73 protein-coding genes and 3 pseudogenes (1 of these 76 running past the window's edge) are annotated in these 52,637 nt (G+C 52.5%); 16 read left to right on the plus strand and 60 right to left on the minus strand.

The annotated features are described in order from the left end of the window. Window positions 1-175: 175 nt before the first annotated feature. Entirely contained in the window at window positions 176-730 is a 555-nt protein-coding gene (locus tag AAH446_RS11015) for a gamma carbonic anhydrase family protein (RefSeq protein WP_342906767.1), read from the plus strand. Here the strand turns inward: AAH446_RS11015 and AAH446_RS11020 are convergent. Genes AAH446_RS11020 through dprA form a run of 6 tightly spaced genes read right to left on the minus strand, consistent with a single transcriptional unit; the run spans window position 706 to window position 4,497 of the window. Continuing rightward, window positions 706-957 carry a DUF1488 family protein gene (locus tag AAH446_RS11020; protein ID WP_342906768.1) on the minus strand — a complete coding sequence of 84 codons (252 nt, stop codon included), beginning with the start codon at window positions 955-957 and terminating at the stop codon, window positions 706-708. The genes AAH446_RS11015 and AAH446_RS11020 overlap by 25 nt on opposite strands. Further along, a complete protein-coding gene (gene aroE, locus AAH446_RS11025; protein ID WP_342906769.1) occupies window positions 954-1,772 on the minus strand; it encodes a shikimate dehydrogenase in 819 nt (272 codons plus the stop codon). Before aroE ends, AAH446_RS11020 begins: the two co-directional genes overlap by 4 nt. A gap of 10 nt (window positions 1,773-1,782) precedes the next feature. Further along, entirely contained in the window at window positions 1,783-2,355 is a 573-nt protein-coding gene (gene tsaC, locus AAH446_RS11030) for an L-threonylcarbamoyladenylate synthase type 1 TsaC (RefSeq protein WP_342906770.1), read from the minus strand. Next, entirely contained in the window at window positions 2,345-2,902 is a 558-nt protein-coding gene (locus AAH446_RS11035) for a DNA topoisomerase family protein (RefSeq protein WP_342907113.1), read from the minus strand. Before AAH446_RS11035 ends, tsaC begins: the two co-directional genes overlap by 11 nt. A gap of 25 nt (window positions 2,903-2,927) precedes the next feature. Beyond that, window positions 2,928-3,401 carry a DUF494 family protein Smg gene (smg, locus tag AAH446_RS11040; RefSeq protein ID WP_342906771.1) on the minus strand — a complete coding sequence of 158 codons (474 nt, stop codon included), beginning with the start codon at window positions 3,399-3,401 and terminating at the stop codon, window positions 2,928-2,930. After that, complete coding sequence (gene dprA, locus AAH446_RS11045; protein ID WP_342907114.1) at window positions 3,373-4,497, minus strand: DNA-protecting protein DprA; 1,125 nt, start codon at window positions 4,495-4,497, stop codon at window positions 3,373-3,375. Before dprA ends, smg begins: the two co-directional genes overlap by 29 nt. Window positions 4,498-4,626: 129 nt before the next feature. Here dprA and def point away from each other — a divergent pair, with 129 nt between their 5' ends. From def to mscL, 5 genes are all read left to right on the plus strand, one after another. Next, window positions 4,627-5,136, plus strand: a complete 510-nt coding sequence (gene def / locus AAH446_RS11050) for a peptide deformylase (protein WP_342906772.1) — start codon at window positions 4,627-4,629, stop codon at window positions 5,134-5,136. 24 nt (window positions 5,137-5,160) lie between these two features. Continuing rightward, a complete protein-coding gene (gene fmt / locus AAH446_RS11055; RefSeq protein WP_342906773.1) occupies window positions 5,161-6,105 on the plus strand; it encodes a methionyl-tRNA formyltransferase in 945 nt (314 codons plus the stop codon). A gap of 47 nt (window positions 6,106-6,152) precedes the next feature. After that, a complete protein-coding gene (gene rsmB / locus AAH446_RS11060; protein ID WP_342906774.1) occupies window positions 6,153-7,442 on the plus strand; it encodes a 16S rRNA (cytosine(967)-C(5))-methyltransferase RsmB in 1,290 nt (429 codons plus the stop codon). A gap of 63 nt (window positions 7,443-7,505) precedes the next feature. Further along, window positions 7,506-8,882, plus strand: a complete 1,377-nt coding sequence (gene trkA, locus AAH446_RS11065; protein ID WP_342906775.1) for a Trk system potassium transporter TrkA — start codon at window positions 7,506-7,508, stop codon at window positions 8,880-8,882. Between the two features lie 125 nt (window positions 8,883-9,007). Further along, window positions 9,008-9,424 (plus strand): large-conductance mechanosensitive channel protein MscL, encoded by a 417-nt coding sequence (gene mscL, locus AAH446_RS11070; protein ID WP_342906776.1) that lies wholly within the window; start codon window positions 9,008-9,010, stop codon window positions 9,422-9,424. Window positions 9,425-9,462: 38 nt separating this feature from the next. On the opposite strand, the gene AAH446_RS11075 is transcribed toward mscL, so the two are convergent. From AAH446_RS11075 to fkpA, 43 genes are all read right to left on the minus strand, one after another. Beyond that, window positions 9,463-9,666 (minus strand): alternative ribosome-rescue factor A, encoded by a 204-nt coding sequence (locus AAH446_RS11075; RefSeq protein ID WP_342906777.1) that lies wholly within the window; start codon window positions 9,664-9,666, stop codon window positions 9,463-9,465. Between the two features lie 51 nt (window positions 9,667-9,717). Further along, a complete protein-coding gene (zntR, locus tag AAH446_RS11080) occupies window positions 9,718-10,140 on the minus strand; it encodes a Zn(2+)-responsive transcriptional regulator (RefSeq protein ID WP_342907115.1) in 423 nt (140 codons plus the stop codon). After that, window positions 10,140-10,511 (minus strand): DnaJ family domain-containing protein, encoded by a 372-nt coding sequence (locus tag AAH446_RS11085; RefSeq protein WP_342906778.1) that lies wholly within the window; start codon window positions 10,509-10,511, stop codon window positions 10,140-10,142. The genes zntR and AAH446_RS11085 overlap by 1 nt, the downstream gene beginning before the upstream one ends. 111 nt (window positions 10,512-10,622) lie before the next feature. Continuing rightward, entirely contained in the window at window positions 10,623-11,009 is a 387-nt protein-coding gene (gene rplQ / locus AAH446_RS11090; RefSeq protein WP_003850180.1) for a 50S ribosomal protein L17, read from the minus strand. A 40-nt stretch (window positions 11,010-11,049) separates the two neighbouring features. Next, window positions 11,050-12,039 (minus strand): DNA-directed RNA polymerase subunit alpha, encoded by a 990-nt coding sequence (locus tag AAH446_RS11095; RefSeq protein WP_034899656.1) that lies wholly within the window; start codon window positions 12,037-12,039, stop codon window positions 11,050-11,052. Between the two features lie 25 nt (window positions 12,040-12,064). After that, on the minus strand, window positions 12,065-12,685 hold the full coding sequence (gene rpsD / locus AAH446_RS11100; RefSeq protein WP_024966594.1) for a 30S ribosomal protein S4: 621 nt from the start codon (window positions 12,683-12,685) through the stop codon (window positions 12,065-12,067). A 32-nt stretch (window positions 12,686-12,717) separates the two neighbouring features. Continuing rightward, entirely contained in the window at window positions 12,718-13,107 is a 390-nt protein-coding gene (rpsK, locus tag AAH446_RS11105; RefSeq protein WP_004160563.1) for a 30S ribosomal protein S11, read from the minus strand. Between the two features lie 16 nt (window positions 13,108-13,123). Then, window positions 13,124-13,480 carry a 30S ribosomal protein S13 gene (gene rpsM, locus AAH446_RS11110; RefSeq protein WP_024966593.1) on the minus strand — a complete coding sequence of 119 codons (357 nt, stop codon included), beginning with the start codon at window positions 13,478-13,480 and terminating at the stop codon, window positions 13,124-13,126. A 145-nt stretch (window positions 13,481-13,625) separates the two neighbouring features. Further along, a complete protein-coding gene (gene rpmJ, locus AAH446_RS11115; protein ID WP_020322760.1) occupies window positions 13,626-13,742 on the minus strand; it encodes a 50S ribosomal protein L36 in 117 nt (38 codons plus the stop codon). A gap of 31 nt (window positions 13,743-13,773) precedes the next feature. Then, entirely contained in the window at window positions 13,774-15,105 is a 1,332-nt protein-coding gene (secY, locus tag AAH446_RS11120; RefSeq protein WP_124233601.1) for a preprotein translocase subunit SecY, read from the minus strand. Between the two features lie 7 nt (window positions 15,106-15,112). Continuing rightward, window positions 15,113-15,547 (minus strand): 50S ribosomal protein L15, encoded by a 435-nt coding sequence (rplO, locus tag AAH446_RS11125; protein WP_342906779.1) that lies wholly within the window; start codon window positions 15,545-15,547, stop codon window positions 15,113-15,115. A 3-nt stretch (window positions 15,548-15,550) separates the two neighbouring features. Beyond that, window positions 15,551-15,730: a 50S ribosomal protein L30 gene (rpmD, locus tag AAH446_RS11130; RefSeq protein ID WP_004160569.1), complete on the minus strand. Its 180-nt coding sequence runs from the start codon at window positions 15,728-15,730 to the stop codon at window positions 15,551-15,553. A 5-nt stretch (window positions 15,731-15,735) separates the two neighbouring features. After that, window positions 15,736-16,236 carry a 30S ribosomal protein S5 gene (rpsE, locus tag AAH446_RS11135; protein ID WP_024966589.1) on the minus strand — a complete coding sequence of 167 codons (501 nt, stop codon included), beginning with the start codon at window positions 16,234-16,236 and terminating at the stop codon, window positions 15,736-15,738. 14 nt (window positions 16,237-16,250) lie between these two features. Further along, entirely contained in the window at window positions 16,251-16,604 is a 354-nt protein-coding gene (gene rplR, locus AAH446_RS11140; RefSeq protein ID WP_024966588.1) for a 50S ribosomal protein L18, read from the minus strand. A gap of 9 nt (window positions 16,605-16,613) precedes the next feature. Further along, window positions 16,614-17,147, minus strand: a complete 534-nt coding sequence (gene rplF, locus AAH446_RS11145) for a 50S ribosomal protein L6 (RefSeq protein ID WP_342906780.1) — start codon at window positions 17,145-17,147, stop codon at window positions 16,614-16,616. A gap of 10 nt (window positions 17,148-17,157) precedes the next feature. Next, a complete protein-coding gene (rpsH, locus tag AAH446_RS11150) occupies window positions 17,158-17,550 on the minus strand; it encodes a 30S ribosomal protein S8 (protein WP_024966586.1) in 393 nt (130 codons plus the stop codon). Between the two features lie 30 nt (window positions 17,551-17,580). Beyond that, the gene (gene rpsN, locus AAH446_RS11155; RefSeq protein WP_024966585.1) at window positions 17,581-17,886 is read right to left on the minus strand and encodes a 30S ribosomal protein S14; all 306 of its coding nucleotides are present in this window, start codon (window positions 17,884-17,886) and stop codon (window positions 17,581-17,583) included. Window positions 17,887-17,900: 14 nt separating this feature from the next. Beyond that, a complete protein-coding gene (rplE, locus tag AAH446_RS11160) occupies window positions 17,901-18,440 on the minus strand; it encodes a 50S ribosomal protein L5 (RefSeq protein WP_342906781.1) in 540 nt (179 codons plus the stop codon). A 14-nt stretch (window positions 18,441-18,454) separates the two neighbouring features. After that, on the minus strand, window positions 18,455-18,769 hold the full coding sequence (gene rplX / locus AAH446_RS11165; RefSeq protein ID WP_020322770.1) for a 50S ribosomal protein L24: 315 nt from the start codon (window positions 18,767-18,769) through the stop codon (window positions 18,455-18,457). A gap of 10 nt (window positions 18,770-18,779) precedes the next feature. Further along, window positions 18,780-19,151 carry a 50S ribosomal protein L14 gene (gene rplN, locus AAH446_RS11170; RefSeq protein WP_004160583.1) on the minus strand — a complete coding sequence of 124 codons (372 nt, stop codon included), beginning with the start codon at window positions 19,149-19,151 and terminating at the stop codon, window positions 18,780-18,782. A gap of 300 nt (window positions 19,152-19,451) precedes the next feature. Continuing rightward, a complete protein-coding gene (locus AAH446_RS11175) occupies window positions 19,452-20,942 on the minus strand; it encodes an 8-oxoguanine deaminase (RefSeq protein ID WP_342906782.1) in 1,491 nt (496 codons plus the stop codon). A gap of 263 nt (window positions 20,943-21,205) precedes the next feature. Next, window positions 21,206-21,460, minus strand: coding sequence for a 30S ribosomal protein S17 (gene rpsQ / locus AAH446_RS11180; protein WP_342906783.1), 255 nt, complete (start codon window positions 21,458-21,460; stop codon window positions 21,206-21,208). Further along, complete coding sequence (gene rpmC / locus AAH446_RS11185; protein ID WP_024966580.1) at window positions 21,460-21,651, minus strand: 50S ribosomal protein L29; 192 nt, start codon at window positions 21,649-21,651, stop codon at window positions 21,460-21,462. Before rpmC ends, rpsQ begins: the two co-directional genes overlap by 1 nt. Continuing rightward, window positions 21,651-22,061 (minus strand): 50S ribosomal protein L16, encoded by a 411-nt coding sequence (gene rplP / locus AAH446_RS11190; protein WP_002438716.1) that lies wholly within the window; start codon window positions 22,059-22,061, stop codon window positions 21,651-21,653. Before rplP ends, rpmC begins: the two co-directional genes overlap by 1 nt. A gap of 12 nt (window positions 22,062-22,073) precedes the next feature. Beyond that, a complete protein-coding gene (gene rpsC, locus AAH446_RS11195) occupies window positions 22,074-22,772 on the minus strand; it encodes a 30S ribosomal protein S3 (RefSeq protein ID WP_002919766.1) in 699 nt (232 codons plus the stop codon). Between the two features lie 17 nt (window positions 22,773-22,789). Beyond that, complete coding sequence (gene rplV / locus AAH446_RS11200; protein ID WP_000447532.1) at window positions 22,790-23,122, minus strand: 50S ribosomal protein L22; 333 nt, start codon at window positions 23,120-23,122, stop codon at window positions 22,790-22,792. Between the two features lie 12 nt (window positions 23,123-23,134). Then, the gene (rpsS, locus tag AAH446_RS11205; RefSeq protein WP_013204132.1) at window positions 23,135-23,413 is read right to left on the minus strand and encodes a 30S ribosomal protein S19; all 279 of its coding nucleotides are present in this window, start codon (window positions 23,411-23,413) and stop codon (window positions 23,135-23,137) included. A gap of 16 nt (window positions 23,414-23,429) precedes the next feature. Further along, entirely contained in the window at window positions 23,430-24,251 is an 822-nt protein-coding gene (gene rplB, locus AAH446_RS11210) for a 50S ribosomal protein L2 (protein ID WP_342906784.1), read from the minus strand. A 17-nt stretch (window positions 24,252-24,268) separates the two neighbouring features. Continuing rightward, complete coding sequence (gene rplW / locus AAH446_RS11215; RefSeq protein WP_342906785.1) at window positions 24,269-24,571, minus strand: 50S ribosomal protein L23; 303 nt, start codon at window positions 24,569-24,571, stop codon at window positions 24,269-24,271. After that, the gene (gene rplD, locus AAH446_RS11220) at window positions 24,568-25,173 is read right to left on the minus strand and encodes a 50S ribosomal protein L4 (RefSeq protein ID WP_023656564.1); all 606 of its coding nucleotides are present in this window, start codon (window positions 25,171-25,173) and stop codon (window positions 24,568-24,570) included. The genes rplW and rplD overlap by 4 nt, the downstream gene beginning before the upstream one ends. A 10-nt stretch (window positions 25,174-25,183) precedes the next feature. Next, a complete protein-coding gene (gene rplC, locus AAH446_RS11225; protein WP_342906786.1) occupies window positions 25,184-25,813 on the minus strand; it encodes a 50S ribosomal protein L3 in 630 nt (209 codons plus the stop codon). Between the two features lie 32 nt (window positions 25,814-25,845). After that, on the minus strand, window positions 25,846-26,157 hold the full coding sequence (rpsJ, locus tag AAH446_RS11230; protein WP_001181005.1) for a 30S ribosomal protein S10: 312 nt from the start codon (window positions 26,155-26,157) through the stop codon (window positions 25,846-25,848). A 335-nt stretch (window positions 26,158-26,492) separates the two neighbouring features. Next, entirely contained in the window at window positions 26,493-26,969 is a 477-nt protein-coding gene (bfr, locus tag AAH446_RS11235) for a bacterioferritin (protein WP_342906787.1), read from the minus strand. A gap of 84 nt (window positions 26,970-27,053) precedes the next feature. Next, window positions 27,054-27,248 (minus strand): bacterioferritin-associated ferredoxin, encoded by a 195-nt coding sequence (gene bfd, locus AAH446_RS11240; RefSeq protein ID WP_342906788.1) that lies wholly within the window; start codon window positions 27,246-27,248, stop codon window positions 27,054-27,056. Window positions 27,249-27,412: 164 nt separating this feature from the next. Next, window positions 27,413-28,597 (minus strand): elongation factor Tu, encoded by a 1,185-nt coding sequence (tuf, locus tag AAH446_RS11245; protein WP_024966573.1) that lies wholly within the window; start codon window positions 28,595-28,597, stop codon window positions 27,413-27,415. Between the two features lie 73 nt (window positions 28,598-28,670). Then, window positions 28,671-30,785 carry an elongation factor G gene (fusA, locus tag AAH446_RS11250; RefSeq protein ID WP_342906789.1) on the minus strand — a complete coding sequence of 705 codons (2,115 nt, stop codon included), beginning with the start codon at window positions 30,783-30,785 and terminating at the stop codon, window positions 28,671-28,673. A 90-nt stretch (window positions 30,786-30,875) separates the two neighbouring features. Continuing rightward, window positions 30,876-31,346 (minus strand): 30S ribosomal protein S7, encoded by a 471-nt coding sequence (gene rpsG, locus AAH446_RS11255; RefSeq protein ID WP_017350059.1) that lies wholly within the window; start codon window positions 31,344-31,346, stop codon window positions 30,876-30,878. Between the two features lie 96 nt (window positions 31,347-31,442). After that, window positions 31,443-31,817: a 30S ribosomal protein S12 gene (gene rpsL / locus AAH446_RS11260; protein WP_003852912.1), complete on the minus strand. Its 375-nt coding sequence runs from the start codon at window positions 31,815-31,817 to the stop codon at window positions 31,443-31,445. A 125-nt stretch (window positions 31,818-31,942) separates the two neighbouring features. Beyond that, window positions 31,943-32,230: a sulfurtransferase complex subunit TusB gene (gene tusB, locus AAH446_RS11265; protein WP_342906790.1), complete on the minus strand. Its 288-nt coding sequence runs from the start codon at window positions 32,228-32,230 to the stop codon at window positions 31,943-31,945. A gap of 7 nt (window positions 32,231-32,237) precedes the next feature. Continuing rightward, a complete protein-coding gene (gene tusC, locus AAH446_RS11270; protein WP_342906791.1) occupies window positions 32,238-32,597 on the minus strand; it encodes a sulfurtransferase complex subunit TusC in 360 nt (119 codons plus the stop codon). Next, the gene (gene tusD / locus AAH446_RS11275; protein ID WP_342906792.1) at window positions 32,597-32,983 is read right to left on the minus strand and encodes a sulfurtransferase complex subunit TusD; all 387 of its coding nucleotides are present in this window, start codon (window positions 32,981-32,983) and stop codon (window positions 32,597-32,599) included. The genes tusC and tusD overlap by 1 nt, the downstream gene beginning before the upstream one ends. Then, window positions 32,983-33,705: a helix-turn-helix transcriptional regulator gene (locus AAH446_RS11280; protein ID WP_342906793.1), complete on the minus strand. Its 723-nt coding sequence runs from the start codon at window positions 33,703-33,705 to the stop codon at window positions 32,983-32,985. The genes tusD and AAH446_RS11280 overlap by 1 nt, the downstream gene beginning before the upstream one ends. A gap of 201 nt (window positions 33,706-33,906) precedes the next feature. Further along, window positions 33,907-34,737 carry an FKBP-type peptidyl-prolyl cis-trans isomerase gene (gene fkpA / locus AAH446_RS11285; protein ID WP_342906794.1) on the minus strand — a complete coding sequence of 277 codons (831 nt, stop codon included), beginning with the start codon at window positions 34,735-34,737 and terminating at the stop codon, window positions 33,907-33,909. Window positions 34,738-35,023: 286 nt separating this feature from the next. Between fkpA and AAH446_RS11290 the strand changes: the two genes are divergently transcribed. Further along, entirely contained in the window at window positions 35,024-35,242 is a 219-nt protein-coding gene (locus AAH446_RS11290) for a protein SlyX (RefSeq protein WP_342906795.1), read from the plus strand. 283 nt (window positions 35,243-35,525) lie between these two features. Here AAH446_RS11290 and slyD read toward each other — a convergent pair whose 3' ends face one another. The 4 genes from slyD to kefG form a co-directional block, all read right to left on the minus strand. Continuing rightward, window positions 35,526-36,074: a peptidylprolyl isomerase gene (gene slyD, locus AAH446_RS11295; protein ID WP_342906796.1), complete on the minus strand. Its 549-nt coding sequence runs from the start codon at window positions 36,072-36,074 to the stop codon at window positions 35,526-35,528. A 139-nt stretch (window positions 36,075-36,213) separates the two neighbouring features. Next, on the minus strand, window positions 36,214-36,408 hold the full coding sequence (locus AAH446_RS11300) for a YheV family putative zinc ribbon protein (RefSeq protein WP_024966564.1): 195 nt from the start codon (window positions 36,406-36,408) through the stop codon (window positions 36,214-36,216). Between the two features lie 8 nt (window positions 36,409-36,416). Continuing rightward, window positions 36,417-38,222 (minus strand): glutathione-regulated potassium-efflux system protein KefB, encoded by a 1,806-nt coding sequence (kefB, locus tag AAH446_RS11305; protein ID WP_342906797.1) that lies wholly within the window; start codon window positions 38,220-38,222, stop codon window positions 36,417-36,419. Further along, complete coding sequence (gene kefG / locus AAH446_RS11310) at window positions 38,223-38,774, minus strand: glutathione-regulated potassium-efflux system ancillary protein KefG (RefSeq protein WP_342907116.1); 552 nt, start codon at window positions 38,772-38,774, stop codon at window positions 38,223-38,225. A gap of 122 nt (window positions 38,775-38,896) precedes the next feature. On the opposite strand from kefG, the gene AAH446_RS11315 reads away from it, so the two are divergent. Beyond that, window positions 38,897-40,795, plus strand: coding sequence for an ABC transporter ATP-binding protein (locus AAH446_RS11315; RefSeq protein ID WP_342906798.1), 1,899 nt, complete (start codon window positions 38,897-38,899; stop codon window positions 40,793-40,795). 288 nt (window positions 40,796-41,083) lie between these two features. On the opposite strand, the gene AAH446_RS11320 is transcribed toward AAH446_RS11315, so the two are convergent. After that, window positions 41,084-41,614, minus strand: a complete 531-nt coding sequence (locus tag AAH446_RS11320; protein WP_342906799.1) for a hypothetical protein — start codon at window positions 41,612-41,614, stop codon at window positions 41,084-41,086. Window positions 41,615-41,746: 132 nt separating this feature from the next. On the opposite strand from AAH446_RS11320, the gene AAH446_RS11325 reads away from it, so the two are divergent. Next, window positions 41,747-41,938, plus strand: a complete 192-nt coding sequence (locus tag AAH446_RS11325) for a toxin-antitoxin system HicB family antitoxin (RefSeq protein ID WP_342906800.1) — start codon at window positions 41,747-41,749, stop codon at window positions 41,936-41,938. A gap of 96 nt (window positions 41,939-42,034) precedes the next feature. On the opposite strand, the pseudogene AAH446_RS11330 reads toward AAH446_RS11325, so the two are convergent. Next, a pseudogene (locus tag AAH446_RS11330) lies at window positions 42,035-42,388 on the minus strand (IS1 family transposase); the annotation flags it as partial. Between the two features lie 124 nt (window positions 42,389-42,512). Here AAH446_RS11330 and AAH446_RS11335 point away from each other — a divergent pair. The 4 genes and pseudogenes from AAH446_RS11335 to lldD form a co-directional block, all read left to right on the plus strand. Next, a pseudogene (locus tag AAH446_RS11335) lies at window positions 42,513-43,718 on the plus strand (PepSY-associated TM helix domain-containing protein); the annotation flags it as partial. A gap of 106 nt (window positions 43,719-43,824) precedes the next feature. Further along, complete coding sequence (lldP, locus tag AAH446_RS11340; protein ID WP_342906801.1) at window positions 43,825-45,480, plus strand: L-lactate permease; 1,656 nt, start codon at window positions 43,825-43,827, stop codon at window positions 45,478-45,480. Further along, window positions 45,477-46,265 (plus strand): transcriptional regulator LldR, encoded by a 789-nt coding sequence (gene lldR / locus AAH446_RS11345; RefSeq protein WP_342906802.1) that lies wholly within the window; start codon window positions 45,477-45,479, stop codon window positions 46,263-46,265. Before lldP ends, lldR begins: the two co-directional genes overlap by 4 nt. Further along, window positions 46,262-47,443 (plus strand): FMN-dependent L-lactate dehydrogenase LldD, encoded by a 1,182-nt coding sequence (gene lldD / locus AAH446_RS11350; RefSeq protein WP_342906803.1) that lies wholly within the window; start codon window positions 46,262-46,264, stop codon window positions 47,441-47,443. Before lldR ends, lldD begins: the two co-directional genes overlap by 4 nt. Window positions 47,444-47,502: 59 nt before the next feature. Here lldD and AAH446_RS11355 read toward each other — a convergent pair whose 3' ends face one another. Next, window positions 47,503-47,757: a helix-turn-helix domain-containing transcriptional regulator gene (locus AAH446_RS11355; RefSeq protein WP_342907117.1), complete on the minus strand. Its 255-nt coding sequence runs from the start codon at window positions 47,755-47,757 to the stop codon at window positions 47,503-47,505. Between the two features lie 94 nt (window positions 47,758-47,851). Between AAH446_RS11355 and AAH446_RS11360 the strand changes: the two are divergent. After that, window positions 47,852-48,205 (plus strand): annotated as a pseudogene (locus tag AAH446_RS11360) (IS1 family transposase); the annotation flags it as partial. Between the two features lie 170 nt (window positions 48,206-48,375). On the opposite strand, the gene AAH446_RS11365 reads toward AAH446_RS11360, so the two are convergent. Then, window positions 48,376-48,978 (minus strand): LysE family translocator, encoded by a 603-nt coding sequence (locus AAH446_RS11365; protein WP_342906804.1) that lies wholly within the window; start codon window positions 48,976-48,978, stop codon window positions 48,376-48,378. A gap of 131 nt (window positions 48,979-49,109) precedes the next feature. Between AAH446_RS11365 and AAH446_RS11370 the strand changes: the two genes are divergently transcribed. Together AAH446_RS11370 and AAH446_RS11375 are read left to right on the plus strand one after the other, a co-directional pair. Continuing rightward, the gene (locus tag AAH446_RS11370) at window positions 49,110-50,054 is read left to right on the plus strand and encodes a hydrolase (RefSeq protein WP_342907118.1); all 945 of its coding nucleotides are present in this window, start codon (window positions 49,110-49,112) and stop codon (window positions 50,052-50,054) included. 1 nt (window position 50,055) lies between these two features. Further along, the gene (locus tag AAH446_RS11375) at window positions 50,056-50,274 is read left to right on the plus strand and encodes a YheU family protein (RefSeq protein WP_342906805.1); all 219 of its coding nucleotides are present in this window, start codon (window positions 50,056-50,058) and stop codon (window positions 50,272-50,274) included. On the opposite strand, the gene AAH446_RS11380 is transcribed toward AAH446_RS11375, so the two are convergent. The 3 genes in view from AAH446_RS11380 to AAH446_RS11390 are tightly spaced (at most 9 nt apart) and all read right to left on the minus strand, a layout consistent with a single transcriptional unit that may run on beyond the window. Beyond that, window positions 50,271-51,656, minus strand: a complete 1,386-nt coding sequence (locus AAH446_RS11380; protein ID WP_342906806.1) for an amidohydrolase family protein — start codon at window positions 51,654-51,656, stop codon at window positions 50,271-50,273. The two genes, AAH446_RS11375 and AAH446_RS11380, sit on opposite strands and share 4 nt — an antisense overlap. Window positions 51,657-51,665: 9 nt before the next feature. Continuing rightward, window positions 51,666-52,433 carry a cysteine hydrolase family protein gene (locus tag AAH446_RS11385; protein WP_342906807.1) on the minus strand — a complete coding sequence of 256 codons (768 nt, stop codon included), beginning with the start codon at window positions 52,431-52,433 and terminating at the stop codon, window positions 51,666-51,668. A 1-nt stretch (window position 52,434) separates the two neighbouring features. Then, a protein-coding gene (locus AAH446_RS11390; RefSeq protein WP_342906808.1) for a cupin domain-containing protein crosses the window boundary here: on the minus strand, window positions 52,435-52,637 show its 3' end. 220 nt of this gene lie beyond the right edge of the window; 203 of the gene's 423 nt are visible here — the last part of the coding sequence; its start codon lies off the right edge, out of view — the gene reads right to left on this strand; its stop codon occupies window positions 52,435-52,437.

The following is a 52,637-nucleotide window of genomic DNA, read 5'->3' on the forward strand; positions in this document are numbered from 1 at the left end:
TCCGTTCTGAGAGCACAAGCCTTTTTTAGATCTTTATGTCTGGTTGCTGAATTTTCAAACTTTCCGCTGAGATCTCAGACGATCCGCACATAAATGACGCAATTTTATCAGCCATCATTGATTGCTTACCTTCCGCGGCATAGGCTTCAGGGCTCCAGTCTGTATAGAGGTGGTTATGTCAGAGAAGTTAAGAGCATTTAAAAATGTCTTTCCCCGACTGGGGCTCCGCGTTCTGGTGGATCCTTCAAGCGTGGTGGTTGGAGATGTCATGCTGGGTGATGACGTCAGTATCTGGCCACTGGTTGCTATCCGGGGTGACGTTAATAAAGTCGAGATAGGCAAACGGAGCAATATTCAGGATGGAAGCGTCCTGCACGTCACGCATAAGTCCCCCGCTAATCCGGAAGGATATCCGCTTATCGTGGGCGAGGACGTAACCGTTGGCCATAAAGCGATGCTTCACGGCTGTACTATTGGCGATCGGGTGCTGGTAGGGATGGGGTCGATCCTGCTGGATGGTGTCGTGGTAGAGAATGACGTGATGATCGGCGCGGGAAGCTTAGTACCGCCAGGCAAACGCCTGCAAAGCGGTTTTCTTTATTTAGGCAGTCCGGTTAAGCAGATCCGTCCGCTTACCGAAAAAGAGATTGCAGGTTTGCTTTACTCCTCTAATAACTATGTCGGCTGGAAAGATGATTATCTGGCTCAGGAGAGCCAGAGCCAACCCTGAGTATCTTCCCGTTCTTCTTTTATCGCCTGCTCCGCTTCATCTTCAATATCCCAGCGGTTAAGGCGAAAGTGGGTCAGCGGCTCCTGATGCTCACCAAAGCGGCGGACGATCGCTTCGCCGCGTATTGCACAGGTAATCTGGAAGCCGTTTACCAAAGCCGGGAAACAGATAGCGTTAATCTTCTCATCCCACCACTCACGATCGGGAAACTGAATAGCCTGATTCATCGCTGCAATTCAGATTTAAGTATGGCGATAACTGGCGCGCTATCCGGAAGGACGCCATGCCAGAGCTGGAAGGCATGTGCCGCCTGCCCCACCAGCATACCAAGACCATCGGCCAGATGAATGGCACCCTGGTTGCGGCACCAGTTCAGGAAAGGCGTTAAACCAGCCTGATAAAACATGTCATAACAGCGGGTTTCTTTATCTATCAGGGAAACAGGCAGAGCCGGGATGTTCCCGTCCACACCGCTGGATGTGGCATTAATGATCAGATCAAACTGCTGGCCGCAGAGATCATCCATGCCGATCGCGTCGATCTCTCCCGCGTGCTGGAAAATCTCAGCCAGCTTCTCTGCTTTTGCAACTGTCCGGTTAGTGATTGTCAGCGCACAGCCGAAAGAAAGCAGAGGAAGAATAACGCCACGCGCTGCACCACCAGCCCCCACCAGCAGGATGCGATCCGTAGGCGTAATCAGCTGCAATCTTTCCAGGTCGCTCAATAAACCGATACCATCAGTATTATCGCCAAACAGGCGGCCCTCACTCAGAAACTTAAGCGTATTTACCGCGCCCGCCATGGACGCTCTCTCGCTAAGCTCGCTGGCAAGTTCATAAGCCTGTTCTTTAAACGGCAAAGTGACATTAGCGCCCTTGCCGCCCTGCGCAATAAATTCGTCAACCGACTGCCTGAAAGCATCCGCAGGCGCACAGATACGCCCATAGTGATGGGCTATCCCTGTCTGCTCAGCAAAAAGCTGATGGATGCGCGGAGACTTACTGTGGCTGACTGGATTTCCGAAGACGGCGAAATTCTGCATACTATTTCCGTTATCCCTGACGAATAAGTTCGCCGGTTAATACATCGCGTATTTCGGACGGATTCAGCCGCCCTCCCGTCATGCCCGGCATAACGGGAAAGTCGATGCCAAACTGGGCTTTGACCTCCTCCTCCGTACGGCAGGGGGGTAATCCGCTGAGGTTGGCACTGGTTGAAACCAGCGGCTTATTAAAAGCACGACACAGTTGCTGAACGCCGGGATGATCGCTGACCCGTACCGCCAGCGAAGCAAAGCGGCCGGTCAGCCACGCTGGCGTCTCTGATTTTGCCGGCATGACCCAGGTGACAGGGCCGGGCCAGCGCGAAAACATGCGTTCTCTTTGCGCGTCGGACAGGACAGCATCATCTATATAGGGCTGTAGCTGCGCATAGTCGGCCGCAATAAGGATCAGTCCTTTCTCGACAGGCCTTTGCTTGAGCTTTAGAAGCTCTCTGACCGCAGACGCACTGTCAGGATCGCATCCCAGACCAAACACCGCTTCGGTTGGATAGGCGATAACCGCCCCTTGCTGTAGCTGCGCAAGGCAGTTGGCCGCTAAACCGGTTAATACATCATTGCTCACTGCTGTTTCCTGCTGTTACGGGCTTCCCACACGCTTTACTGGCGCAAAAGCGCTTCGCTCCGCGTGCCGTTTTTTTCTCAATCAGAAGGGGGAAATGGCAAAACTGACACTCACCCTCTACCGGCGTGGCGTTTACCGCAAACTGACAGTCCGGATAGCGATCGCAGGCATGAAAGGTTTTTCCATAGCGCGAACGCCGCTGCACCAGCTTACCGCGCTGGCATTGCGGACATGAAAGTGTTGTTTCGTCTGGTTTATCAATCAGTTCGGTATGCTCACATTCAGGATAACCGCTACAGGCAATAAACATACCGTAACGGCCCTGTCGGAGAACCAGTTCAGAGTGGCACTGAGGACATAATTGTCCTTCCAGTACTTTCACGACATGTCCATCCGCCTGACTTTTCAGGGGCCGGACAAAATCACATTCAGGGTAGTGCGAGCATCCGAGAAAGGCGCCATGCTTCCCGGAGCGAATAACCAATTCTGCCCCACACTGGGGGCAGGGTTCATTTTTTCGCACAGCGAAGAGCGCTGTTTTATTCATAGCATCTGTTACACGAAGGGTCTCTTCAGTGCACGACTCCTTCATTGACGTCAAAAAGAAGTTCTTCCATTTGCTGATAGGCGTTTTCACATCCCGGGATGTTAAACAGTACCATCAGCACCACCCATTTGAGATCTTCAAGATCGAACTCGAGCGTATCCAGCGCCATAATTCGCTCAATGACCATTTCCCGGGTTTCCAGATTCAGCACCTGAATTTGCTCCAGGAACAGAATAAAACCACGGCAGTTGGCATCTAAACGCTGGCCTTCTTCTTCGGTGTAAATACGCATAGACAGCGGATCGGTAGCTAACAGAATCGGAGCGACTAATCCGTCCTGATAATCTGCAAGCTTTTCCAACCAGTTCAACGCATTATAAATATCTTCCCGATGAAAACCGGCATCGGTTAAATCATCAGTCAATTTATCCTGGTCAACGCGCACTTCTGCTTCGTTGTGGATATACGTTTCAAATAAGTACATGAGTACGTCGAACATGGCTTGCCCTCCTCAATCGGACATAGCCGCCGGGTACAGCTGCGATCCACCCTGCTAACTCCAACTCAAGCAGCTTAGCTACGATGACTGGCACAGGTTGGCCGGCACGTTCAGCGACGACGTCAACAGGTGTAACCTCATCTCCTACGTTAGCCAACACATCAGCAAATGGCAATGGCGTATTGTCTTCCCCTTGAGAATATATTGATGCCTCTGTCACAGAGGGCAGCCAGGCGAGGTCACTTTGCAGCTGTTCAAGGATGGCATCGGGGTGAGCGGTTAATAATGCACCCTGCTGAATAAGCCAGTGAGGTCCTTCGCTACCGGGATTACCAATCGCGCCTGGGATAGCATAGACGTCCCGGTCTTGCTCCAGCGCCAGACGAGCAGTCACCAGAGAGCCGCTCCTGAACGTGGCTTCCACGACCAGAACGCCCAGGCTCAGACCGCTGATAATACGGTTACGCCGGGGAAAGTTGTGCGCATGCGGCCTGGTAGCCAGCGGAAACTCAGAAACGATCGCCCCACCGCTGGAGACAATCTCTTTTGCCAGCCCGAGATGCCTTCGTGGATAGATATGGTTCAGGCCGCTTCCTAACACGGCGAGCGTTTTACCGCTCGCCTCCAGGGCGGCGCGATGCGCAATACCGTCGATCCCCAGCGCTAATCCGCTGGTGACAGTCAGGCCGTTCTGCGCCAGCGTCTGAGTAAAGTACGTCCCCCAATGACGCCCATAGACAGAGCAATCCCGGCTGCCTACAACGGCAATTTGTGGCGTGGCCAGAATTCCCGGATCGCCCTGCACAAACAGGCAGGAAGGCGAGTTAGCGATCTGCTTAAGCCTCTCAGGGTAATGCATGTGATCGCAGGTAATGAAATGGTGCCCGGGATTTTCCAGCCAGGCGTACGTCTCTGCAATCACAGAGGAGGAGTAATGAAGAAATGCGTAGCGCTGCTCTTCTGTAAGCCCAGCCTGGGCAAGCTCCAGCTTTCCCGTCTGTGGCTGGTGTATCAGGAAGTTTGCGATCGAATTACGCTGTTCTCCCTTCAAACCTCTTACGCCGGAAAGGCGTAACCAAATCTCCATGGGTGCCATCGTCGCTATCCTTCTCCCGGTCCGTTTATTCACAGCGCTAACCTGCCGGGAATGCTGTCAATCAGATGGCGAAATGTCTACAATAAGAAAGATAAACGCCTAATCCCTTGAACACAGATCTGGAAAGTTATGTCAGTTTTGCAGGTATTACATTTTCCTGACGAGCGCCTGCGCATCGTTGCGAAACCCGTTAAAGAAGTTACCGCTGATATTCAGCGCATCGTGGATGATATGTTTGAAACGATGTATGCCGAAGAAGGTATCGGTCTTGCCGCCACGCAGGTCGATATTCATCAGCGAATTATCGTAATCGATGTTTCAGAAAATCGCGATGAGCGTCTGGTGCTGATTAATCCGGAGATGCTGGAAAAAAGCGGCGAAACCGGTATTGAGGAAGGTTGCCTTTCTATTCCTGAACAGCGGGCACTGGTCCCTCGTTCAGAAAGAGTCAAAATCCGTGCGCTGGATCGTGAAGGCAATACCTATGAGCTTGAAGCGGATGGCCTGCTGGCTATTTGTATTCAGCATGAAATGGATCATCTCGTCGGTAAGCTCTTTATTGATTACCTGTCGCCAATGAAACGTCAGCGTATTCGCCAGAAACTGGAAAAACTCTATCGTCAGAATGCCCGTGACTGATGCGCCGTTAAAGAAGGGAAGATTGTGTCCGACTCCTTAAACATTATCTTTGCCGGTACCCCTGACTTTGCAGCGCGTCATCTCGACGCGCTGCTGGCTTCCCGGCATAACGTGGTTGGTGTCTTTACCCAACCCGATCGTCCCGCCGGTCGCGGCAACAAAGTGACGGCAAGCCCGGTGAAACAGCTGGCGGAACAGCATGGTCTGCCAGTGTTCCAGCCTAAATCCTTACGTCCGGAGGAGAATCAGCAACTGGTCTCCGCGCTGAAAGCTGACGTTATGGTCGTGGTGGCCTACGGACTGATTCTTCCGGCGGCGGTACTTGCTATGCCGCGTCTGGGATGCATCAACGTACACGGTTCGCTACTGCCTAAATGGCGCGGCGCCGCGCCTATTCAGCGCTCGCTCTGGGCCGGAGACAGCGAAACCGGCGTGACGATTATGCAGATGGACGAAGGTCTGGATACCGGCGACATGCTGTACAAGCTTTCCTGTCCGATAGAAGCCACGGACACCAGCGCAACTTTATATAATAAACTGGCGGAACTGGGGCCTGAGGGCATGCTTAATACGCTTGAGCAGCTGGCACAGGGCACGGCGATCCCCGAAGTGCAGGATGAAGCATTGGTCAGCTATGCGGACAAGCTCAGTAAAGAAGAGGCGAAACTTAACTGGTCGCTTTCCGCTGCGCAACTGGAGCGCTGCATTCGTGCTTTTAACCCCTGGCCTGTCAGTTATTTTATGATTGACGATCTGCCCGTTAAAGTCTGGTCAGCCTCCGTGTTGCCCCATGTTGAAAAGCAGCCAGGCGAGATCTTGCAGGCGGATAAACAAGGTATTCAGATCGCTACCGCAGACGGCGTGCTGAATATTGAAGTGCTCCAGCCAGCCGGTAAGAAGGCGATGACGGCTAACGATCTGCTTAACTCCCGCCGTGACTGGTTCTCCCTGGGCAAGGTTCTTGCCTGATGCATCGGCCCGGCTAACACCCGGGCCGGTTTTACAATGCGATCCCTATGAAAAAAACTATTAATTTACGCAGCGTTGCTGCCCAGACTCTCGAGAAAGTGGTCGAACAGGGCCAGTCGCTCAGCAATGTGCTGCCTGCGGCGCAAAAAACGCTGGCGGATAAAGACGCCGCGCTCCTGCAGGAGATTTGCTACGGCGTTCTGCGCACGCTGCCACAGCTGGAGTGGATTATTGGCCAGCTCATGGAGCGCCCAATGACCGGTAAGCAGCGCACTGTCCATTTTTTGATTATGGTCGGCCTTTATCAGCTCCTGTTTACCCGGATCCCGGCCCATGCTGCGCTGGCAGAAACCGTTGAAGGCGCTGTAGCCTTACGTCGCCAGCAGTTAAAAGGCCTGATAAACGGCGTGCTTCGCCAGTTTCAGCGCCGCCAGGATGAGCTGGCGCAGGCGATGCAGGAAGGCGATTTAAAATATCTGCATCCGAAATGGCTGCTGGAACGTCTCAGACGCGCCTGGCCTGAACAGTGGCAGCAGATAGTTGAGGCTAATAATCAGCGCCCTCCTATGTGGCTGCGGGTAAATCGTCAGCACCACACGCGGGAGGAATGGCTCAGGCTGTTGCAGGATAGCGGCAAAAATGCGGAGCCGCATCCTGACCATACAGATGCATTGCGCCTGGATACTCCCTGCGGCGTTACTCAGCTTCCCGGCTTCGACCAGGGCTGGGTTACGGTGCAGGATGCCTCGGCTCAGGGGTGCGTTGCCTTACTTAATCCGCAGAACGGTGAAACGATTCTCGACCTGTGCGCCGCGCCGGGTGGGAAGACAACCCATATTCTGGAAGCCGCTCCGCAGGCGAATGTGATGGCCGTGGACGTCGATCCCCAGCGGCTGGCCCGCGTTAGAGAGAATTTGCAGCGGCTGAACATGCAAGCCGTGGTAAAAGTGGGCGACGGACGTACTCCGGAAGCCTGGTGCGACGATATTATCTTCGATCGTATTCTGCTTGATGCGCCCTGCTCAGCAACGGGCGTCATCCGCCGCCATCCCGATATCAAATGGCTGCGCCGTGACCGCGACATTGCTGAACTTGCGGCCCTGCAACAGCAAATTCTGGATGCTGTATGGCCTCGCCTCAAATCAGGCGGTACGATGCTTTATGCCACCTGCTCCATTCTGCCAGAAGAGAATGCCTTGCAGATCGCAGCCTTCCTTAAACGCCATGAAGATGCCAGGCTGGCTGAAACCGGTGACGAGGCGCAGCCCGGCCTACAGGTGTTTCCCGATCCTCAGGGTGGCGACGGCTTCTTTTATGCCAAACTGATTAAGCAATAATTTACGGGCCGTGCGGCAAACGCCATGGCCCTACCCTATTCCAACGAATCAGACTGAAGCACAATGAAAATAATCATTCTTGGCGCTGGTCAGGTGGGCGGTACGCTCGCCGAAAACCTGGTTGGTGAAAACAACGACATCACGGTCGTTGATACTGATGCGATTCGCCTGCGCCACCTGCAGGATAAATTCGACCTTCGCGTCGTTCAGGGGCATGGCTCCCATCCCAGGGTATTGCGCGAGGCTGGCGCAGAAGACGCCGATATGCTGGTTGCGGTCACGAACTCAGATGAAACGAATATGATTGCCTGCCAGGTCGCCTATTCGCTGTTCAATACGCCAAATCGTATCGCCCGTATCCGCGCGCCCGATTATATCCGGGATGCCGGTAAGCTCTTTCATGCCGAAGCCGTCCCTATCGATCACCTGATTGCGCCTGAGCAGCTGGTCATTGATAACATTTACCGGCTGATAGAGTATCCGGGCGCGCTGCAGGTTGTTAATTTTGCCGAGGGCAAGGTCAGCCTGGCCGTTGTTAAGGCATATTACGGCGGCCCGCTGGTCGGTAACGCCCTCGCCATCATGCGCGATCATATGCCCCATATTGATACTCGCGTAGTGGCTATATTTCGTCAGGACCGCCCTATCCGTCCTCAGGGCTCTACAATCGTTGAAGCGGGTGATGAAATATTTTTTGTTGCCGCAACGCAGCATATCCGTGCGGTGATGAGTGAATACCAGCGTCTGGAAAAACCCTATAAGCGCATAATGATTGTCGGCGGTGGGAATATCGGTTCAGGTCTGGCACTGCGCCTGGAAAAACACTACAGCGTAAAACTGATTGAACGGGATCAGCAGCGTGCTGCAGAACTTGCCGAACTGTTGCAAAACACTATTGTGTTTTATGGGGACGCTTCAGATCAGGAGCTGCTGGCAGAAGAACATATCGATCAGATCGATCTCTTTATCGCCATTACCAATGACGATGAAGCCAATATCATGTCGGCAATGCTGGCAAAACGGATGGGCGCCAAAAAAGTCATGGTGCTGATTCAGCGTAAAGCCTATGTTGATCTGGTGCAGGGCAGCGTCATCGATATTGCGATCTCCCCACAGCAAGCCACCATTTCCGCGCTGCTTGGCCACGTGCGTAAAGCGGACATTGTCAGCGTTTCCTCGCTGCGCCGCGGCGTTGCTGAAGCAATTGAAGCCATTGCACACGGTGACGAAACCACTTCCCGGGTGGTGGGCCGCCTGATCGATGAGATCAAACTGCCGCCCGGAACGATCATTGGCGCCGTCGTGCGCGGCGATGACGTTATGATTGCCAATGATAATTTGCGTATTGAACAAGGCGATCACGTCATTATGTTCCTGACTGATAAGAAATTCGTCCCGGACGTGGAGCGGCTCTTCCAGCCAAGCCCATTCTTTCTGTAACTCTCCGGCAGTTTTCAGGCTGCCGCAGGCACTCCTGCCCTGGTGGAAGCGATTTATCATCAGGAAAATGGAAAAAGGCCAATCGTTTGTTAGACTTAACGCTTGGCTAAGGAAAGGAGAGAAAAATGAGTATGTTTAAAGAGTTTCGCGCTTTCGCAATGCGCGGCAACGTAGTGGATCTGGCCGTCGGTGTGATTATCGGGGCGGCGTTCGGTAAAATCGTCTCTTCACTGGTCGCCAATATCATTATGCCACCGCTGGGATTACTGATTGGCGGCATCGATTTTAAGCAGTTTGCATGGGAACTGAAACCGGCAATAGGTGAGACACCCGCGGTCATTATGCAGTACGGTATTTTCATTCAGAACGTGTTCGACTTTATCATCGTTGCCTTTGCTATCTTTCTGGCAATCAAGATGATGAACAAGCTTCATAAGAAGAAAGAAGTGGAAAAACCGGCACCAAAACCCAGCGCGGAAGAAACGTTGCTCACCGAAATCCGTGATTTGCTTAAACAGCAGAATACCCCACCGAAGCTTTAATCAGACCCACGGCTGACGTAATCCGTCGGTAATGTCAGTCACCGTGATAGCAGAAGGCCAGTGGTAAAGCTTTCTTTACCACTGGCCTCCCAGTTACCCTTCTTATCGTGTTTCTCTTTTCGTTTGTAGCTGCCTTTACCTTTCTGGTTTACTTCAATCCGGACTTTAAAAAGTGGGTCATGCAACAGCGCTTCGAGCGCGTTCTCCCGGATTACGCCCTTTTTATGCTGATAACGGGTCATGATCATCTCCTGGTTGGTTTGCTGAGAATATAGAGTTGAATAACTGAAAAATCAATCGGGGAGATCGGCGACGGCACCCTGTTCCAACGCTTCCAGTATTGAACAATAGACGCTGCTGTGCGCGGTGCCACAGCAGGCATCGTTGAGGCGCGTCAGAGAACGCTGCATATTCTGAAGCTCAGCGATCATCGCATCGACCTCTGCCAGACGGTTTTGCACGATATTTTTAGATTCCTGACAGGTATGATGTTCAGGATCAACCCGGATCGACAGCAGTTCACGGATAGCCTCAAGGCTGAAACCCAGCTGCCGCCCGTAGCGGATAAATTTAAGACGCTGTAGATCGTTATCGCTATAGAGCCGAAAGCCGCCTTCGGTGCGGATCTCATGATCCATCATCTGCTGTTTCTCATAATAGCGGATCGTATCAGGGGTGACGCCAGCAAGTTTTGCCAGTTGACCAATTTTGAACATCATTCTGCTCCCCTGAAATGCTTATTCAGCCCGGCAGCATAATCCCCTGCCAGGAAGTCGGTGCTCATTCCAGCCTGTTGTAGTTTCATCTTCATCAGCAATAGTTGCTTACTGCACTGCTCATAGCGCTCTTCTGAAGGATCGAGGCCCGACAGTAGATCGCTGAGCTGGATAGCTTCACGCCTTAGCGCCAGCTCCGGTGGCAGATAGCCTGAATTTTTAAGTAACCGGTAAGCAGAGCGGAGTTCGGCAGGTACGTGACTGTCATCATCCAGCTTGAGGGGTTCGCCGCTACCGGGCAGGTTTTCCAGTTCGCCTTTCTTTTGTGCTGCAAGGATGTGCTGTTCTGCCAGTTGATCTGTAAGCCACATAGCAACCTCCGGATATCATGAACCAGAGATAAGAATAACGCGGAAGGAAGGGGAGGTGAATGACGGGCATAAAAAAACCGGGCAAGCCCGGTTTTTCCACATGACAGCAGATTACTCTGCTGCAGCTTCTGCTTGAGCTTCTGGACGATCAACCAGCTCGATGTAAGCCATCGGAGCGTTGTCACCAGCGCGGAAGCCACACTTCAGAATACGAGTGTAACCACCGGCACGGCTCGCGAAACGCGGGCCCAGCTCGTTAAACAGTTTTGCCACGATCTCGTTATCACGAGTACGGGCGAATGCCAGACGACGATTAGCTACGCTGTCGGTCTTGGCAAGAGTAATCAGCGGCTCAACTACACGACGCAGCTCTTTCGCTTTTGGCAGGGTCGTCTTGATAATCTCGTGACGAACCAAAGAGCCAGCCATGTTGCGGAACATAGCCTGACGATGGCTGCTGTTGCGGTTCAGTTGACGACCACTCTTACGATGGCGCATGACCTTATCCTTCTCAGTGAAACCTTAACCTGTGATCGGTTTATTCATCAGCAATGCTAGCTGGTGGCCAGTTTTCCAGGCGCATGCCCAGAGACAGACCACGTGACGCCAGCACATCTTTAATCTCGGTAAGAGATTTTTTACCAAGGTTAGGCGTTTTAAGCAGCTCAACCTCGGTACGCTGTACCAGATCACCGATGTAGTGGATAGCTTCTGCCTTAAGGCAGTTAGCAGAGCGGACAGTCAATTCCAGATCGTCAACAGGGCGCAGCAGGATCGGATCGAATTCTGGTTTCTCTTCTTTCACTTCCGGCTGACGTACATCACGTAAGTCAACGAAAGCTTCCAGTTGTTCTGCCAGGATGGTAGCCGCACGGCGGATCGCTTCTTCAGGATCGATAGTGCCGTTGGTTTCCATTTCGATGACCAGCTTGTCCAGGTCGGTACGCTGTTCAACACGCGCTGCTTCAACATTGTAGGCAATACGCTCTACAGGGCTGTAGCAGGCGTCGACTAACAGACGACCGATCGGGCGCTCATCTTCTTCCGAATGAATTCGGGCAGACGCCGGCACATAACCACGACCACGCTGAATTTTGATACGCATGCTAATAGCGGCGTTTTCATCAGTCAGGTGGCAGATAACGTGCTGCGGCTTGACGATTTCGACATCACCATCATGGGTGATATCGGCTGCAGTCACAGGGCCAATGCCAGATTTATTCAGAGTAAGAATAACTTCATCTTTCCCCTGAACTCTTACCGCCAGCCCTTTCAGGTTGAGCAGGATTTCCAGGATATCTTCCTGTACGCCCTCTTTGGTGCTGTACTCATGTAGTACACCATCAATTTCAACCTCGGTCACCGCGCAACCCGGCATCGATGAAAGCAGAATACGGCGCAGTGCGTTACCAAGAGTATGGCCAAAGCCACGCTCTAAAGGCTCAAGGGTCACCTTGGCGTGCGTCGAACTCACTTGCTCGATATCTACCAGGCGCGGTTTTAGAAACTCTGTCACAGAACCCTGCATTGTGTCCTCTCTTTGGTACTAAGCTTTACTTGGAGTAAAGCTCGACGATCAGGTGTTCGTTAATGTCCGCAGACAGATCGGTACGTTCAGGAATACGTTTGAACACACCTTCCATCTTAGTCGCATCAACTTCCAGCCAGGTTGGCTTTTCACGCTGTTCAGCCAGCTCCAGAGCGGCTTTCACGCGAGACTGCTTTTTGGCTTTCTCACGGATGCTAACAACGTCATTCGGAGTTACCTGATAAGAAGCGATGCTGACAACGCGGCCGTTTACCATGATAGATTTGTGGCTAACCAGCTGGCGTGCTTCTGCACGAGTGGCGCCAAAGCCCATACGATAAACTACGTTATCCAGACGACCTTCCAGCAGAGCTAACAGGTTTTCACCGGTGTTGCCTTTCAGACGTGCTGCTTCTTTATAATAGTTACGGAACTGACGCTCCAGCACACCGTACATACGACGTACTTTCTGCTTTTCACGTAACTGCACACCGTAATCAGACAGACGCGGTTTACGCGCACCGTGCTGACCAGGAGCTTGTTCAATCTTACACTTGGTATCAATCGCGCGAACGCCAGACTTCAGGAAGAGGTCTGTACCTTCGCGACGGCTCAGCTTGAGCTTAGGACCCAAATATCTTGCCATTTTCTTTCTCCAACATTCCTAAAAAACGGGCGTTATACGCGACGTTTTTTCGGCGGACGACAACCGTTGTGAGGGATCGGAGTCACATCAGTAATATTCGTGATGCGGAAACCAGCAGCGTTCAGAGCACGAATCGTAGATTCGCGGCCTGGACCTGGACCCTTAACCATAACTTCCAGGTTCTTAATACCGTAATCTTTCACGGCCTCTGCGCAACGCTCTGCAGCAACCTGCGCAGCGAACGGCGTAGACTTACGAGAACCACGGAAACCGGAACCACCGGCTGTTGCCCAACCCAACGCGTTACCCTGACGATCGGTAATAGTCACGATGGTGTTGTTAAAAGACGCATGGACATGAGCCACGCCATCAGAGACTTGCTTTCTTACACGCTTACGTGCACGAACTGGTGCCTTTGCCATTATTCAATCACCCCGATTATTTCTTGATCGGTTTACGCGGACCCTTGCGGGTACGTGCGTTGGTCTTGGTACGCTGACCGCGAACCGGTAGACCACGACGATGACGTAAACCACGATAGCAACCAAGGTCCATAAGACGCTTGATGCTCAGGGTAACTTCACGACGCAGATCGCCTTCAACAACAAACTTAGCAACTTCGTCACGCAGAATGTCGATTTGCTCTTCAGACAGCTCACTGATCTTAACATTTTCAGCAATACCGGTTGCAGCACAGATAGCCTGTGAACGGGTCTTGCCGATACCGAAGATCGCGGTTAAGGCGATAACAGTATGTTTATGATCAGGAATGTTAATGCCTGCTATACGGGCCACTATGCACTCCTACTAATTAAATATGCGTCCCATGCCGAAAAGCCCGTTTTCAGGATACTCAAATGGGAAACGCATAGACATACAAAAGATTGGCTGGCTAATCTAGCCAGCTCAACCCGACTTTGCAAGAAAAATATGCGAATAATCAGCCTTGACGCTGTTTATGCTTAGGCTCGGCGCTGCAAATCACACGTACGACACCATCACGACGGACGATTTTGCAGTTACGACATAATTTCTTGACGGAAGCACGAACTTTCATTTTTACTCTCCGTAACTTCTCAAGCGCCTGATTAACGGCCGTAGCCTTTCAGGTTTGCTTTCTTCAATGCAGACTCATACTGACTTGACATCATCAGAGTTTGCACTTGAGCCATAAAGTCCATGATGACAACGACTACAATCAGCAGCGACGTGCCGCCGAAGTAGAATGGAACTTTCATCGCATCACGCATGAACTCCGGGATCAGGCAGATGAAAGTAATGTAGAGCGCACCAACTAAGGTCAGGCGTGTCATTACTTTATCGATGTACTTCGCCGTCTGTTCTCCCGGACGAATTCCTGGTACAAATGCACCAGACTTCTTCAGGTTATCTGCTGTTTCACGCGGATTGAAAACCAGCGCAGTATAAAAGAAACAGAAGAAGATGATTGCAGTCGCATAGAGTAGCACATAAAGCGGTTGTCCGGGCTGCAAATACATTGAAATAGTTGTCAGCCAGTTCCAACCGGTACCGCCCCCGAACCATGACGCGATGGTCGCCGGGAACAGAATGATGCTGGAGGCGAAAATTGCAGGGATTACCCCAGCCATGTTCACTTTCAGCGGTAAATGTGTGCTCTGTGCAGCATAGACACGACGGCCTTGCTGACGTTTCGCATAGTTCACCACAATGCGGCGTTGACCACGCTCAACGAAAACAACGAAGAAGGTCACTGCAAATACGAGAACTGCAACCAACAGCAACAGGAGGAAGTGCAGGTCGCCTTGCCGCGCTTGCTCGATGGTATGGCCAATGGCCGGCGGTAAACCCGCAACGATACCCGCGAAGATTATGATTGAGATACCGTTACCGATACCTCGCTCAGTAATCTGTTCGCCCAGCCACATCAGGAACATTGTCCCGGTGACCAGGCTCACAACAGCGGTAAAGTAGAATGCAAAGCCTGGGTTTAACACCAGTCCCTGCATCCCTGGCATATTCGGTAAACCGGTAGCAATACCGATAGACTGAAATATACCCAGAACCAATGTGCCGTAGCGGGTGTACTGGCTAATCTTACGACGGCCAGCCTCCCCTTCTTTCTTGATTTCTGCTAACGCGGGATGAACCACCGTCAGCAGCTGGATAATAATAGAAGCCGAAATATACGGCATAATACCCAGCGCAAAAATAGAAGCACGACTCAGTGCACCACCAGAGAACATGTTAAACATTTCAATGATGGTGCCACGCTGTTGCTCAAGCAGTTTGGCAAGTACAGTGGCATCGATACCAGGGATTGGAATAAAAGAGCCAATGCGGAAAACAATCAGCGCACCAATCACAAACAGAAGTCTGCGCTTGAGCTCGCCAAAACCACCCTTGGCACTTTGAAAATCTAATCCCGGTTGCTTAGCCATCTGCTACTTATTCCTCAATTTTACCGCCAGCAGCTTCGATTGCAGCACGAGCGCCTTTAGTGACACGCAGACCGCGAACCGTTACCGGTGCAGTGACTTCGCCAGACAGGATAATCTTGGCAAATTCAATCTGAATACCGACAATGTTGGCCGCTTTCAGCGTGTTCAGGTCGACGATGCCGCCTTCAACTTTCGCCAGGTCAGACAGACGAACTTCTGCCGTAACCATTGCTTTGCGAGAGGTGAAGCCGAACTTCGGCAGACGACGGTACAGAGGCATCTGACCGCCTTCAAAACCGCGACGTACGCCACCGCCAGAACGAGAGTTCTGACCTTTGTGACCACGACCACCGGTCTTACCGAGGCCAGAACCAATACCACGACCTAAACGTTTAGGAGCGTGCTTAGACCCTTCGGCCGGAGACAGAGTATTTAAACGCATCTGTTACTCCTCCACTTTAACCATGTAGGAAATCGCGTTAACCATGCCGCGTACAGCTGGCGTGTCTTCACGCTCTACGGTGTGGTTAATACGACGCAGACCCAGGCCAAGCAGCGTTGCCTTGTGTTTTGGCAAACGGCCGATCGAACTGCGGGTTTGAGTAATCTTAATAGTCTTTGCCATGGTCATTACCCCAGAATGTCTTCAACGGATTTGCCACGCTTGGCAGCGACCATTTCTGGGGAACTCATGTTAGCCAGACCATCCAGAGTTGCACGAACCACGTTAATCGGGTTGGTGGAACCGTAGGCTTTAGCCAGAACGTTATGAACCCCAGCGACTTCCAGAACGGCGCGCATTGCACCGCCGGCGATGATACCGGTACCTTCAGAAGCCGGCTGCATGAACACACGAGAACCTGTGTGCACACCTTTAACAGGGTGCTGCAGGGTGCCGTTGTTCAGCGCGACGTTAATCATATTGCGACGAGCTTTTTCCATCGCTTTCTGGATCGCTGCTGGAACTTCACGCGCTTTACCGTAACCAAAACCGATGCGACCGTTACCGTCGCCTACCACTGTCAGTGCAGTGAAGGAGAAAATACGACCACCTTTAACGGTTTTCGATACGCGATTTACCGCGATCAGCTTTTCCTGCAGTTCGCCAGCTTGTTTTTCGATGTGTGCCATCTTACACCTCTACCTTAGAACTGTAGGCCAGCTTCACGGGCAGCATCTGCCAGTGCCTGGACACGACCATGATATTGGAAACCAGAGCGGTCGAAAGAAACACCAGTGATGCCTTTTTCGATTGCGCGCTCAGCGACTGCTTTACCAACAGCTGCGGCGGCGTCTTTGTTTCCGGTGTACTTCAGTTGCTCACTGATTGCTTTTTCTACTGTAGAAGCAGCAACCAGAACTTCAGAACCGTTAGATGCAATTACCTGTGCGTAAATATGACGCGGGGTACGATGTACCACCAGGCGAGTTGCACCCAGCTCTTTGAGCTTGCGGCGTGCGCGGGTCGCACGACGGATACGAGCAGATTTCTTATCCATAGTGTTACCTTACTTCTTCTTAGCCTCTTTGGTACGCACGACTTCGTCGGCGTAACGAACACCCTTGCCTTTATAAGGCTCAGGACGACGGTAGGCGCGGAGATCGGCTGCTACCTGACCAACCAGCTGCTTATCAGCGCTTTTCAGCACGATTTCAGTCTGAGTTGGACATTCAGCAGTCACACCCGCTGGCAGCGCGTGGTCAACAGGGTGAGAAAAGCCCAGGGCTAAATTCACCACATTGCCTTTTACGGCTGCACGATAACCTACACCAACCAGCTGCAGCTTCTTAGTGAAGCCTTCGGTAACACCGATAACCATACCGTTCAGCAATGCGCGTGAAGTACCAGCCTGTGCCCAACCGTTCACAAAACCTTCGCGTGGAGCGAAAGTCAGTGCGTTGTCAGCATGCTTAACTTCTACAGCATCGTTGATGGTACGAGTCAGCTCGCCGTTTTTACCTTTAATCGAAATAACCTGACCGTCGAGTTTTACCTCTACGCCGGCAGGAATCACGACAGGTGCTTTAGCAACACGAGACATAAATTCCTCCTTAAGCTACGTAGCAGATAATTTCGCCACCAAGACCAGCCTGGCGCGCTGCACGATCGGTCATAACACCTTTGGAGGTAGAAACAACAGCGATGCCCAGTCCTGCCATAACTTTTGGCAGTTCGTCTTTGCGCTTATAAATACGCAGACCTGGACGGCTAACACGCTGAATGCTTTCTACCACAGCCTTGCCCTGGAAATACTTAAGAGTCAGTTCCAGTTCTGGCTTGGTATCGCCTTCGACTTTAAATTCTTCAATATATCCTTCTTCCTTCAGCACGTTGGCAATTGCCACTTTCAGCTTGGAGGAAGGCATGGTGACCGCAACTTTGTTCGCGGTTTGACCGTTACGGATACGGGTCAGCATATCCGCGATCGGATCTTGCATGCTCATCTGTCTTTACTCCCGTGATTCAATTGGTAATTACCAGCTAGCCTTTTTCAAGCCTGGCACTTCACCGCGCATGGCGGCTTCACGCAGCTTGATACGGCTCAACCCGAACTTGCCCACATAACCATGTGGACGACCAGTCTGGCGGCAGCGGTTACGCTGACGGGACGGGCTGGAATCACGCGGCAGAGTCTGCAACTTCAGAACAGCATTCCAACGTTCTTCGTCAGATGCGTTCACACTAGAGATGATAGCTTTCAATTCCTCGCGTTTAGCGCGGTATTTATCAGCCAGTTTTACGCGAACTACTTCGCGTGCCTTCATCGATTGCTTAGCCATGAAGTAACCCTACCTTACTTGCGGAACGGGAAGTCAAAGGCAGCCAGCAGTGCACGGCCTTCATCGTCAGATTTCGCAGTAGTGGTAATGGTAATATCCAAACCACGAACGCGATCGACTTTGTCATAGTCGATTTCTGGGAAGATGATCTGCTCACGAACGCCCATGCTGTAGTTACCACGACCGTCGAATGACTTAGCGGACAAGCCACGGAAGTCACGGATACGTGGAACAGCAATAGAAATCAGACGTTCAAAGAACTCCCACATGCGCTCGCCACGCAGAGTCACTTTACAGCCGATCGGATAGCCCTGACGGATTTTGAAGCCTGCAACAGATTTGCGTGCTTTGGTGATAAACGGCTTTTGACCGGAGATTGCTGCTAAGTCTGCTGCTGCATTATCCAGCAGTTTCTTATCAGCGATCGCTTCACCAACACCCATGTTCAGGGTGATCTTCTCGACCCGAGGGACTTGCATGACAGAATTGTAGTTAAACTCAGTCATGAGTTTGTTAACTACTTCGTCTTTGTAGTAATCATGCAGTTTCGCCATCGTACTACTCCAAATTACTTGATAGTTTCGCTGTTAGATTTGAAGAAACGGACTTTTTTGCCGTCTTCGAACCTAAAGCCTACACGGTCAGCCTTGCCGGTGGCAGTGTTGTAAAGCGCAACGTTAGAAACCTGAATAGCAGCTTCTTTTTCAACGATGCCGCCTGGTTGGTTCAGGGCCGGAACCGGCTTCTGATGTTTCTTAACCAGGTTGATACCTTCAACAATGACCTTGCCAGAAGACAGGACATTTTTAACTTTACCGCGCTTACCTTTATCTTTACCGGTCAGCACGATAACTTCGTCATCGCGACGGATTTTAGCTGCCATTTTTCGCTCCTTAGAGTACTTCTGGTGCCAGAGAGATAATTTTCATGAACTTTTCAGTACGAAGTTCACGAGTTACCGGCCCAAAAATACGCGTACCGATTGGCTGCTCACTGTTATTATTTAAAATAACGCATGCATTGCCATCGAAGCGAATGACAGAACCGTCCGGGCGACGAACACCCTTCCTGGTGCGCACCACTACCGCCTTCAGCACATCACCCTTCTTAACCTTACCGCGAGGAATTGCTTCCTTGATGGTAATTTTGATGATATCGCCTACGCCTGCGTAGCGACGGTGCGAGCCACCCAGAACCTTGATACACATTACGCGACGTGCACCGGAGTTGTCGGCGACGTTCAGCATAGTCTGTTCTTGGATCATTTTAGTGCTCCGCTAATGTCAACTACTACTTCGGGACCTGATTCAGGTCGATTAAAAGCCCCATAATTGAGGGCGCAGCATTATAACACCGCTTCTCGCATAAGGGTAGAAAAAATAAACGACTCATATCGAGTCGATATTTGGACCTCTAAGACGAGGAACGCGACATTCTAAGGAATTGTTCTCCCGGTAGCAAACGGTATTCTGCGCACTTCTTCAGCTTCTTACTGACGCCGGGAGATAAACGGAGGTAAAACAGCCTGAACGGGTGGCTTAAAGGGAATGCCACCCGAGGCGACTTTATGTATAAAGCGTGGCGGCGAGTCTGTTATGGCTCTCCATGATGACGGGCAGATCCACTTCGCTCATCTGCCCTTCCCTGACAAGCACGCGTCCATTGATGACGCTGTAGGCAACCTGACCTGGATTACAGAACACCAGCGCGGCGACGGGATCGTGTACCGCGCCTGCCATACCGGGTTTGTTGAGATCGAATATCGCAACGTCGGCCATCATGCCGGGCGCCAGCGAACCGACATCGTCCCGATTAAGGACCTTCGCCCCGCCAAGCGTGGCGATCTCCAGAGCCTGTCGGGCCGTCATTGCATCCGGTCCGAAGCCTACGCGTTGTAACAGCATCGCCTGACGCACTTCGTTAATCACATCGGAGGTGTCATTTGAAGCTGAGCCATCCACCCCCAGCGCAACATGCACCCCGGCATCCAGCATCTTACGGACAGGCGCAATCCCGGACGCCAGACGCATATTGGAACAGGGACAGTGCGCCACCCCCGTTCCCGTCCGGGCAAACAGCTTAATACCATAGTCATCCAGCTTAACGCAGTGGGCATGCCAGACGTCATGCCCTACCCAGCCCAGCTCTTCCACATACTGCGCAGGGGTGCAGTTAAATTTTTCCCGACTGTAGCGAATGTCGCTCTCATTTTCAGCCAGGTGCGTATGCATGGACACTTTGTAATGCCGGGCCAGCGTGGCAGACTCTTTCATTAACGTCTTTGTGACCGAAAACGGAGAACAGGGCGCGACGACAAGACGGAGCATCGAACCACGGCTGTCATCATGGTAACGCTCAATAACGCGCTGTGTATCTCTGAGGATATCGCTCTCTTTCTCCACTACCGAATCGGGAGGCAATCCTCCCTGTGATTTACCTAAGCTCATGCTGCCACGGCTGGGATGAAACCGCATTCCCATAATGGCAGCCGCTTCAATACTGTCATCAAGCCGGCACCCATTTGGATAGATATAGAGATGGTCGCTGGAAGTCGTGCAGCCTGACAGGATAAGTTCCGCCATCGACATCTGTGTCGAAACACGGATCATTTCCGGCGTCAGTTTCTCCCAGACAGGGTACAGACTTGTTATCCATTTAAATAATTCGCCATCCTGAGCAGGCGGGATAACCCGCGTCAGGCTTTGGTACATATGGTGGTGCGTATTGATTAACCCTGGTAGGGCAATATGCCCTTTGAGATTAATGACCTCATCAGCCGACTGGGGAAGCTCATCGGCTTTACCCACGGCGACAATAATATTGTCCTTGATAAGTATGCTCCCGTGAGGGATTTCCCGTCTGTCCGCATCCATCGTGACGACCATATCGGCATTTTTTAGCAACAGGGTACGGCCGGGTTTGAGTTCAGGCCTGGCGCCCGGAGTTTTTAATACGGGAAGGACATTATTACCTGCGGCCAGTATTTGTGAGGACGCTGCCAGCAGAGGCAAGGTCAGTAGCATCCGGCGGGTACGATCGGGGTTATCCTTTGACATAATCACTTTCCATGTTCTTTAGCACAACAGGGTTTAATACGCCCTGTATTCCTGTGTTCAGTTCTTTGAACATCCAAAATTTTAAGCTTCGCCAGGGTTTTAAACGTGACATGCATCACAGTTCACAAGCAGTATAAAAGCGGTTGTGTAAGGAAAAATAAAAAGCGTAAGGCGGGTTTGAAGTAAAGCGGAGACACATTTCAGGAGAGCATAAACGAAAAAAACCCCCGACAAGCGGGGGTTTTACACAGAAAATGTTCTTATTACAGAACGGCTTTCTGAATAACGCGAACCAGGGTCCAGGACTTAGTCTTGGACAGTGGACGGCATTCGCGGATTTCAACCACGTCGCCGATACCACATTCATTGTTCTCGTCATGTACGTGCATTTTAGTCGTACGCTTAATGAACTTACCGTAAATTGGGTGTTTCACGAAACGTTCGATAGCAACAACCATGGATTTCTCCATTTTGTCACTAGTCACACGACCTTGCAGAGTACGGATTTTATCGGTCATTACGCACCCGCCTTCTCAGTCAGTAAAGTCTTAACGCGTGCAACATCACGACGCACATTCTTCAACAGATGAGTCTGTTGCAGTTGGCCGGATGCTGCCTGCATGCGCAGGTTGAACTGCTCACGCAGCAGGTTAAGCAGCTCTGTGTTCAGCTCTTCAACGCTTTTTTCACGCAGCTCTGTTGCTTTCATTACATCACCGTCTTAGTTACAAAGGTGGTTTTGATAGGCAGTTTTGCTGCTGCCAGCTTGAATGCTTCACGGGCCAGCTCTTCCGGAACACCGTCCATTTCATACAGGACTTTACCAGGCTGGATCAAGGCAACCCAATACTCTACGTTACCTTTACCTTTACCCATACGCACTTCCAGCGGCTTCTCGGTAATTGGTTTGTCCGGGAATACACGGATCCAAATTTTACCTTGACGCTTAACTGCACGGGTCATAGCACGACGTGCTGCTTCGATCTGACGAGCAGTCAGACGACCACGGCCAACAGCTTTCAGACCGAAAGTACCGAAGCTAACATCCGTACCCTGCGCCAGACCACGGTTGCGGCCTTTGTGCACTTTACGGAATTTTGTACGCTTTGGTTGTAACATCAGCGACTCTCCTTACTTACGGCCTTTACGCTGCTGCTTTTTAGGTTGAGCAGCCGGTTCCGGTTGTTCAACAGCAGCCATACCACCCAGGATCTCACCTTTGAAGATCCATACCTTAACGCCGATTACACCATAAGTGGTGTGCGCTTCAGAGGTGTTGTAGTCAATGTCAGCACGCAGGGTGTGCAACGGCACGCGGCCTTCACGGTACCATTCGGTACGCGCGATTTCAGCACCGCCCAGACGGCCACTAACTTCAACTTTGATCCCTTTAGCGCCCAGACGCATTGCGTTCTGTACAGCACGCTTCATTGCACGACGGAACATCACACGACGCTCCAGCTGTGAAGTGATGCTGTCAGCAACCAATTTAGCGTCCAGTTCCGGTTTACGGACTTCGGCGATATTGATCTGTGCAGGAACGCCAGCGATATCCGCTACGACCTTGCGCAGTTTTTCTACGTCTTCGCCTTTCTTACCGATCACGATGCCAGGACGAGCGGTGTGAATAGTCACACGGATGCTCTTAGCCGGACGCTCGATAACGATACGAGATACGGACGCTTTAGCCAGTTCTTTAGTCAGGAACTGACGTACTTTAAAGTCGCTGTCCAGGTTGTCAGCGAATTCTTTGGTATTGGCGAACCAGGTAGAGTTCCAGGGTTTAACAATACCCAGGCGAATACCATTAGGATGTACTTTCTGACCCATTGCTAGTCTCCAGAGTCTCAGCGATCGGACACAACCACAGTAATGTGGCTGGTGCGCTTCAGGATGCGATCTGCACGACCTTTTGCACGAGGCATAATGCGCTTCATGCTTGGGCCTTCGTCTACGAAGATCTTCGTGACTTTCAGATCATCAATGTCAGCGCCATCGTTGTGTTCGGCGTTAGCAATGGCAGATTCCAGAACTTTCTTGACCAGTACAGCCGCTTTCTTATTGGTGTAGGTCAAAATGTCCAGAGCCTGCGACACTTTCTTACCGCGTACAAGATCTGCTACCAGGCGAACCTTCTGAGCAGAAGAACGAGCGTGGCGATGTTTAGCGATAGTTTCCATCTCTTCCTCCTGTTAGCGTTTCTTGGCTTTCTTATCAGCAGTGTGGCCGCGATAAGTACGAGTCGGTGCAAATTCACCCAGTTTGTGACCGACCATTTCGTCGGAAACAAAGACAGGAACGTGCTGACGACCATTATGGACAGCGATGGTCAAACCGATCATGTTAGGGAAGATCGTTGAACGACGGGACCAGGTGCGCAAAGGCTTCTTGTCACCGCTTTCCACCGCTTTCTCTACCTTCTTCAGCAAGTGCAGGTCAATAAAAGGACCTTTCTTGAGAGAACGTGGCATGGCTTATCCTCTAAAATTATTTGCTACGGCGACGTACGATAAACTTATCAGTACGCTTGTTGCTACGGGTCTTCTTACCTTTAGTCTGCAGGCCCCAAGGTGAAACAGGGTGCTTACCAAAGTTACGACCTTCACCACCACCGTGTGGGTGATCGACTGGGTTCATCGCAGTACCGCGAACGGTAGGACGAACACCGCGCCAACGAGCTGCACCGGCTTTACCCAGAACGCGAAGCATGTGCTCAGCGTTACCGACTTCGCCCATGGTTGCGCGGCAGTCAGATTCGACTTTACGCATTTCACCTGAACGCAGACGCAGGGTAACGTAGGAACCTTCACGAGCAACGATCTGCACGTAAGCACCGGCTGAGCGAGCAATCTGACCGCCTTTGCCTGGTTTCATTTCTACGTTGTGTACGGTGGAACCCACTGGGATGTTACGCATCGGCAGGGTGTTACCCGCTTTAATCGCAGCATCAACGCCAGACTGAATCTGATCGCCAGCTTTCAGGCCTTTAGGGGCCAGGATGTAACGGCGCTCGCCGTCTTTGTACAGAACCAGCGCGATGTTCGCGGAGCGGTTCGGATCGTACTCAAGACGTTCAACGGTTGCCGGGATACCATCTTTGTTGCGTTTGAAGTCAACAATACGGTAAGCCTGCTTGTGACCACCACCGATATGACGGGTAGTGATGCGACCATTGTTGTTACGGCCACCGGATTTGCTGTTTTTTTCTACCAGCGGGGCAAATGGTTTGCCCTTGTGCAGCTCCGCGTTTACCACTTTAACTACATGGCGACGACCCGGAGATGTCGGTTTACATTTAACAACTGCCATTGTTCTTCTCCTCCGACTTACTCAGCGCCGCCGACGAAGTCCAGATTCTGGCCTTCTTTCAGGGTGACGTAAGCTTTTTTCCAGTCGTTACGACGACCAATACGCTGTCCGTGGCGTTTAACTTTCCCTTTAACAACCAGGGTGTTAACAACCTCAACTTCCACTTCGAAAAGCTTCTGTACAGCGGCTTTGATTTCTGCTTTGGTCGCGTCTTTAGCAACTTTGAGAACGATGGTGTTGGTTTTTTCCATCGCAGCAGACGCTTTTTCAGATACGTGCGGCGAGCGCAGTACTTTCAGCAGACGTTCTTCACGGATCATGCCAGCATCTCCTCAACTTGCTTAACTGCGTCAGCAGTCATAACGACTTTGTCGAAGGCGATCAGGCTAACTGGATCAATGCCCGCTGCATCACGTACGTCAACCTTGTACAGGTTACGAGCGGCCAGGAACAGGTTCTCTTCCAGTTCGCCAGTGATGATCAGCACATCTTCCAGAGCCATGTCTTTCAGTTTCTCTACCAGCAGCTTAGTTTTCGGTGCTTCCAGAGAGAACTGCTCGACAACGATCAGACGATCTTGACGTACCAGTTCGGACAGAATGCTTTTCAGCGCGCCGCGGTACATCTTTTTGTTTACTTTTTGACTGTGGTCCTGAGGCTTCGCAGCAAAGGTCACACCACCGGAACGCCAGATTGGGCTCTTTACAGAACCTGCACGCGCACGGCCGGTACCTTTCTGGCGCCACGGCTTTTTGCCGGAACCAGTAACTTCAGCACGGGTCTTCTGAGCACGGGTACCTTGACGGGCACCTGCTGCATAAGCAACAACAACCTGATGTACCAGCGCTTCGTTGAAATCACGACCGAAGGTAGTTTCGGAAACAGTCAGCGCGCTTTGCGCGTCTTTCAATACTAATTCCATTGCTATCCCCTTACGCCTTCACAGCTGGTTTAACGATCAGGTCGCTACCGGTAGCACCGGGAACTGCACCTTTAACCAGCAGCAGGTTGCGCTCAGCGTCAACACGTACTACGTCCAGGCTCTGAACAGTAACGCGCTCATTGCCCAGCTGGCCTGCCATTTTCTTGCCTTTGAACACTTTGCCCGGAGTCTGGTTCTGACCGATAGAACCCGGAACGCGGTGAGACAAGGAGTTACCGTGGGTAGCATCCTGAGTACGGAAGTTCCAGCGCTTAACAGTACCGGCAAAACCTTTACCTTTAGATGTCCCAGTCACGTCAACTTTTTTCACTTCCGCGAAAATATCAACGTTGATGCTCTGACCTACGGTGAATTCAGTACCTTCAGCGGTACGGAATTCCCACAGACCACGGCCAGCTTCTACGCCAGCTTTAGCAAAATGGCCTGCTTCAGGCTTGGTGACGCGGTTTGCTTTTTTAGCACCGGCAGTTACCTGGATAGCAGTGTAGCCGTCGTTTTCCAGGCTCTTAACCTGAGTCACGCGGTTTGCTTCAATTTCAATCACGGTTACTGGGATAGATACGCCATCTTCAGTGAAGATACGCGTCATGCCCACTTTCTTACCGACTAAACCAATCATTGTTTCAACCTCTCAATCGCTCAATGACCTGATTAACCCAGGCTGATCTGCACGTCAACACCTGCAGCCAGATCCAGACGCATCAGAGCATCAACCGTTTTCTCAGTTGGCTCAACGATGTCAACCAGACGCTTGTGAGTGCGAATTTCATACTGATCGCGCGCGTCTTTGTTAACGTGCGGGGAGATCAGAACGGTAAAGCGCTCTTTGCGGGTCGGCAGCGGGATTGGACCACGCACCTGCGCACCAGTGCGCTTGGCGGTCTCAACGATTTCCGCAGTTGATTGATCGATAAGACGATGATCAAACGCTTTAAGACGGATACGGATTCTTTGGTTCTGCATGAGACCAGAGCTCCAATTATTTATAAACGAAAAAAATTACTACCCACACCCATTACGATTGATGGGGGAGTGTAATCGTCTGCACATAACTCCCCGATTGGGAGTATTGTCAGGTGAGCTTTCGCTCTCCTGCGGCTCAGATTGAGCCGGGCCGTCATTTCTGACAGGCCCGCGCATTATACGTACATCAGCGCGCAACGCAACCTGTTTATGGGATGGATAGCGATGGGAAGCGGTACGAAAGATTCAGCGCGGGCAGAGGCAGAAACAAGAACGCCGCTGAAGTTGTTGTTCAGCGGCGTTATTTTACTTAACGACATCGGTTCTGCTCTGCCCTATTCATTTACTTTTATTTGTGACTGGAGATAGTTCTGGGTACCCACTTTGGCAATCAGCTCAAGTTCAGTTTCCAGGAAATCGATATGATGTTCTTCATCCTCAAGGATAGTAATCATCATGTCCCGGCTGACGTAGTCATGCACCTTGTCCGCATAGGCGATCGCCTCCCGCAGATCCCTTGCGCCTTCAAGCTCAAGCGCCAAATCGGACTTAAGGATCTCCTCAACATCCTCACCAATCCGTAGCCTTCCCAGATCCTGCAGGTTTGGAATTCCCTCAAGGAACAAAATCCGCTCAATGTACTTATCCGCGTGTTTCATTTCATCAATGGATTCATGATATTCAACATCATTGAGACGTATCAGACCCCAGTTCTTGAACATACGCGCATGCAGAAAGTACTGGTTTATTGCAACCAGTTCATTTCCTAACAGTTTATTAAGGTGAGTTATAACTTTGGCATCGCCCTTCATTTTTGATCCTCCGCTTCCAGTTAATTAGAGCGTAGATGCGGAATCGGGGAAGTCAAAAAAGTCTGGTTAAAACCAGGGGTATTATCAGGCGATCTCTTTATACAGCGGCACGTGCTGCAACTCTTCTTCCATGATTTCACGTGAAGCGCGGATACATTTGCCGCACTGCTTGCCTATTGGCACCAGCTGGCGCAGATGCTGAATGGATTTAGGTTGATACCGGCGTACAACTTCACGAAGGGTTTTATCGCTTATCGCATTACACAAACAGACGTACATAGTTACCGCTCCAGTACAAATTCTGATCATATTGTAAATGCGAATCGTTTTTATTTCAATTGTGCTGAGCGGATTAGTTGCAAATTACGGGCATAAAAAAAGAGCACCGAAGTGCTCTTTTTCAGGCTATGACGATGTGAACATCGTCATTACAAGCTATCGACTTATGCGATTACTTTAGCAACAACGCCCGCACCAACGGTACGACCACCTTCACGGATGGCGAAACGCAGGCCGTCATCCATTGCGATTGGGTGGATCAGGGTAACAACCATTTTGATGTTGTCGCCTGGCATTACCATCTCAACGCCTTCTGGCAGTTCGATGGTACCGGTCACGTCAGTTGTACGGAAGTAGAACTGTGGGCGGTAGCCTTTGAAGAACGGAGTATGACGGCCGCCTTCATCCTTGGACAGGATGTAAACTTCAGATTCGAACTGGGTGTGTGGCTTGATTGAGCCCGGCTTAGCCAGTACCTGGCCACGCTGGATCTCTTCACGCTTGATACCACGCAGCAGAACGCCGCAGTTCTCGCCTGCACGACCTTCGTCCAGCAGTTTGCGGAACATTTCAACGCCGGTACAGGTAGATTTCGCAGTATCTTTGATACCAACGATTTCAACTTCTTCACCCACTTTGATGATACCGCGCTCAACACGACCGGTAACAACGGTACCACGACCGGAGATGGAGAACACATCTTCGATTGGCAGCAGGAACGGCTTATCAATCGCACGCTCTGGTTCTGGGATGTAAGAATCCAGGAAGCCAGCCAGTTCGATGATTTTCGCTTCCCACTCTGCGTCGCCTTCCAGCGCTTTCAGAGCAGAACCGTGAACGATTGGGGTGTCGTCGCCCGGGAAGTCGTACTGTGACAGCAGGTCACGCACTTCCATCTCAACCAGTTCCAGCAGCTCTTCATCATCAACCATGTCACACTTGTTCAGGAACACGATGATGTAAGGAACGCCAACCTGGCGGCCCAGCAGGATGTGCTCACGGGTCTGAGGCATAGGGCCGTCAGTCGCAGCAACAACCAGGATAGCGCCGTCCATCTGAGCAGCACCGGTGATCATGTTTTTCACATAGTCGGCGTGGCCTGGGCAGTCAACGTGCGCGTAGTGGCGAGTCGGGGTGTCATATTCAACGTGAGAAGTGTTGATGGTGATACCACGAGCTTTTTCTTCAGGCGCGTTATCGATCTGATCGAATGCACGTGCAGAACCACCGTAGGTTTTAGCCAGAACGGAAGTGATAGCAGCAGTCAGGGTAGTTTTACCGTGGTCAACGTGGCCGATAGTACCAACGTTGACGTGCGGTTTGTTACGTTCAAATTTTTCTTTAGCCACGACGATATTCCTTACTTTCTGTGCTCTCCTCTGTGGGAAGGAGAGCACGGGATCAATTGGTTAAACCCGGCGATTACTTACCGCGGGCTTCAATAACGGCCTGAGCAACGTTGCTCGGCGCATCATCATACTTCAGGAACTCCATGGAGTATGAAGCACGGCCTTTAGTCAGAGAACGCAGCTGAGTTGCATATCCGAACATTTCAGACAGCGGAACTTCAGCGTGAATCTCAACGCCAGTAGCGTTAGATTCCTGTCCTTTGAGCATACCACGACGACGGCTAAGGTCACCGATAACGTCACCAGTGTTCTCTTCAGGCGTTTCAACTTCAACCTTCATGATCGGCTCAAGCAGAACTGGTGATGCTTTCTTGAAGCCGTCTTTGAACGCGATAGAAGCAGCCAGTTTAAACGCCAGCTCCGAGGAGTCAACGTCATGGTAAGAACCGAAGTGCAGGCGAACACCCAGATCAACGACCGGATAACCGGCCAGAGGACCTGATTTCAGCTGCTCCTGGATACCTTTGTCAACCGCAGGGATGTATTCAGTTGGAATCACACCGCCCTTGATGTCGTTGACGAACTCGTAACCTTTAGGGTTAACGCCCGGCTCCAGTGGGTACATATCGATAACAACATGACCGTACTGTCCACGACCACCAGACTGCTTGGCGTGTTTACCTTCGATACCGGTCACTTTCGCGCGAATCGCTTCGCGGTAAGCAACCTGAGGTTTGCCCACGTTCGCTTCAACGTTGAATTCACGCTTCATGCGGTCAACGATGATGTCGAGGTGCAGCTCACCCATACCGGCGATAATAGTCTGGTTAGTTTCTTCGTCAGTCCATACGCGGAATGACGGGTCTTCTTTAGCCAGACGGCCCAGAGCCAGACCCATTTTTTCCTGGTCAGCTTTGGTTTTTGGTTCAACCGCGATGGAGATTACCGGCTCAGGGAATTCCATACGCTCCAGAATGATGACGTTATCCGGGTCACACAGGGTGTCACCAGTAGTTACGTCTTTCAGACCGATAGCCGCGGCGATATCGCCTGCACGAACTTCTTTGATCTCTTCACGTTTGTTGGCGTGCATCTGTACGATACGGCCCAGACGCTCACGCGCAGATTTAACCGGGTTATACACGGTGTCACCGGAGTTAACGATACCGGAGTACACGCGGAAGAACGTCAGGTTACCTACAAACGGGTCGGTAGCGATTTTAAACGCCAGCGCAGCAAACGGCTCGTCATCATCTGAGTGACGAACAGCTGGGGTATCTTTGCCATCATCCAGCATACCGTTGATCGCGGTAACGTCAGTTGGGGACGGCAGATATTCGATAACCGCATCCAACATAGCCTGAACACCTTTGTTCTTAAATGCAGAACCACAGGTAACCAGAATGATTTCGTTGTTCAGTACGCGCTTACGCAGAGAAGATTTGATCTCTTCTTCGGTCAGCTCTTCGCCACCAAAGAACTTCTCCATCAGCTCGTCAGAGCCTTCGGCTGCAGCTTCGATCAGTTTCTGGCGCCATTCTTCGGCCAGCTCCTGCATATCGGCTGGGATCTCTTCGTAATCGAAGGTCACGCCTGCGTCAGCGTCGTTCCAGTTGATCGCTTTCATTTTCACCAGGTCAACAACGCCGGTGAAGTGCTCTTCTGCGCCGATAGCCAGCTGCAGAGGAACCGGAGTTGCACCCAGACGCGCTTCAATCTGACCAACAACTTTCAGGAAGTTAGCACCCATGCGGTCCATTTTATTAACGAACGCGATGCGTGGAACTTTATATTTGTTAGCCTGACGCCATACGGTCTCAGACTGTGGCTGAACACCACCAACCGCACAGTAAACCATTACTGCGCCGTCGAGAACACGCATGGAACGTTCTACTTCGATGGTGAAGTCAACGTGTCCAGGGGTGTCAATGATGTTCACGCGGTGCGGCTCGAACTGCTTAGCCATACCAGACCAGAACGCGGTAGTCGCTGCGGAGGTAATGGTAATACCACGCTCCTGCTCCTGCGCCATCCAGTCCATGGTGGCTGCGCCATCATGAACTTCACCGATTTTATGGTTTACACCGGTGTAGAACAGGATACGTTCGGTAGTAGTGGTCTTACCGGCGTCGATGTGTGCACTGATACCGATGTTACGGTAGCGTGTAATGGGTGTTGTACGAGCCATTTGATTCCTCTGATTCTCGGACGTTCTAAGTTAGTAAAGCCCAGCGGACTTATTGGAACGCCCGCTGGGTTAATAACAACTACTGAGCCGTTACCAGCGGTAGTGAGCGAACGCCTTGTTGGCTTCGGCCATACGGTGAACGTCTTCACGTTTCTTAACTGCTGTACCTTTGTTGTCAGCAGCGTCAGAAAGTTCGTTCGCCAGGCGCAGAGCCATAGATTTATCACCGCGTTTACGAGCAGCTTCAACGATCCAACGCATTGCCAGAGCATTACGACGAACCGGACGGACTTCAACTGGTACCTGATAAGTAGAACCACCAACGCGACGGGATTTAACTTCGACGGTTGGGCGGACATTGTCCAGGGCTACTTCAAATGCTTCCAGTTCGTTTTTACCTGAACGCTGAGCCAGGGTCTCAAGCGCGGTATAGACGATTGATTCAGCTGTAGATTTTTTACCATCTACCATCAGGATGTTTACAAATTTAGCCAGCAGCTCTGATCCGAACTTAGGATCCGGCAGGATTTTACGCTGACCAATAACGCGACGACGTGGCATGGAAATACTCCGTTGTTAATTCAGGATTGTCCAAAACTCTACGAGTTTATTATGACATTTAAGATAAAACGTTTGGCCTTACTTAACGGAGAACCATTAAGCCTTTGGCTTCTTCACGCCGTACTTGGAGCGAGCCTGCTTACGGTCTTTAACACCTGAGCAGTCCAGCGCGCCACGGACGGTGTGGTAACGCACACCTGGCAAGTCTTTAACACGACCGCCACGGATCAGGATCACGGAGTGTTCCTGCAGGTTATGACCTTCACCGCCGATGTAGGAGGTAACTTCAAAACCGTTGGTTAAGCGAACACGGCATACTTTACGCAGTGCTGAGTTCGGTTTTTTAGGGGTAGTAGTATATACACGAGTACATACACCACGTTTCTGCGGGCAGGCTTCCAGCGCAGGTACGTTGCTTTTTGCAACTTTACGTACGCGTGGTTTGCGAACCAGCTGATTAACTGTTGCCATTAAATAGCTCCTGGGATTTGCTTTTGCTTCGTAAACACGTGATAAATCGCCTCGTGGTATAACGAGGACGCGGAATTTTAGGGCTGAGCAGAAAAGGTGTCAAGAAATAACCAGGATATCCTTTCTTACCAGGTCATTTGTTGGGGATGTTTTACTGTCAGCTCGACGAAATCAGTATAGCTTACCGCGGCCGCTCTGGTTGAAATGTGAGCAGAAAGGCCACGCGCGCTGACGTCATCCTGCAGAACATAAAGTGATATGGGGGCTAGCAGCAAAGACTCAAGGGCCTGGCTGGCTTCCAGCGCGGCCAGCACGCCATCCTGGATGAGCAGTACCTCGTCACCCTGCGCCAGCATCCTTAGCAACGCATTGAAATCACTTTTAAAAGGGGATTGGTTCAGGATATGGAGCATAGTCTCCTCAGAACGAAATAATTCGATCGTAGCGTGCCAGCTCCGCCCGTAATGCCTGCGGTTCGAGCACTTCCACCGGCAAGACTCTTTCTGCATCGGGTGACAAACCGCGCTCGGCAAGCGAAGCGGCGCACACATAGCAACGCTCAATATCATACAGAGGTAAGACACCAAAAGTGGCGATGTAATCGCGCGCAAGAATTTTTTCCGGCGTCTGGCCGATATTGAGCTGTAACACCCCGTCGCTGACAAAAAACAGGGCAATCTCCTCACTCAGCGCCGATGTTGCCAGTACGGCATCCAGCCCTTCCCGGCCGGCACTGTTGCCGTGGGGGGCCTGGGTGAACAGAAAGGCGATACGATTCATCAAAACTGCACCAGCCTTTCGCAGCTCAGCGCCGCCTCTGCGAGAGCGCCCAGCCCCGTGAGCTGAAAACCATCTGCGAGATTGGCTGCGGGCAGTCCCTGGTTTTCGGCTTCCTGCTCATCCGTCACGCCGCGACGCAGCGCAGCCGCCACACAGATATTCAGGGCAATGCCCTTCTCCTGGTGCAGCGTCTGCCAGGCAGCGGTGAGATGAAATTCATCGTTTGCCGGGGAAGTCAGCGTGCTGGCGTTCAGTACGCCCTCGCGATAAAAAAATACGCTTTCCAGCTCATGGCCGCCTGCGAGTAACGCCTGGGCAAACTGGTAGGCGCTGCTTGCCTGCTGTGTGCCATAGGCAGGGCCCGTGACCAGAAGGGTAAAGCGCATCAGCGCTCCTGCCCCTGAAAATCGCCGTTTTTAAACTGGCGAATGTAGAGATAGACGGTGTGCTTGGAGATATTCAGTCGTTCAGCGACCTGATTGATCGCATCTTTAATATCGAAGATGCCCTTCTCATAGAGATTCAGCACAATCTGGCGGTTTTTGGCGTTATTGGAAACGTTGCGATCGGCGCTCACCTCTTCAATCGTAAACTCCAGCGTCTGCATAACCAGATCTTCCACCGACGACGCGAAATTGACGGACGAGGCCACTTCCTGAATTTCCGGCGGCATAAAGGTGGACATGATCTGTGAAAAAGGCACATCCAGATTCATATTGATACACAACAGCCCTATGACCCGCTGCTGACCGTTGCGGATAGCGATGGTCACCGACTTCATCAGCACGCCGCTTTTTGCGCGGGTAAAATAGGCTCGGGAGACGTTACTGTCAGCGCCGCTCATGTCATGCAACATACGCAGAGCGAGATCGGTAATGGGAGATCCGATTTTTCGCCCGGTATGCTCCCCATTGGCAATCCTGACCGCCGAGCAGTTCAGATCCTCCAGCGAGTGCAGTACGATTTCACAGTGAGAGCCGATCAGCATCGCTAAACCATCCACGACCGCCTCATAAGATTTGAGAATAGCGAAGTCAGTTTGCTCAAAGGGCCGCTGCTCCAGCAGCGCCAGATCGGCAACATCACCGGTAAAAATTGAACCAGACATTAAGACACCACCCTTTACAAGAGCCTGTCGCTCGGCGCCAGGGCAGACTCATACTGAAAAAATGCGTGGGGAGAGTTTATCAAATATCAGAAACGCCTGTCCTGACCTTTGTCATGAAATGCCGGGGAGCGCAGAAAAAGCAGGGAACACAAGCGGGATCAAAGAAGATGTGCCGCCGCACAAAGGCGGCGGCGGAAGGCATTACTGAGCCTTGGTTGCCTCAGCGGCTGGTGCAGGTTTTTCCGCATTCGCATCCGCTTTAGCGGCTGGTTTGATATCAAGCAGCTCAACATCAAACACCAGCGTGGAGTTCGCCGGAATGCCAGGAACGCCGTTTTTACCGTAGGCCAGCTGCGGTGGGATGACCAGCTTGATCTTACCGCCTTTTTTCACGTGCTTCAGGCCTTCAGTCCAGCCCGGAATGACGCCGTCCAGACGGAAAGAGAGTGGCTCACCGCGCGTGTAAGAATTATCGAATTCGTTACCGTCAATCAGCGTGCCTTTGTAGTTTACAACCACGGTATCGCTGTCTTTCGGTGTCGCACCATTGCCCTCTTTCTCAACCTTGTAAAGCAGGCCAGATTCGGTCTTCTTCACGCCGTCCTCTTGTGCGAACTTGGCAGCAAAAGCGTTACCTTTTTCAGTATTCTCTTTTGCATCTTTCTCCATTTTCGCCTGAGCGGCCCCTTTCACGCGGGCTTCAAACGACTGCAGAGTCTGCTCGATTTCCTGATCGGAAAGCTTACTTTTCCCGGCGAATGCGTCCTGAACGCCAGAGATCAGCTGATCTTTATCCAGCGCGATGCCCAGTTTTTCCTGTTCTTTCAGCGAGTTTTCCATGTAGCGGCCCAGAGATGCACCCAGCGCATAAGCAGACTGCTGGTCATCATTTTTGAACGCGCTATTCTTCGGTGCCTGTTGAGCCGCCGTCGTTTCGGCAGCAGCCGTCGTTTCGGCAGCCATCGTCATCGGCGCATTAAGCGCTACGGCCATGGTGGTGGCTAACAGTGTGACTTTAAACAGTGATTTCATCCATTTCTCCAAAACCGAAGCCTCTCACCTCGGGAATCGTGTACTGACCTGAACCAGTACTATAACTGTGCGCGAGAAAACTACACAATCTCGCAATGAAAACTAAGTTAACTTCCGACCTCATACCTGAAAGAAAGTTTCACAACTGACATGCAGTCGCTGAGTGGCTTTTTCAACAGCACCTACTGAAAATAAGGGCAAAAACCCTGTCTCAGCCACCCTGTTCTCGTTAGAATCAGATAATTCGGCCATTATAACGGCCCGTGAAGTAACAAGGGGAAAGCGTATGCAACAATCATTGTTTGAACAGCGGCTGGAGATGCTGGAAAGCCGGCTGGCTTTTCAGGATCACACCATCGAAGAGCTTAACCAGACGGTGATTCATCATCAGCTTGAAATGGCGCGTCTGCGTGAGCAAATGCGTTTGCTTACTGACAAATTAAAGTCAGCAGCCCCTTCAATGATCGCTTCGCAGTCTGAAGAGGTCCCGCCACCGCATTATTAATACGCCAGTCGACAGAACAAGCATGCAGACAATGTTTAACTGGCAGCCCGGAGGATGTGCCCTGCCCTACACTGCATCAGGCTGGAGCTGCGTTCCCCCATAAATCAGCCGTTTTTTTGCGCCGGGATTTAGTCATTGAGGTATCACCGTGTGGCCTGGCAGTACAAAAGCCAGCGCTGTGGTGAGAAGGGAAAATGGTTGCGGGGAGAGGTATTGTCGGCGTGAAGCCAATAAAAAAGGCGGGTAAAAAACCCGCCCTCTTGTTTAGTTTAGCGCTAAACGCTTAGTGGCTGCAGCCGCAGCCGCCGGTACCGCAACCACCTTTACCGTGGTCATGATCGTGATCGTGGTCATGATGATGGTCGTTCTCACCATGAACGTGACCATGCGCCAGTTCTTCTTCGGTTGCTTCACGGATGGCAACCACTTCGACGTTGAAGTTCAGATCCTGACCCGCCAGCATATGGTTACCGTCAACCACAACGTGCTCATCTTCCACTTCGGTGATTTCAACCGGCACGGGACCCTGATCGGTTTCTGCCAGGAAGCGCATGCCGACCTGCAACTCATCAACGCCCATGAAAACATCTTTCGGGACACGCTGAACCAGATTGTCATCATACTGGCCATAGGCTTCGTTCGCGGCAATATGCACTTCAAACTTATCACCAGCCTCATGGGTTTCCAGCGCTTTTTCCAGACCGGAAATCAGGGAACCATGACCGTGCAGATAGTCCAACGGTGCGCTCACCGGAGACTCGTCAACCAACACACCGTCTTCTGTACGTACCTGGTATGCCAGGCTGACCACCAGGTCTTTTGCTACTTTCATGATTACTCCTAACCGTTTGAGAGCCTTGAGCCCTGTAGTTGTTGGCCTTTAGCCAACCTGTAAGACTCTTAATTGCGCCTATTGTAACGAATTTCAACGCCGTTGCAGGGTACAGCTTAAAAAAAGCTGAGCCATAACGCTACTCGGGATGAAAAATTCCTATCACTTGCTCGTTTGTGCGAACCTGCTCACGAACCTGCTTATCCGCTTCGCGCATCTGATGGCCGCATTTCACACATTCTACCACATCGACATTATTTTCCTGCCAGAGGGCCAGGGTATCTTTCGCCTGACACTTCGGGCAGGTTGCGCCGGCAATAAAACGTTTACGCATATGGACTCCTATTCAAATCCGTCCCAGCCGTCAAACTGGTGTTTTTCGTGCTGCATTTCAGCCTGGAAGATATCCTCAAGCTCGCGACGCGCTTCTTTCACGCGGGAAATCTGCTGGCTGTCCGCATGGTTCGGCATCAGATCGCGCAGCATCCGCATATCCAGACGGCGAAAGTGCTGCTGCGCTCTGAAGGCCTGATGCGGATGCATACCCAGTGAGATTAAGCTCTTGCGACCCAGCTCCAGCGCACTGGAAAAGGTTTCACGCGAGAACTGCGTCACGCCAGCCTGAATCAGCTCATGGGCCTCAACGCGCCCTCTTGCCCGCGCCAGAATTTCCAGATGAGGAAAATGGTGCTGACAGAGCTGAACAATCTCCATTGAGTCTTCCGGGCCATTACAGGTTATAACGATGGACTGCGCCGTTTCCGCACCCGCTGCCCGCAGCAGCTCAAGCTCCTTCGCATCCCCATAGTATACTTTGTAACCGTACTTACGCATCAAACTGACCGCACTGATATCACGCTCCAGTACGGTTATCCTTTTCTCGTTCGCCATCAGTAAGCGCGCCACGACCTGGCCAAAGCGGCCAAATCCAACCACGATAACCTGAGGTTTATCGTCAGCGACGAAGGGCTTTTCCGCGCTGTCATCAACTTCGTTAAACCGCCGCGCAAGGATCTTATCGATGCCCTGCATCAACAGCGGCGTCGTCATCATTGAGAGCGTGACCGTCACCAGCAACAGCGGCATCTGGTCACCGCTGAACAGTCTGGCTGAAGACGCCGCTGAAAACAGCACAAAAGCAAATTCGCCTCCCTGGCTCAGCACGCCGCAAAACTGGAGCCGTTCTGAACTTCGCATTCCGTAAATATGAGAGAGCAGATAGAGTACGCCTGCTTTAACCGCCACCAGCGTCACCACGCCAAGCAGAATGGCCAGAATATGGGTATAAAGCACACCCAGATTCAGCGCCATGCCTACCGAAATAAAGAACAGGCCGAGCAACAGCCCCTTAAAGGGATCGATCGCGATTTCAAGCTCATGGCGATACTCACTCTCCGCCAGCAGAATACCGGCGATAAAGGTTCCGAGTGCCATCGATAACCCCAGCGCATCCATAAAGAGTGCCGAGCCAAGCACCAGCAGCAGCGCTGCCGCCGTAAAGACCTCACGTACGCCGGAAGCGGCAATAAAACGGAACATCGGTCGCAGCAGATAGCGGCCGCCGATCAGCATGCCGGCGAAGGCCAGCACCTTCATACCAAGCTTCATCCAGTCTGTATGGCCGCTGTCGTTTCCTCCCAGCAGAGGCACCAGAGCAAGTGCCGGAATCACCGCCAGATCCTGGAATAAAAGCACGGAAAAGCCCAGCTGGCCTGACTCGTTACGGTTCATCCCTTTATCGCGCATCAGCTGTAGCGCCATCGCGGTTGAGGACATAGCCAGTCCGATCCCGCCAATAACGGCAGCCTGCCAGGAGAAGTCCGTCAGCCAGAGCAGCACGCCCAGAATAGCGGCGCTGAAGAAAACCTGCGCCGCGCCGACGCCGAAGATGGAACGCCGCAGCGCCCAGAGTTTCGAGGGCTTCAGCTCCAGCCCGATAATGAACATCAGGAAGACGACGCCCAGCTCGGAAAAATGGAGGATCTCATCTACATCGCTGATAAAGCCCAGGCCCCAGGGACCAATAGCGATCCCGGCCAGCAGATAGCCCAGCACGGCGCCAATGCCGAGCCGGGCGGCAATGGGAACCGCAATTACGGCGGCAAAAAGATAGACCACGCCCGCGGTCAGGAGGGTTTGCCCTTCCATTCAGATGCCTCCATTGGGCAAAGGCGACGCGAGCCAGTCGCCGTAAGCCTGTGCAAATTTTTTCATTTCGCCCGGCGTCTGGCGTCGCGCCCAGTAGACGATCATTGGCGTCAGCCAGTGCATCCGGCACATCTGCGCGGTCAGTTCAAACGGTCGCATGATGTCCGACATCGGATAGCGGTTCAGCCCTTCCTGGTGATAGGCCGCCTCAGGCTCACCGGTCGTAATGACGCTGCGCCAGTATTTACCTTCCAGCATGTTGCCGCCGGGGCCGCTGGCAAAACCGCGGGACAGCACGCGATCCAGCCACTCTTTCAGCAGCGCGGGGCAGCTGTAGGTATAAAGTGGGTGCTGGAAAATGATGATGTCATGCTCACGAAGCAGTTGCTGTTCGTAGTGGATATCAATAAAAAAATCCGGGTAATGCGCGTAAAGGTCGTGCACCGTTACGTGAGGCAGTTCCCATGCCGGCTGTAGCAAAACGCGATTCGCAATCGAGTCTTGTGATTCCGGGTGAGCGTAAAGCAGCAAAACTTTGGGTGGCTGCAACATCATCCCCTCCAAATCGTCGTCACAGCGGGGAATTTCCGCTACCATGCCCGACGTAACGGAATCCTGGATCCCGAATACAAAATTGAACGTTTAATTTAACATATTCTTATATAACGGCGCTTATGATTGTCTTCTCCTCGTTACAAATTCGACGCGGTGTCCGCGTACTGCTGGATAATGCCACCGCCACCATCAATCCCGGCCAGAAAGTCGGCCTGGTGGGGAAAAACGGCTGCGGCAAATCCACGCTGCTGTCGCTGCTTAAGAACGAGATAAGCGCCGATGCAGGCAGCTTTAGCTATCCCGGCAACTGGTCGCTGGCCTGGGTGAACCAGGAAACGCCAGCGCTTGCCGTGCCGGCCATTGAATACGTTATCGACGGCGACCGTGAGTTTCGTCAGCTTGAGTCGGATCTGGCGCGGGCTAACGAGGCTGACGACGGCAACGCGATCGCCATCCTTCACGGCAAGCTGGATGCGATTCAGGCCTGGACCATGCAGTCCCGCGCGGCGAGCCTGCTTAACGGCCTGGGCTTTTCCCAGGATCAGCTTCAGCGCCCGGTCAGTGACTTTTCGGGCGGCTGGCGGATGCGCCTTAACCTGGCCCAGGCGCTGATTTGCCGCTCTGACCTGCTGTTGCTCGATGAACCGACTAACCACCTGGATCTCGATGCGGTGATCTGGCTGGAGCGCTGGCTGAAAAGCTATCAGGGGACGTTGATCCTGATTTCTCACGATCGGGACTTTCTGGACCCGGTGGTGGATAAGATCTTACATATCGAGCAGCAGACGATTTTTGAGTACACCGGCAACTACAGCTCGTTTGAAATTCAGCGCGCGACTAAACTGTCACAGCAGCAGTCGATGTTTGAAAATCAGCAGCAGAAAGTCGCTCACCTGCAAAGCTTTATCGATCGCTTCAAGGCAAAAGCCAGCAAGGCCAAACAGGCGCAAAGCCGGATTAAGATGCTTGAGCGGATGGAGCTGATTGCGCCCGCCCATGTCGATAATCCCTTCACCTTCAGCTTCCGCGCGCCGGAAAGCCTGCCTAATCCGCTGCTGAATATGGAAAAGGTCAGCGCAGGCTACGGCGAGCGCATCATTCTGGACTCCATCAAGCTGAACCTGGTGCCCGGTTCACGCATCGGCCTGCTGGGGCGCAACGGCGCTGGCAAATCGACGCTGATTAAGCTGCTGGCGGGCGAGCTGGCACCGCTTAAAGGTGACATCGGGCTGGCAAAAGGCATTAAGCTCGGCTATTTCGCCCAGCATCAGCTGGAGTTTTTGCGGGCGGATGAGTCTCCGTTACAGCATCTCGTGCGCCTGGCGCCGAAAGTTCTTGAGCAGCAGCTGCGTGACTATCTGGGCGGTTTTGGTTTTCAGGGCGACAAAGTCACCGAGATTACCGAACGTTTCTCGGGTGGTGAGAAAGCGCGTCTGGTGCTGGCGTTAATCGTCTGGCAGCGCCCTAACCTGCTCCTGCTTGATGAACCGACAAACCATCTGGATCTGGATATGCGCCAGGCGCTGACCGAAGCGCTGATCGATTTCGAGGGTGCCCTGGTGGTTGTCTCGCACGATCGCCATCTTCTGCGATCCACGACCGACGATCTCTATCTGGTGCATGACAGCAAAGTAGAGGCTTTTGATGGCGATCTGGAGGACTATCAGCAGTGGCTCAGCGACGGGCAAAAGCAGGTTACCGACAGCGAGCCGAAGCCGGATAACGGGAACAGCGCCCAGGCGCGTAAAGATCAGAAACGTCGTGAGGCGGAGCTGCGGACGCAGACCCAGCCGCTGCGTAAACAGATCGAAAAGCTCGAAAAACAGATGGAGAAGCTGAACGCGCAGCTGGCAGAGGCGGAAGCGAAACTGGCTGACGCCACCCTCTATGAGCAGAGCCGCAAGGCCGACCTTACCGCAGCGCTGAAACAGCAGGCGGAGGCGAAATCCAGTCTGGAGGAGTGCGAAATGGCGTGGCTCGACGCTCAGGAAACGCTGGAGGCGATGCTGACCTCCTGAGTGGTTCTGGAGAGCCTCCAGCAGGGAGGCTTCTGAGGGCTGTGCCGTTCGCGCTACTTATGTAGCCGGACAGACGCGTTCACCGTCTGCAACGAACAGGGCTTCCCTTTCTTTGCTTAAAAAGAGCGCCTCTGTTTGCCTCTCACCAGCCCTGGCACCTGCTGTCCCGGTCTCCCGCTGAGACGCCACAGCCTGCTCAGATGCTCTTATGCGGACCAGTACGCTGTTTACTGAACATATTTTTGTTTGTTTTAAGGCGGATAAGGCAAACTTATCCGCCCTGCTCTGTTAATGCATTCCCGACGGCCTGACAGCGCCAGTCATCATCAGCCCGTCTGCGGTGTGGACAAATCGCGGTGCTTTTAAATCCTCATTCAGTACGCCGATTAACTCATACAGCAAACCTGTGATCTGCTCTTCCTGCTCTGGCGACTGCTGACGCTGTAATAACAGCAGGGTTAACGCCGCGCAATATTCCCGCAGGGTTTCAGAGTCTGTGGAGAGCGGGCAGTGATAACCCTCTTCTTTCGCTTCATCTGCCGTTAAGTGCTCAATCAGATAAGCGGGTAGCGGAGCCTTCAGCACAACCTTTAATACCTTTAGCGCAGCGTACAACCTGCCGCAAAGCGCCATACGGCTAGGGTTATCACTGGTATCAATAAGCGCATCTACCAGGTTCTGGCAGCAGTCGAGCATCTGGAAGAGATCCATCGTCGTGCCAAGAGGAATTTTCAGAAGCGTGTCGAAAGATGGCTCACATTCTGGCACCGGACAGATGATTTCATGACAGGGGGTTGTGATACTATCGGAAACAGCCATTGCGTTAACTCCTTTAACGTTTTGGTTAAACGCCTCGGTATGTGTTGCACCACTGCCGGGGCGTTGCTCAAGAATAAATATCGTCGAAGTGTACGTACGATACGGATATTATACTGAGGAGTGCGCTGCTGCATGTCAACGCTCAAATATGACAAAAACCCTAAGGGAAACGGGCTTTCTCCAACATTTCAGATCCGGCTCGCACCTGAGCTGAAAGCACAGTTTGAAGTTGCAGCGAAAGCGGCGGGGATGAGTCTTGGAAACTGGCTGAAGACGCTTGGACGGAAAGAGTTAGAGCGGTTGGGGGTTGAAGTTAAGAAGTAGATTGTATGGCTCATGGTTAATTTGATGTGCTCGTTGAATAGCGTAAGACATGAATTGTTCGTCCGCTTTGTGCCAAAAACGGATAATGACTCCAATTTATTGGTAAGGGTTTATCGTCAGATAATGCCCGATGAATTTGTCATGCAGTTCCACCGGTTTTGAGAACGACAGCGACTTCCTGCCCAGCCTTGCCAGATGCTGCCTCAGATTCAGGTTATGCCGCTCAATTCGCCGCGTGTATCGCTTGCTGATGACGTGCAGCTTTCCCTTCAGGCGTGACTCATACAGCGGCCATCCGTCAGTCATGCATACCATCACGTCAAAAGCCGACAACAGACTTAAAAGACGCTCCAGTGTGGCTTTGGTGCGAGCACCAAAAACGTGTGCCACGACCGTCTTGCGTATCCTGTCATACGTATAAAACAGCCAGCGTTGGTTACGCACAATGCCTTCAGTAGCGGAGCAGGAGGGGCAGCAGACGGAGACGGAAGTCACAGGAGCACCTCAAAAACACCATCATATATTAAACCAGTAAGTTGGTAGCATTACCAAAGACCTTGCCCATAACCAGACACTTTCACAGCAAATAGCGGCTGCACGTCAATATATAGGCGTCGATGTCAGCGTCTTTGTGGTGCGCCCAGCACCAGAGTCTGGCGATACCACGCGGGTGCAGTTTGTTGACCCGGAGCTTGGCGAGTCTGAATCCCGCGCTATTTTTGTCTCGCCTTTAACACTTACCATTCAGGGTGATATGACGGTGTACGGCACCAGTGGTGTACTGCCTTTACGCACATGGATTGACCAATTTCACCGCGCATTGCTACTGGGCGATACTGACCGACTTTATAGTGAACTTGCTGCATCCTGGCTTTGGGTTGCTGCGCTCGGCGGTGTGGTGCTGTGGCTGACTTCCAGACCCAAAAGAAAGCGCAAAGTACGGCAAATCCCGCAAAGAAAAGCGCGCCACTGACACATTACGCTGGGGCTACATTGTTACTTGGCCTGCTGTTTTTCTCTGCCACCGGACTCACCTGGTCGCAATGGGCAGGCGGAAATATCGACAAGATGCGAGGCGCTCTGGGCTGGATGACACCACAGGTAAATACTGCATTAGTCGCACAAACCGTGCAGCCGCACCACGACCCACACGCAGAACACCACGCCATGATGCCTGGCATGGTGATGCCGCAAATAGATGACAATATCTGGGATAACGTACTTGCCGCTGCGCGCAGCTGGTATTGAATCAAACAAAATAGAGATTCGCCCTTCTCGCTTGGCAGATAAAGCCTGGACGGTGACTGAAATCGACCGCGCCTGGCCGACACACGTCGATACCGCAGCCGTCGATCCTACGACTTTCCGGGTGATTGACCGCACCCGGTTTGCTGATTTCCCGTTAGTGGCCAAGCTCACTCGTTGGGGAATTGATGCCCACATGGACGTACTTTTCGGGCTGGCAAACCAGTTGTTATTGGCAGCGTTTGGTTTGGGTCTGTGCGCGATGGTGATTTTCGGTTATCGCATGTGGTGGTTAAAACGTCCGGCGGTTTCTGCGAGCAACCCCGCACAAACCCTGTGTGAGGCATGGCTGGCACTGCCTGGTGCGTGGCGTGTAGGTGTGGTGATAATCGCGTTGCTTTTCGGCTACTGCCTGCCGGTAATGGGCGTCAGCCTGTTACTGTTTATCGCCGCTGATATTGGTCCTACCAATACCATCAAAATTGTGACCTCTTTGGGCATAAGGGCAAAAAATGCAGCAGTAGCATTGCCATAAATTAACAAGAGATTAACCTTTACGTATAACTTATCCTATATCGCAATATTGGTCCTACCAATTAAGCGAATAATAATAAACACATCACGTTCTGGAGAGTCCCTGCATGCAAGCCTGGCAACAAGTCTACGACCCCGCAGGTAACATCTGGCTATCGAGCCTCATCGCCGCTATTCCGATTATTTTCTTCTTCTTCGCATTGATTAAACTGCGTATGAAGGGCTACACCGCCGCCACAATTACCGTCGGCCTGGCCTTGTTAGTCGCATTATTTTTCTACCGTATGCCGTTTGACCGCGCGTTATCGTCTGTGGTGTACGGTTTCTTCTACGGGCTGTGGCCAATTGCCTGGATTATTATCGCCGCCGTTTTCGTCTATAAAATCTCGGTAAAAACGGGGCAATTCGACATTATCCGCTCGTCGATTCTTTCCATTACTCCTGACCAACGCCTGCAAATGCTGATTGTTGGCTTCTGCTTCGGTGCATTCCTTGAAGGAGCCGCAGGTTTTGGTGCTCCGGTGGCGATTACCGCCGCATTGCTGGTTGGCCTCGGCTTTAACCCGCTGTATGCCGCAGGTCTTTGCCTGATTGTAAACACCGCTCCGGTGGCGTTTGGGGCAATGGGAATTCCTATTATCGTCGCAGGCCAGGTTACCGGGCTCGACAGCTTTGAAATCGGCCAGATGGTCGGCCGCCAGTTACCGTTCCTGACCATGATTGTGCTGTTCTGGATCATGGCAATTATGGATGGGTGGCGCGGCATTAAAGAGACATGGCCTGCGGTTATCGTCGCGGGCGGTTCGTTTGCTATCGCGCAATATCTTAGCTCAAATTTCCTGGGGCCAGAACTGCCGGATATTATCTCCTCACTGGTTTCACTGGTGTGTTTGACCACGTTTCTGCGCGTCTGGAAGCCAGTTCACATTTTCCGTTTTGGCGATATTGGCGCGTCGGTGACTGACCAGACACTCGTCCGCAAAAACTATACAGCAGGCCAGGTGATTCGCGCCTGGATGCCATTTATCTTTCTGACGGCAACCGTCACCTTGTGGAGTATTCCCCCGTTCAAAGCACTGTTTGCGCCGGGCGGCGCAATGGCTGACTGGGTATTCAATATCTCCGTGCCGTTCCTCGACAAAATGGTCGTCAAAATGCCACCGGTTGTGGCACAAAGCATGGCCTATGCAGCGGTATACAAATTTGACTGGTTCTCCGCAACGGGCACCGCGATTCTGGTTGCGGCACTCATTTCCATGGTTTACCTGCGCATGAAGCCAAAAGCAGCGATTGAGACATTCGGTGAAACACTTAAAGAACTGGCGCTTCCGATTTATTCCATCGGCATGGTGTTAGCCTTTGCGTTTATCTCCAACTACTCAGGCCTTTCGGCAACGCTCGCACTCGCACTGGCGCACACCGGCCATGCCTTTACCTTCTTCTCACCATTCCTTGGCTGGTTAGGTGTGTTCCTGACCGGCTCCGATACGTCATCAAACGCCTTGTTCGCTGCGCTACAGGCCACGACCGCGCAACAAATTGGTGTGTCTGACTTGCTGCTGGTTGCCGCCAACACTACCGGTGGCGTCACTGGCAAAATGATTTCGCCGCAGTCTATCGCTATCGCCTGTGCCGCTGTTGGCCTGGTGGGTAGGGAATCGGACTTGTTCCGTTTTACCGTCAAACACAGCCTGATTTTCACCTGTATGGTCGGTGTCATCACCACACTTCAGGCTTATGTTTTAACCTGGATGATTCCATGATGACCACTCAACCGCGCCTGGCCGACCACCTGGTCGAGCGCGTTAAAGTATTAATTAGTGAGCGTAAACTGGAGGCGGGCATGCGGTTGCCCGCCGAACGCCAACTTGCGGCTGAAATGGGGGTATCGCGGTCATCAATTCGCGAAGCAATTCAAAAGCTGATTAGCGAAGGCATTCTAATTAGTCGCCGCGGTGGCGGTACTTTTGTGCGCCACGAAGTTCAGGCGTGGTCAGAACAACGAATCGTCCAGCCGTTGAAAACCCTGGTGGAAGATGACCCCAATTACCGTTACGACATTTTAGAAGCACGCCACGCGATAGAAGCCAGCACCGCATGGTATGCCGCTCAACGGGCAACACCTGCCGATAAAGAGAAGCTCATCGCCTGTTTTGACGCCACGCTAAAATTCAAAGAAAGCGACGATCCAGATCTCGCGGCCCAGGCTGACGTGCGTTTTCACCTGGCCATTGCCGAAGCCTCACACAACATCGTGCTACTCCAGACGATGCGCGGTTTTTTCGATTTACTGCAATCTTCGGTGATGCACAGCCGCCAGCGTATGTACACCGTGCCGGCTATTTTTGCCGGGCTTACCGAACAGCATAACGAACTGTTGCAGGCCATTCTGGTAGGAGACCCGGAACGCGCTCGTCTGGCGGCGAAAAAGCACCTCGGGTTTGTCCACACCACCATTAAAAACCTGCATGAAGACGAAGCGCGACAGGCGCGAATCAGCCGCCTGCCTGATGAAGACACCGACGTTTTAAGGGACGCAAATCCATGATTATTTCCGCTGCATCTGACTACCGCGCTGCTGCAAAGCGTATTCTGCCGCCATTTTTATTCCACTATATTGACGGTGGTGCCTATGCCGAACACACGCTACGTCGCAACGTTGACGATCTGGCAGAAGTGGCGTTAAAGCAGCGCGTACTTAAAAACATGTCCGCGTTAAGCCTTGAAACCAAACTGTTTAACGAAACGCTGTCGATGCCCGTAGCGCTCGCTCCCGTTGGGTTATGCGGAATGTATGCCCGCCGTGGCGAAGTGCAGGCGGCCAAAGCGGCTGCAGCGAAAGGCATTCCATTTACGCTTTCTACTGTTTCTGTGTGTCCGATTGAAGAAGTGGCACCTGCAATCGACCGCCCGATGTGGTTCCAACTTTATGTCTTAAAAGACCGTGGCTTCATGCGTAATGCGCTGGAGCGTGCGAAAGCTGCCGGGTGTTCAACGCTTGTGTTTACCGTCGATATGCCAACACCAGGAGCGCGTTATCGCGATGCGCATTCTGGTATGAGCGGGCAACATGCTGCATTGCGCCGTTACTGGCAAGCGGTGACGCATCCGCAATGGGCGTGGGACGTGGGCCTGAACGGTCGCCCGCATGATTTAGGGAATATCTCAACATATCTGGGGAAACCCACCGGGCTCGAAGATTACATTGGCTGGCTGGCGAATAATTTCGACCCGTCAATTTCCTGGAGTGACCTGGAGTGGATCCGTGAATTCTGGGATGGCCCAATGATCATTAAAGGCATTCTCGACCCGCAAGATGCGAAAGATGCGGTGCGCTTTGGCGCTAATGGGATAGTGGTATCAAACCACGGTGGCCGCCAACTCGATGGTGTGCTTTCATCCTGCCGCGCCCTGCCCGCCATTGCCGATGCCGTCAAAGGCGATATCGCGATTCTTGCCGATAGTGGTATCCGCAGTGGGCTGGATGTGGTGCGCATGATTGCGCTTGGAGCTGATACCTGTCTGTTAGGCCGCGCTTATTTGTATGCGTTGGCAACCCATGGCCAGGCTGGTGTAACCAACCTGCTGAACTTAATTGAAAAAGAGATGCGTGTGGCGATGACGCTGACCGGCGCTAAAACCATCGCTGAAATCAGCCCGGAATTACTGGTGCGCGAAGGATTCAAAGATATTTTTTCACCACAAGCGATGGTAGTTGGATTTTAATGGCTAAGGTTTGAATAACCAGCAATGCTCGCTGCTGCGCAACGTGGCGAGTATTTCATTCACCCGGTCAACTCAGCAAAATGAATACCCGCCGCATTGATTATTTTTTTAGTGGTGCTGATAGTGGGATTGCCGCGCTCAGAAAGCGTTCTATAGCGCGTTTCGCGTTTCAGTTTGGTTTCGACGGCAATTTTACTAACCCCACCTCGAGCCTCAACCAGGCGGCGTAAAGCTAACAGGAATAGCACTTCACCATTTTCTTCATCCAGCCCCGCAAAAGCGCCTTTGATATACTCAACGGCAAAAGCGGTAATGCTACCAACTTACTGATTTAATATATGATGGTGTTTTTGAGGTGCTCCTTTGGCTTCCGTCTCCGTCTGCTGCCCCTCCTGCTCCGCTACTGAAGGCATTGTGCGTAACCAACGCTGGCTGTTTTATACGTATGACAGGATACGCAAGACGGTCGTGGCACACGTTTTTGGTGCTCGCACCAAAGCCACACTGGAGCGTCTTTTAAGTCTGTTGTCGGCTTTTGACGTGATGGTATGCATGACTGACGGATGGCCGCTGTATGAGTCACGCCTGAAGGGGAAGCTGCACGTCATCAGCAAGCGATACACGCAGCGAATTGAGCGGCATAACCTGAATCTGAGGCAGCATCTGGCAAGGCTGGGCAGGAAGTCGCTGTCGTTCTCAAAACCGGTGGAACTGCATGACAAATTCATCGGGCATTATCTGACGATAAACCATTACCAATAAATTGGAGTCATTACCGCTTTTCCTGCCATTATTGGGGCAATCCCCAGCAGTTAGCAGACACTGTCAGGCGTGAAATTTTTTATTCCGGGAAACAGAGAAAGTGCAGCAGTAGGAATAAAAAAAGCTATCGCCGCTGACGATAGCTTTTACTCTGCATAACGGGGAAATTTTCAGTGCCAGATCAGCAGTACGCAGGCGGCGGTCAGTAATCCCATCGACAGATTAAAGATTTTCCACGCCCGGCGGCTGCGAAGAATACGGCCAATCAGTGAACCAAATCCCAGCCAGATGATGCCGGAAACCAGATTGACCAGCGCCATGCCGATACTGATGGCGATCACCGACTGCCCGTAAGCCTCCCCGGCCAGACTGAAGCTGGCGACCGCGCCCAGCGCCATCAGCCAGGCTTTTGGATTGATCAGCTGGAGCAGCCCCCCCTGCCAGAACGGCATCGGTGCCACGGGCGCCTCTTCCACTTCAAGCTTCTCATAGGCGGCGGTGGCGATTTTCCACGCCAGCCAGAGCAGATACGCGCTACCGGCGATTTTGAGAAAGAGGTGCAGGGAAGGATAAAGCAGAATCAGCCCTCCCACCCCAAATGCCACCATCAGCAGCATAATCTGCATGCCGAGCATGATGCCGAACAGCAGCCAGAGCGATCGCCAGAAACCAAAGTTGGCGCCGGAGGCGGTGAGTAACATATTATTAGGGCCTGGCGTGATCGCGGCGACCCAGAGAAAACCCAGCATAGATAAAAACAAACTCAGTTCCATTTGAACGGATGCTCCTCATCCCATGATCGGTAACAACGTGTCGAAGCTAGCAATGTGACTGGAATCCTACAAGCATTTTGAACATAAATATTCACTCCGCTGATAATACCGGTTTCCGGCCAATGCCGGGCATGAGCAATGCGCATCTGCAAACCCTTCTTCCCCGCCTGGTCCGCCGCCGTCTGCTGCTTCAGCCGCACTGGCAGCGGCTGACGCTGCCGGACAGTGACTTTGTCGATCTCGCGTGGAGCGAAGATCCGCATCAGGCCCGGCATAAGCCAAGAGTGGTGCTGTTTCATGGCCTGGAGGGCAACGTCAGCAGTCCTTACGCTCACGGGCTTTTGCAGGCGTGCAAAGCGCGGGGCTGGCTGGGCGTGGTGATGCATTTTCGCGGCTGTAGCGGCGAGCCAAACCGGCTTGAGCGTATCTACCATTCCGGAGAAACCGGCGACGCGAGCTACTTTTTGCAGTGGCTGCACGATGAGTGGGGCCACGTGCCTACGGCTGCAGTCGGCGTTTCGCTTGGCGGCAATATGCTTGCCTGCCTGATGGGCCAGCAGGGAACCGCCTGCCTGCTGGACGCTGGCGTAGTCGTCTCCGCGCCGCTGATGCTGGAACCGTGCAGCCTGAAGCTGGAGCAGGGCTTCTCCCGTGTCTATCAGCGCTATCTGCTCGGCCTGCTGAAGCAAAATGCCGAACGTAAACTGGTGGCCTGGCCCGGAACCCTGCCGGTCGATCTCACGACGCTGCGGGCGCTTAAGAAACTGCGTGATTTTGATGATGCGATTACTGCCCGTGCGCATGGTTTTCTGGACGCGACGGACTATTATCAGCGCTGTAGCGCGATGCCGCTGCTGCCGGGCGTACGCAAGCCTCTGCTGATCATTCATGCCAAAGACGATCCCTTTATGACAAATGAAGTCATCCCTTCCCCCGGCCTGCTACCCTCTAACGTAGAGTATCAGCTGACTCAGCACGGCGGTCATGTGGGTTTCGTTGGCGGTACTCTGCGCAGACCCCAGATGTGGCTGGAGCAGCGCATCCCCCAATGGCTTTCAACCTGGCTGGAAAATTAACGTGATTATTCCCTGGAAAGAACTCGATGCGGAAACGCTCGATAACCTGATTGAATCCTTTGTGCTGAGGGAAGGCACCGACTATGGCGAACAGGAGCGCTCGCTGGAACAGAAAGTAAAAGACGTCCGCCGCCAGCTAAGCAGCGGTGAAGCGGTTCTGGTCTGGTCGGAACTGCACGAGACGGTAAATATTATGCCTCGCGGCCAGGTAACCGGTTAAAACGAGGAAGAGCGCCATCTTCTGGGCTTATCGTTGCCGCTACGGGCTGCCAGCGAGGCGGCAGCCTGACGGGAACGGCGCAAAACGTCGCGCTGGTTAACCCGGGTTAACGTGCCGTTCCGCATCACTATTTCGCCATCTATAAAGACGTCGGTCACTTCATGACCCAGCGCAGAATAGACCAGCGCGGAAACAGGATGGTGAATCGGTGTCATGGCGGGATGATCCGTGCCAATCACGATAACATCCGCTTTTTTGCCCACTTCAAGCGAGCCCACCAGGTGATCCAGCCCGATCGCCCGGGCGCCATCTATCGTGGCCATCTCGATAGCCTTTTCAGCGGTAATAATTGTGGGATCGCGGTGAACGCCTTTCTGCACCAGCGCTGCCGTTTTCATCGCCTGGAACAGGCTGTGATTGTTGCTGCTGGCTGGGCCATCCGACCCCAGACCCACCGTCAGGCCGGCAGCCAGCATCTCTGGTATAGGTGGAATACCTGAGGCAAGGTAGAGATTACTGCAGGGGTTGTGAGAGATGCGGACGTCATGATGTTTTAATGCGCGGATATCCCGTGAGCTGCACTGAACGCAATGAACGGCCAGCACGTCCGGCCCCAGAAAACCGATATCGCTCAAAAACTCCGTGTCGCTGCTCTGAAAACGCAGCTGCGACTGAGAGATCTCAAAGTCCGTTTCGGCCACATGCGTGGTGATCAGCACCCCGGTTTCATCTGCCAGCGCTCTTGTTCCGCGCAAAACTTTTTCATCCAGCGCCCAGATCATGCTGGGAGCCAGCCCCACTTTTACCCTGCCCTCGGGCCGGTGGTAGCGGTGGATGACCTCGCGCGCATCGGCCAGCGCCGCCTCAGGCGTTTCAATCAGCCCGGCGGGGATGCCATGCTCTGCGCCAGTGGTGAGAAAACCGCGGCAGACATGCCCGCGAATGCCGCTCAGCTCAAAGGCTTCAATGACTTTTGCCGTTAATCCTGGCCGGGGATGCGCATACATAAAGTCAACCAGCGAGGTCACGCCCGACCGGACAGACTCGACGCAACCGTGCAAAGCCGCAGCAAACACATCCTCTTCCGTCAGTGCTACGGCGCTGGGGCCGGTCATGCAGGTAAACCACTTTTTCAGCACCATATCGTCGCCCAACCCTTTCAGCAGGGTCTGGAAAAGATGGGTATGCGTGTTCACCATGCCGGGCATAATAATACTGTCGCGGCAGTCGATAACTTCCGCCTCCGGGTTCGCTGCCTGCAAGGTTGCCCGTGAGCCAATGGCGGCAATGCGGTCACCGCTAATCAGCAGGCTGGCCTGCTCGAAAATGTCGCGGTCCGGATTCATGGTGATTATCCAGCCATCGGCAAGAAGATAGGACAAGAGACCTCCTTAAAGTTGTGGCAAAAGCTCAGCCGAACTCACCACAAAACCAAAGCATTGCTGCACGTTATACAACGTCGCCTCCAGACAAAAAGCGGGAGAAGTGGTGGCGCTACAGTCTTCCAGCAACAGGCAGTCATAACCATGGAAGTTGGCATCCTGCAACGTACAGAGCACGCACTGGTCTGCATTGACGCCGGCAAAAAGCAGCGTGGTGATACCCAGATTGCGTAAAACGCTGTCGAGTACGGTCTCCTGAAAGCCCGACATACGATATTTGCTGATGCGAATATCTTCTGCCGCAGGCCGCAGTTCATCCACCACCTCCGCAGCCCAGCTTCCCTCCTGTAGCACCGGCGATCCGGAGAGAGGCAGCGGATCGCCCAGCCCAACGCTGGCTCCATCCGCGTTATAAACGTGCAGCAAAGCGGGGCTGAGATTGAGCTTGTCAGGCCGGTTGCCCCAGTTAAGCCAGATGACCGGGACGCTGGCTTCACGCAGTGGCGGCAGCAAAGATTGCAGCGGTTCAATGGGTGCTCGCGCTGGCGTGATGTCCACCCCGATATGGCCGAGCCACCCTTCGGGATGGCAAAAGTCATTCTGCATATCGATCACCAGCAGCGCAGTTCGCTGTAAATCAAAAGTGACCTCCCTGCCCCGGCTGCGTAAAGTGACCGGCTCCTGGGGCACGGAAGCACGCACCATATTCACCTCACCAGCAGAGACGCGCCACTGATTGCGCGCCGTGCTTCCCAGAGGATTCAGTCCTGATGACATATCAACCCCCGCTTAATACACGCAAATCTTCTTCATCCAGCGCCATCGGCTGACCGCTGCGAATCAGCTCGGCAAAGCCTTCATCAGGCGTCATCACCGTCAGGGTATAGAGCTTGCTGCTGCCGGTGTTGCGGATCAGGTGCTCATTGCCCGGATGCAGCAGCAGAGCATCCCCTTTTGCAATCGACACTTCATCGCCGTTGC

It is taken from the genome of Erwinia psychrophila (assembly GCF_039023475.1).
Lineage (GTDB): Bacteria > Pseudomonadota > Gammaproteobacteria > Enterobacterales > Enterobacteriaceae > Erwinia.

Coding starts and splice junctions, on each gene's coding strand:
- rpmJ (WP_020322760.1), bottom strand. CDS start 13,742: ATGAAAGTTCGTGCTTCCGTCAAGAAATTATGTCGTAACTGCAAAATC.
- AAH446_RS11315 (WP_342906798.1), top strand. CDS start 38,897: ATGATTGTCTTCTCCTCGTTACAAATTCGACGCGGTGTCCGCGTACTG.
- dprA (WP_342907114.1), bottom strand. CDS start 4,497: ATGGCACCCATGGAGATTTGGTTACGCCTTTCCGGCGTAAGAGGTTTG.
- rplC (WP_342906786.1), bottom strand. CDS start 25,813: ATGATTGGTTTAGTCGGTAAGAAAGTGGGCATGACGCGTATCTTCACT.
- rplF (WP_342906780.1), bottom strand. CDS start 17,147: ATGTCTCGTGTTGCTAAAGCACCTGTCGTGATTCCTGCCGGCGTAGAG.
- rplN (WP_004160583.1), bottom strand. CDS start 19,151: ATGATCCAAGAACAGACTATGCTGAACGTCGCCGACAACTCCGGTGCA.
- smg (WP_342906771.1), bottom strand. CDS start 3,401: ATGTTCGACGTACTCATGTACTTATTTGAAACGTATATCCACAACGAA.
- rplQ (WP_003850180.1), bottom strand. CDS start 11,009: ATGCGCCATCGTAAGAGTGGTCGTCAACTGAACCGCAACAGCAGCCAT.
- mscL (WP_342906776.1), top strand. CDS start 9,008: ATGAGTATGTTTAAAGAGTTTCGCGCTTTCGCAATGCGCGGCAACGTA.
- aroE (WP_342906769.1), bottom strand. CDS start 1,772: ATGCAGAATTTCGCCGTCTTCGGAAATCCAGTCAGCCACAGTAAGTCT.
- AAH446_RS11095 (WP_034899656.1), bottom strand. CDS start 12,039: ATGCAGGGTTCTGTGACAGAGTTTCTAAAACCGCGCCTGGTAGATATC.
- lldR (WP_342906802.1), top strand. CDS start 45,477: ATGATGACCACTCAACCGCGCCTGGCCGACCACCTGGTCGAGCGCGTT.
- tusB (WP_342906790.1), bottom strand. CDS start 32,230: ATGCTCCATATCCTGAACCAATCCCCTTTTAAAAGTGATTTCAATGCG.
- slyD (WP_342906796.1), bottom strand. CDS start 36,074: ATGAAAGTAGCAAAAGACCTGGTGGTCAGCCTGGCATACCAGGTACGT.
- trkA (WP_342906775.1), top strand. CDS start 7,506: ATGAAAATAATCATTCTTGGCGCTGGTCAGGTGGGCGGTACGCTCGCC.
- AAH446_RS11320 (WP_342906799.1), bottom strand. CDS start 41,614: ATGGCTGTTTCCGATAGTATCACAACCCCCTGTCATGAAATCATCTGT.
- AAH446_RS11290 (WP_342906795.1), top strand. CDS start 35,024: ATGCAACAATCATTGTTTGAACAGCGGCTGGAGATGCTGGAAAGCCGG.
- rplD (WP_023656564.1), bottom strand. CDS start 25,173: ATGGAATTAGTATTGAAAGACGCGCAAAGCGCGCTGACTGTTTCCGAA.
- AAH446_RS11075 (WP_342906777.1), bottom strand. CDS start 9,666: ATGACCCGTTATCAGCATAAAAAGGGCGTAATCCGGGAGAACGCGCTC.
- rplX (WP_020322770.1), bottom strand. CDS start 18,769: ATGGCAGCTAAAATCCGTCGCGATGACGAAGTTATCGTGCTGACCGGT.
- tusD (WP_342906792.1), bottom strand. CDS start 32,983: ATGCGCTTTACCCTTCTGGTCACGGGCCCTGCCTATGGCACACAGCAG.
- AAH446_RS11365 (WP_342906804.1), bottom strand. CDS start 48,978: ATGGAACTGAGTTTGTTTTTATCTATGCTGGGTTTTCTCTGGGTCGCC.
- AAH446_RS11035 (WP_342907113.1), bottom strand. CDS start 2,902: ATGAATAAAACAGCGCTCTTCGCTGTGCGAAAAAATGAACCCTGCCCC.
- rpsQ (WP_342906783.1), bottom strand. CDS start 21,460: ATGACCGATAAAATCCGTACTCTGCAAGGTCGTGTGACTAGTGACAAA.
- kefG (WP_342907116.1), bottom strand. CDS start 38,774: ATGTTGCAGCCACCCAAAGTTTTGCTGCTTTACGCTCACCCGGAATCA.
- AAH446_RS11085 (WP_342906778.1), bottom strand. CDS start 10,511: ATGTGGCTTACAGATCAACTGGCAGAACAGCACATCCTTGCAGCACAA.
- rplB (WP_342906784.1), bottom strand. CDS start 24,251: ATGGCAGTTGTTAAATGTAAACCGACATCTCCGGGTCGTCGCCATGTA.
- AAH446_RS11300 (WP_024966564.1), bottom strand. CDS start 36,408: ATGCGTAAACGTTTTATTGCCGGCGCAACCTGCCCGAAGTGTCAGGCG.
- rplW (WP_342906785.1), bottom strand. CDS start 24,571: ATGATCCGTGAAGAACGTCTGCTGAAAGTACTGCGCTCGCCGCACGTA.
- rpmC (WP_024966580.1), bottom strand. CDS start 21,651: ATGAAAGCAACAGAGCTGCGTGAAAAAAGCGTTGAAGAGCTGAACACA.
- AAH446_RS11015 (WP_342906767.1), top strand. CDS start 176: ATGTCAGAGAAGTTAAGAGCATTTAAAAATGTCTTTCCCCGACTGGGG.
- secY (WP_124233601.1), bottom strand. CDS start 15,105: ATGGCTAAGCAACCGGGATTAGATTTTCAAAGTGCCAAGGGTGGTTTT.
- rpsC (WP_002919766.1), bottom strand. CDS start 22,772: ATGGGTCAGAAAGTACATCCTAATGGTATTCGCCTGGGTATTGTTAAA.
- rplO (WP_342906779.1), bottom strand. CDS start 15,547: ATGCGTTTAAATACTCTGTCTCCGGCCGAAGGGTCTAAGCACGCTCCT.
- zntR (WP_342907115.1), bottom strand. CDS start 10,140: ATGTTCAAAATTGGTCAACTGGCAAAACTTGCTGGCGTCACCCCTGAT.
- kefB (WP_342906797.1), bottom strand. CDS start 38,222: ATGGAAGGGCAAACCCTCCTGACCGCGGGCGTGGTCTATCTTTTTGCC.
- AAH446_RS11325 (WP_342906800.1), top strand. CDS start 41,747: ATGTCAACGCTCAAATATGACAAAAACCCTAAGGGAAACGGGCTTTCT.
- rpsE (WP_024966589.1), bottom strand. CDS start 16,236: ATGGCACACATCGAAAAACAAGCTGGCGAACTGCAGGAAAAGCTGATC.
- AAH446_RS11385 (WP_342906807.1), bottom strand. CDS start 52,433: ATGTCATCAGGACTGAATCCTCTGGGAAGCACGGCGCGCAATCAGTGG.
- rpsJ (WP_001181005.1), bottom strand. CDS start 26,157: ATGCAGAACCAAAGAATCCGTATCCGTCTTAAAGCGTTTGATCATCGT.
- bfd (WP_342906788.1), bottom strand. CDS start 27,248: ATGTACGTCTGTTTGTGTAATGCGATAAGCGATAAAACCCTTCGTGAA.
- rpmD (WP_004160569.1), bottom strand. CDS start 15,730: ATGGCAAAGACTATTAAGATTACTCAAACCCGCAGTTCGATCGGCCGT.
- AAH446_RS11020 (WP_342906768.1), bottom strand. CDS start 957: ATGAATCAGGCTATTCAGTTTCCCGATCGTGAGTGGTGGGATGAGAAG.
- rpsK (WP_004160563.1), bottom strand. CDS start 13,107: ATGGCAAAGGCACCAGTTCGTGCACGTAAGCGTGTAAGAAAGCAAGTC.
- lldD (WP_342906803.1), top strand. CDS start 46,262: ATGATTATTTCCGCTGCATCTGACTACCGCGCTGCTGCAAAGCGTATT.
- fusA (WP_342906789.1), bottom strand. CDS start 30,785: ATGGCTCGTACAACACCCATTACACGCTACCGTAACATCGGTATCAGT.
- lldP (WP_342906801.1), top strand. CDS start 43,825: ATGCAAGCCTGGCAACAAGTCTACGACCCCGCAGGTAACATCTGGCTA.
- rplP (WP_002438716.1), bottom strand. CDS start 22,061: ATGTTACAACCAAAGCGTACAAAATTCCGTAAAGTGCACAAAGGCCGC.
- rplV (WP_000447532.1), bottom strand. CDS start 23,122: ATGGAAACTATCGCTAAACATCGCCACGCTCGTTCTTCTGCTCAGAAG.
- rpsH (WP_024966586.1), bottom strand. CDS start 17,550: ATGAGCATGCAAGATCCGATCGCGGATATGCTGACCCGTATCCGTAAC.
- rpsS (WP_013204132.1), bottom strand. CDS start 23,413: ATGCCACGTTCTCTCAAGAAAGGTCCTTTTATTGACCTGCACTTGCTG.
- rpsN (WP_024966585.1), bottom strand. CDS start 17,886: ATGGCTAAGCAATCGATGAAGGCACGCGAAGTAGTTCGCGTAAAACTG.
- bfr (WP_342906787.1), bottom strand. CDS start 26,969: ATGAAGGGCGATGCCAAAGTTATAACTCACCTTAATAAACTGTTAGGA.
- AAH446_RS11280 (WP_342906793.1), bottom strand. CDS start 33,705: ATGTCTGGTTCAATTTTTACCGGTGATGTTGCCGATCTGGCGCTGCTG.
- rplR (WP_024966588.1), bottom strand. CDS start 16,604: ATGGATAAGAAATCTGCTCGTATCCGTCGTGCGACCCGCGCACGCCGC.
- rpsD (WP_024966594.1), bottom strand. CDS start 12,685: ATGGCAAGATATTTGGGTCCTAAGCTCAAGCTGAGCCGTCGCGAAGGT.
- AAH446_RS11175 (WP_342906782.1), bottom strand. CDS start 20,942: ATGTCAAAGGATAACCCCGATCGTACCCGCCGGATGCTACTGACCTTG.
- rpsL (WP_003852912.1), bottom strand. CDS start 31,817: ATGGCAACAGTTAATCAGCTGGTTCGCAAACCACGCGTACGTAAAGTT.
- rplE (WP_342906781.1), bottom strand. CDS start 18,440: ATGGCGAAACTGCATGATTACTACAAAGACGAAGTAGTTAACAAACTC.
- AAH446_RS11370 (WP_342907118.1), top strand. CDS start 49,110: ATGAGCAATGCGCATCTGCAAACCCTTCTTCCCCGCCTGGTCCGCCGC.
- rpsG (WP_017350059.1), bottom strand. CDS start 31,346: ATGCCACGTCGTCGCGTTATTGGTCAGCGTAAAATCCTGCCGGATCCT.
- rsmB (WP_342906774.1), top strand. CDS start 6,153: ATGAAAAAAACTATTAATTTACGCAGCGTTGCTGCCCAGACTCTCGAG.
- tusC (WP_342906791.1), bottom strand. CDS start 32,597: ATGAATCGTATCGCCTTTCTGTTCACCCAGGCCCCCCACGGCAACAGT.
- def (WP_342906772.1), top strand. CDS start 4,627: ATGTCAGTTTTGCAGGTATTACATTTTCCTGACGAGCGCCTGCGCATC.
- fkpA (WP_342906794.1), bottom strand. CDS start 34,737: ATGAAATCACTGTTTAAAGTCACACTGTTAGCCACCACCATGGCCGTA.